Origin of the sequence: Sinorhizobium glycinis (assembly GCF_001651865.1) — a bacterium.
Taxonomy (GTDB): Bacteria; Pseudomonadota; Alphaproteobacteria; order Rhizobiales; family Rhizobiaceae; genus Sinorhizobium; species Sinorhizobium glycinis.
In genome coordinates this window covers 56,004-111,220 of record NZ_LPUX01000047.1, presented here as the reverse complement: position 1 = coordinate 111,220, position 55,217 = coordinate 56,004, and the positions used below count along the sequence as shown (strand labels likewise).

61 protein-coding genes (2 of these 61 cut by a window edge) are annotated in these 55,217 nt (G+C 63.6%); 36 read left to right on the top strand and 25 right to left on the bottom strand.

The window, feature by feature from the left end; genetic code table 11:
- The 13 genes from AU381_RS02280 to ureG all read left to right on the top strand — a co-directional run.
- Positions 1-901, top strand: partial view of an alpha/beta fold hydrolase gene (locus tag AU381_RS02280; RefSeq protein WP_064240198.1) — the 3' portion only. The gene continues 89 nt to the left of window position 1, outside the view; the window shows 901 of its 990 coding nt (coding positions 90-990); the start codon falls outside the window, past its left edge; the stop codon is at positions 899-901.
- A gap of 231 nt (positions 902-1,132) precedes the next feature.
- Entirely contained in the window at positions 1,133-1,966 is an 834-nt protein-coding gene (locus AU381_RS02275; RefSeq protein ID WP_156528525.1) for an urease accessory protein UreD, read from the top strand.
- Positions 1,967-1,993: 27 nt separating this feature from the next.
- Positions 1,994-2,296 (top strand): urease subunit gamma, encoded by a 303-nt coding sequence (locus AU381_RS02270; protein ID WP_012066611.1) that lies wholly within the window; start codon positions 1,994-1,996, stop codon positions 2,294-2,296.
- A 9-nt stretch (positions 2,297-2,305) separates the two neighbouring features.
- On the top strand, positions 2,306-2,560 hold the full coding sequence (locus AU381_RS28110; protein WP_082909602.1) for a DUF1272 domain-containing protein: 255 nt from the start codon (positions 2,306-2,308) through the stop codon (positions 2,558-2,560).
- A 12-nt stretch (positions 2,561-2,572) separates the two neighbouring features.
- A complete protein-coding gene (locus tag AU381_RS02260) occupies positions 2,573-2,878 on the top strand; it encodes an urease subunit beta (RefSeq protein WP_064240195.1) in 306 nt (101 codons plus the stop codon).
- Positions 2,875-3,297 carry a lysozyme inhibitor LprI family protein gene (locus AU381_RS02255; RefSeq protein ID WP_064240194.1) on the top strand — a complete coding sequence of 141 codons (423 nt, stop codon included), beginning with the start codon at positions 2,875-2,877 and terminating at the stop codon, positions 3,295-3,297. Before AU381_RS02260 ends, AU381_RS02255 begins: the two co-directional genes overlap by 4 nt.
- A 3-nt stretch (positions 3,298-3,300) precedes the next feature.
- Entirely contained in the window at positions 3,301-3,951 is a 651-nt protein-coding gene (locus AU381_RS02250) for a hypothetical protein (RefSeq protein WP_064240193.1), read from the top strand.
- A 4-nt stretch (positions 3,952-3,955) separates the two neighbouring features.
- The gene (gene ureC / locus AU381_RS02245) at positions 3,956-5,668 is read left to right on the top strand and encodes an urease subunit alpha (protein WP_064240192.1); all 1,713 of its coding nucleotides are present in this window, start codon (positions 3,956-3,958) and stop codon (positions 5,666-5,668) included.
- A 180-nt stretch (positions 5,669-5,848) separates the two neighbouring features.
- A complete protein-coding gene (locus AU381_RS02240; protein WP_064240191.1) occupies positions 5,849-6,388 on the top strand; it encodes a peroxiredoxin in 540 nt (179 codons plus the stop codon).
- A gap of 128 nt (positions 6,389-6,516) precedes the next feature.
- Positions 6,517-6,813: a putative quinol monooxygenase gene (locus AU381_RS02235; protein WP_064240190.1), complete on the top strand. Its 297-nt coding sequence runs from the start codon at positions 6,517-6,519 to the stop codon at positions 6,811-6,813.
- A gap of 1 nt (position 6,814) precedes the next feature.
- A complete protein-coding gene (gene ureE, locus AU381_RS02230; protein ID WP_064240189.1) occupies positions 6,815-7,294 on the top strand; it encodes an urease accessory protein UreE in 480 nt (159 codons plus the stop codon).
- The gene (locus AU381_RS02225) at positions 7,287-7,955 is read left to right on the top strand and encodes an urease accessory protein UreF (protein WP_064240223.1); all 669 of its coding nucleotides are present in this window, start codon (positions 7,287-7,289) and stop codon (positions 7,953-7,955) included. The genes ureE and AU381_RS02225 overlap by 8 nt, the downstream gene beginning before the upstream one ends.
- Positions 7,956-7,998: 43 nt before the next feature.
- Positions 7,999-8,610: an urease accessory protein UreG gene (gene ureG / locus AU381_RS02220; protein ID WP_064240188.1), complete on the top strand. Its 612-nt coding sequence runs from the start codon at positions 7,999-8,001 to the stop codon at positions 8,608-8,610.
- A gap of 77 nt (positions 8,611-8,687) precedes the next feature.
- On the opposite strand, the gene AU381_RS02215 is transcribed toward ureG, so the two are convergent.
- The 7 genes from AU381_RS02215 to AU381_RS02185 all read right to left on the bottom strand — a co-directional run bounded on the left by AU381_RS02215 (position 8,688) and on the right by AU381_RS02185 (position 17,909).
- Positions 8,688-12,005 (bottom strand): efflux RND transporter permease subunit, encoded by a 3,318-nt coding sequence (locus AU381_RS02215; RefSeq protein WP_064240187.1) that lies wholly within the window; start codon positions 12,003-12,005, stop codon positions 8,688-8,690.
- A gap of 14 nt (positions 12,006-12,019) precedes the next feature.
- Positions 12,020-13,207, bottom strand: a complete 1,188-nt coding sequence (locus AU381_RS02210; protein ID WP_064240222.1) for an efflux RND transporter periplasmic adaptor subunit — start codon at positions 13,205-13,207, stop codon at positions 12,020-12,022.
- A 438-nt stretch (positions 13,208-13,645) separates the two neighbouring features.
- Entirely contained in the window at positions 13,646-14,638 is a 993-nt protein-coding gene (locus AU381_RS02205; RefSeq protein WP_064240186.1) for an ABC transporter substrate-binding protein, read from the bottom strand.
- 30 nt (positions 14,639-14,668) lie between these two features.
- Entirely contained in the window at positions 14,669-15,538 is an 870-nt protein-coding gene (locus tag AU381_RS02200) for an ABC transporter permease (protein ID WP_064240185.1), read from the bottom strand.
- Positions 15,535-16,419: an ABC transporter permease gene (locus AU381_RS02195; RefSeq protein ID WP_064240184.1), complete on the bottom strand. Its 885-nt coding sequence runs from the start codon at positions 16,417-16,419 to the stop codon at positions 15,535-15,537. The genes AU381_RS02200 and AU381_RS02195 overlap by 4 nt, the downstream gene beginning before the upstream one ends.
- Positions 16,412-16,849, bottom strand: a complete 438-nt coding sequence (locus AU381_RS02190) for an endonuclease domain-containing protein (RefSeq protein ID WP_280137771.1) — start codon at positions 16,847-16,849, stop codon at positions 16,412-16,414. The genes AU381_RS02195 and AU381_RS02190 overlap by 8 nt, the downstream gene beginning before the upstream one ends.
- 268 nt (positions 16,850-17,117) lie before the next feature.
- The gene (locus AU381_RS02185) at positions 17,118-17,909 is read right to left on the bottom strand and encodes an ABC transporter ATP-binding protein (RefSeq protein WP_064240183.1); all 792 of its coding nucleotides are present in this window, start codon (positions 17,907-17,909) and stop codon (positions 17,118-17,120) included.
- Positions 17,910-18,030: 121 nt separating this feature from the next.
- Between AU381_RS02185 and AU381_RS02180 the strand changes: the two genes are divergently transcribed.
- Complete coding sequence (locus tag AU381_RS02180; RefSeq protein WP_064240182.1) at positions 18,031-18,465, top strand: cupin domain-containing protein; 435 nt, start codon at positions 18,031-18,033, stop codon at positions 18,463-18,465.
- Between the two features lie 22 nt (positions 18,466-18,487).
- Here AU381_RS02180 and hydA read toward each other — a convergent pair whose 3' ends face one another.
- Entirely contained in the window at positions 18,488-19,942 is a 1,455-nt protein-coding gene (gene hydA / locus AU381_RS02175) for a dihydropyrimidinase (protein ID WP_064240181.1), read from the bottom strand.
- Between the two features lie 79 nt (positions 19,943-20,021).
- Positions 20,022-21,272, bottom strand: a complete 1,251-nt coding sequence (locus AU381_RS02170; protein ID WP_064240180.1) for a Zn-dependent hydrolase — start codon at positions 21,270-21,272, stop codon at positions 20,022-20,024.
- 280 nt (positions 21,273-21,552) lie between these two features.
- On the opposite strand from AU381_RS02170, the gene rutR reads away from it, so the two are divergent.
- Complete coding sequence (gene rutR, locus AU381_RS02165) at positions 21,553-22,194, top strand: HTH-type transcriptional regulator RutR (protein WP_012708997.1); 642 nt, start codon at positions 21,553-21,555, stop codon at positions 22,192-22,194.
- 201 nt (positions 22,195-22,395) lie between these two features.
- Here rutR and AU381_RS02160 read toward each other — a convergent pair whose 3' ends face one another.
- Positions 22,396-24,069 (bottom strand): adenylate/guanylate cyclase domain-containing protein, encoded by a 1,674-nt coding sequence (locus tag AU381_RS02160; protein WP_064240179.1) that lies wholly within the window; start codon positions 24,067-24,069, stop codon positions 22,396-22,398.
- A gap of 185 nt (positions 24,070-24,254) precedes the next feature.
- Positions 24,255-25,154: a LysR family transcriptional regulator gene (locus AU381_RS02155; protein ID WP_064240178.1), complete on the bottom strand. Its 900-nt coding sequence runs from the start codon at positions 25,152-25,154 to the stop codon at positions 24,255-24,257.
- A 101-nt stretch (positions 25,155-25,255) separates the two neighbouring features.
- On the opposite strand from AU381_RS02155, the gene AU381_RS02150 reads away from it, so the two are divergent.
- Positions 25,256-26,278, top strand: coding sequence for a zinc-dependent alcohol dehydrogenase family protein (locus AU381_RS02150; RefSeq protein ID WP_064240177.1), 1,023 nt, complete (start codon positions 25,256-25,258; stop codon positions 26,276-26,278).
- A gap of 64 nt (positions 26,279-26,342) precedes the next feature.
- Here AU381_RS02150 and preA read toward each other — a convergent pair whose 3' ends face one another.
- Both preA and AU381_RS02140 read right to left on the bottom strand, forming a co-directional pair.
- Positions 26,343-27,656 (bottom strand): NAD-dependent dihydropyrimidine dehydrogenase subunit PreA, encoded by a 1,314-nt coding sequence (gene preA / locus AU381_RS02145; RefSeq protein WP_064240176.1) that lies wholly within the window; start codon positions 27,654-27,656, stop codon positions 26,343-26,345.
- 31 nt (positions 27,657-27,687) lie between these two features.
- Positions 27,688-29,049 carry an NAD(P)-dependent oxidoreductase gene (locus AU381_RS02140; protein WP_064240175.1) on the bottom strand — a complete coding sequence of 454 codons (1,362 nt, stop codon included), beginning with the start codon at positions 29,047-29,049 and terminating at the stop codon, positions 27,688-27,690.
- A gap of 196 nt (positions 29,050-29,245) precedes the next feature.
- On the opposite strand from AU381_RS02140, the gene AU381_RS02135 reads away from it, so the two are divergent.
- From AU381_RS02135 to AU381_RS02095, 9 genes are all read left to right on the top strand, one after another.
- Positions 29,246-30,199, top strand: coding sequence for a sugar-binding transcriptional regulator (locus AU381_RS02135; RefSeq protein ID WP_064240174.1), 954 nt, complete (start codon positions 29,246-29,248; stop codon positions 30,197-30,199).
- Positions 30,200-30,405: 206 nt separating this feature from the next.
- Complete coding sequence (locus tag AU381_RS02130) at positions 30,406-31,716, top strand: ABC transporter substrate-binding protein (protein WP_064240173.1); 1,311 nt, start codon at positions 30,406-30,408, stop codon at positions 31,714-31,716.
- 178 nt (positions 31,717-31,894) lie between these two features.
- Positions 31,895-32,767 (top strand): carbohydrate ABC transporter permease, encoded by an 873-nt coding sequence (locus AU381_RS02125; RefSeq protein ID WP_064240220.1) that lies wholly within the window; start codon positions 31,895-31,897, stop codon positions 32,765-32,767.
- Positions 32,768-32,772: 5 nt separating this feature from the next.
- Positions 32,773-33,603: a carbohydrate ABC transporter permease gene (locus AU381_RS02120; protein ID WP_064240172.1), complete on the top strand. Its 831-nt coding sequence runs from the start codon at positions 32,773-32,775 to the stop codon at positions 33,601-33,603.
- 10 nt (positions 33,604-33,613) lie between these two features.
- Complete coding sequence (locus AU381_RS02115; protein ID WP_064240171.1) at positions 33,614-34,615, top strand: ABC transporter ATP-binding protein; 1,002 nt, start codon at positions 33,614-33,616, stop codon at positions 34,613-34,615.
- Positions 34,612-35,385 carry an L-iditol 2-dehydrogenase gene (locus AU381_RS02110; protein WP_064240170.1) on the top strand — a complete coding sequence of 258 codons (774 nt, stop codon included), beginning with the start codon at positions 34,612-34,614 and terminating at the stop codon, positions 35,383-35,385. Before AU381_RS02115 ends, AU381_RS02110 begins: the two co-directional genes overlap by 4 nt.
- 40 nt (positions 35,386-35,425) lie before the next feature.
- Entirely contained in the window at positions 35,426-36,910 is a 1,485-nt protein-coding gene (locus tag AU381_RS02105) for a mannitol dehydrogenase family protein (RefSeq protein ID WP_064240169.1), read from the top strand.
- A 4-nt stretch (positions 36,911-36,914) separates the two neighbouring features.
- Positions 36,915-37,583 (top strand): HAD family hydrolase, encoded by a 669-nt coding sequence (locus tag AU381_RS02100; protein WP_064240168.1) that lies wholly within the window; start codon positions 36,915-36,917, stop codon positions 37,581-37,583.
- 82 nt (positions 37,584-37,665) lie between these two features.
- Positions 37,666-39,249 carry an FGGY-family carbohydrate kinase gene (locus AU381_RS02095; RefSeq protein ID WP_064240219.1) on the top strand — a complete coding sequence of 528 codons (1,584 nt, stop codon included), beginning with the start codon at positions 37,666-37,668 and terminating at the stop codon, positions 39,247-39,249.
- Positions 39,250-39,472: 223 nt separating this feature from the next.
- Here the strand turns inward: AU381_RS02095 and AU381_RS02090 are convergent, their stop codons facing one another.
- Positions 39,473-40,267 (bottom strand): response regulator, encoded by a 795-nt coding sequence (locus AU381_RS02090; protein ID WP_064240167.1) that lies wholly within the window; start codon positions 40,265-40,267, stop codon positions 39,473-39,475.
- Between the two features lie 177 nt (positions 40,268-40,444).
- Between AU381_RS02090 and rsiA1 the strand changes: the two genes are divergently transcribed.
- From rsiA1 to AU381_RS02075, 3 genes are all read left to right on the top strand, one after another.
- The gene (rsiA1, locus tag AU381_RS02085; protein ID WP_244520010.1) at positions 40,445-40,603 is read left to right on the top strand and encodes a NepR family anti-sigma factor; all 159 of its coding nucleotides are present in this window, start codon (positions 40,445-40,447) and stop codon (positions 40,601-40,603) included.
- An 8-nt stretch (positions 40,604-40,611) separates the two neighbouring features.
- Entirely contained in the window at positions 40,612-41,163 is a 552-nt protein-coding gene (locus AU381_RS02080) for an RNA polymerase sigma factor (RefSeq protein ID WP_064240165.1), read from the top strand.
- Positions 41,164-41,369: 206 nt separating this feature from the next.
- On the top strand, positions 41,370-42,875 hold the full coding sequence (locus AU381_RS02075) for a sensor histidine kinase (protein ID WP_064240164.1): 1,506 nt from the start codon (positions 41,370-41,372) through the stop codon (positions 42,873-42,875).
- A 26-nt stretch (positions 42,876-42,901) separates the two neighbouring features.
- On the opposite strand, the gene AU381_RS02070 is transcribed toward AU381_RS02075, so the two are convergent.
- From AU381_RS02070 to hemP, 7 genes are all read right to left on the bottom strand, one after another.
- Entirely contained in the window at positions 42,902-43,333 is a 432-nt protein-coding gene (locus AU381_RS02070; RefSeq protein WP_064240163.1) for a hypothetical protein, read from the bottom strand.
- A gap of 119 nt (positions 43,334-43,452) precedes the next feature.
- Entirely contained in the window at positions 43,453-43,815 is a 363-nt protein-coding gene (locus AU381_RS02065; RefSeq protein WP_064240218.1) for a DUF883 family protein, read from the bottom strand.
- A 148-nt stretch (positions 43,816-43,963) separates the two neighbouring features.
- Positions 43,964-44,746 (bottom strand): heme ABC transporter ATP-binding protein, encoded by a 783-nt coding sequence (locus AU381_RS02060; protein WP_064240162.1) that lies wholly within the window; start codon positions 44,744-44,746, stop codon positions 43,964-43,966.
- 5 nt (positions 44,747-44,751) lie between these two features.
- Positions 44,752-45,870: a FecCD family ABC transporter permease gene (locus AU381_RS02055; protein ID WP_064240161.1), complete on the bottom strand. Its 1,119-nt coding sequence runs from the start codon at positions 45,868-45,870 to the stop codon at positions 44,752-44,754.
- Positions 45,857-46,804 (bottom strand): heme/hemin ABC transporter substrate-binding protein, encoded by a 948-nt coding sequence (locus AU381_RS02050; RefSeq protein WP_064240160.1) that lies wholly within the window; start codon positions 46,802-46,804, stop codon positions 45,857-45,859. Before AU381_RS02050 ends, AU381_RS02055 begins: the two co-directional genes overlap by 14 nt.
- An 11-nt stretch (positions 46,805-46,815) precedes the next feature.
- Entirely contained in the window at positions 46,816-47,877 is a 1,062-nt protein-coding gene (locus AU381_RS02045; RefSeq protein ID WP_064240159.1) for a hemin-degrading factor, read from the bottom strand.
- Positions 47,878-47,888: 11 nt separating this feature from the next.
- Positions 47,889-48,071, bottom strand: a complete 183-nt coding sequence (gene hemP, locus AU381_RS02040) for a hemin uptake protein HemP (RefSeq protein WP_064240217.1) — start codon at positions 48,069-48,071, stop codon at positions 47,889-47,891.
- 192 nt (positions 48,072-48,263) lie between these two features.
- Here hemP and AU381_RS02035 point away from each other — a divergent pair, with 192 nt between their 5' ends.
- The 5 genes from AU381_RS02035 to hmuQ all read left to right on the top strand — a co-directional run bounded on the left by AU381_RS02035 (position 48,264) and on the right by hmuQ (position 50,915).
- Positions 48,264-48,701 (top strand): hypothetical protein, encoded by a 438-nt coding sequence (locus tag AU381_RS02035; protein WP_064240216.1) that lies wholly within the window; start codon positions 48,264-48,266, stop codon positions 48,699-48,701.
- A 38-nt stretch (positions 48,702-48,739) separates the two neighbouring features.
- Positions 48,740-49,660 (top strand): energy transducer TonB family protein, encoded by a 921-nt coding sequence (locus AU381_RS02030; protein WP_064240158.1) that lies wholly within the window; start codon positions 48,740-48,742, stop codon positions 49,658-49,660.
- 193 nt (positions 49,661-49,853) lie between these two features.
- Entirely contained in the window at positions 49,854-50,267 is a 414-nt protein-coding gene (locus tag AU381_RS02025; protein ID WP_064240157.1) for a DUF2325 domain-containing protein, read from the top strand.
- A gap of 56 nt (positions 50,268-50,323) precedes the next feature.
- On the top strand, positions 50,324-50,596 hold the full coding sequence (locus AU381_RS02020) for a hypothetical protein (protein ID WP_064240215.1): 273 nt from the start codon (positions 50,324-50,326) through the stop codon (positions 50,594-50,596).
- Between the two features lie 4 nt (positions 50,597-50,600).
- Positions 50,601-50,915, top strand: a complete 315-nt coding sequence (gene hmuQ / locus AU381_RS02015) for a heme-degrading protein HmuQ (protein WP_064240156.1) — start codon at positions 50,601-50,603, stop codon at positions 50,913-50,915.
- 6 nt (positions 50,916-50,921) lie between these two features.
- Here hmuQ and AU381_RS02010 read toward each other — a convergent pair whose 3' ends face one another.
- Positions 50,922-51,290: a DUF423 domain-containing protein gene (locus tag AU381_RS02010; RefSeq protein ID WP_064240155.1), complete on the bottom strand. Its 369-nt coding sequence runs from the start codon at positions 51,288-51,290 to the stop codon at positions 50,922-50,924.
- Positions 51,291-51,297: 7 nt separating this feature from the next.
- The gene (locus AU381_RS02005) at positions 51,298-51,690 is read right to left on the bottom strand and encodes a globin domain-containing protein (protein ID WP_064240154.1); all 393 of its coding nucleotides are present in this window, start codon (positions 51,688-51,690) and stop codon (positions 51,298-51,300) included.
- Between the two features lie 131 nt (positions 51,691-51,821).
- Between AU381_RS02005 and AU381_RS02000 the strand changes: the two genes are divergently transcribed.
- Both AU381_RS02000 and AU381_RS01995 read left to right on the top strand, forming a co-directional pair.
- A complete protein-coding gene (locus AU381_RS02000; RefSeq protein WP_064240153.1) occupies positions 51,822-52,382 on the top strand; it encodes a TetR/AcrR family transcriptional regulator in 561 nt (186 codons plus the stop codon).
- Between the two features lie 63 nt (positions 52,383-52,445).
- The gene (locus tag AU381_RS01995; protein ID WP_064240152.1) at positions 52,446-52,775 is read left to right on the top strand and encodes an SMR family transporter; all 330 of its coding nucleotides are present in this window, start codon (positions 52,446-52,448) and stop codon (positions 52,773-52,775) included.
- 37 nt (positions 52,776-52,812) lie between these two features.
- Here the strand turns inward: AU381_RS01995 and AU381_RS01990 are convergent, their stop codons facing one another.
- Together AU381_RS01990 and AU381_RS29445 are read right to left on the bottom strand one after the other, a co-directional pair.
- Positions 52,813-54,036 carry an alpha/beta hydrolase gene (locus tag AU381_RS01990; protein ID WP_064240214.1) on the bottom strand — a complete coding sequence of 408 codons (1,224 nt, stop codon included), beginning with the start codon at positions 54,034-54,036 and terminating at the stop codon, positions 52,813-52,815.
- A 72-nt stretch (positions 54,037-54,108) separates the two neighbouring features.
- Positions 54,109-54,417, bottom strand: coding sequence for a hypothetical protein (locus AU381_RS29445; RefSeq protein WP_156528524.1), 309 nt, complete (start codon positions 54,415-54,417; stop codon positions 54,109-54,111).
- Here AU381_RS29445 and AU381_RS01985 point away from each other — a divergent pair.
- On the top strand, positions 54,394-55,217 hold the 5' portion of the coding sequence (locus AU381_RS01985) for a dipeptidase (RefSeq protein WP_064240151.1). The gene runs 232 nt beyond the window's last position; 824 of the gene's 1,056 nt are visible here — the first part of the coding sequence; its start codon is at positions 54,394-54,396; its stop codon lies off the right edge, out of view. The two genes, AU381_RS29445 and AU381_RS01985, sit on opposite strands and share 24 nt — an antisense overlap.

The window sequence follows — 55,217 nt, the reverse complement described above, 5'->3', positions numbered from 1 at the left end:
CTCAGTCTCCCCGCCGGCCGCAGCGGCGGATAAGGTAAAGCCATCAACCACGGAAGGAGCAAGGACCATGGGAAGCAGGATCACAACTCGCGACGGCGTTGAAATCTACTACAAGGACTGGGGTCCGAAGGACGGTCCGGTCGTCGTCCTCAGCCACGGCTGGCCGCTGTCATCCGATAGCTGGGAAGCCCAGGCCTTCCATTTGGCCAACAACGGTTTCCGCGTCGTCACCCATGATCGCCGCGGTCACGGCCGGTCCAGCCAGCCCTGGGATGGCAACGACATGGATCATTATGCCGACGATCTTGCCGATCTGATCGAGCAACTGGATCTCAAGGGCATCTTCCTGGCCGGCTTTTCCACCGGCGGCGGCGAGATCGCCCGCTATATCGGCCGTCACGGTACGAGCCGCGTCGCCAAGGCTGGCCTGATCTCGGCAGTGCCGCCGCTGATGGTCAAGACCGACAAGAACCCCGGTGGCCTGCCGAAGGACGTGTTCGATGGCTTGCAGGCGGCCAGCCTCGCCGACCGCTCGCAACTCTACAAGGACATCGCCTCGGGGCCCTTCTTCGGCTTCAACCGGCCGGGCGCGAAGCCTTCGCAGGGGATGATCGACAGCTTCTGGCTGCAGGGCATGACGGCCGGCCACAAGAACACCTATGATTCGATCGTTGCCTTCTCGCAGACAGACTTCACCGAGGACCTGAAGAAGTTCGATGTGCCGACGCTGATCATCCACGGCGACGACGACCAGATCGTTCCGATCGATGCTGCCGCCCGAGCCGCCGGGAAGCTCATTCCGCATGCGGAGCTGAAGGTCTATCCGGGTGCGCCGCACGGAATCACGGACACGCACAAGGAGCAGTTGAACAAGGACCTGCTGGAGTTCGCACGCTCCTAAAGATAGCACGTGTCGGAGTAGCCGTAGGAGAGGGTGCCGCAAGCCGGCGCCCTCTCTGTTCGGAAGTCCCCGCGGTCCGGCCCCTGCTCGTAGCCGCCCACCCGAGCTTTGTTTATTTCAGCGGCCTCGATTTCGCTTGCGAAACAGAGACTTGACTTTGGTCTTACGATTTCAGACCATGCCGCATCGATGCACGTCGGCGGGGCGTGCCGGCAGGGGACGTCTGAAGACTTGAGTGACGCGGCGATCATCGCTCCGCAAAGGGCGTGGGGAAAGGGGCGGCTTGTTGCCAAGTCCGAAAGGGGCCGCACGCGCATCGCCGAGCTCTACCAGGAAGGCTGCGCCAAGATCCGTTTGCCCAAGACCTTCGACAGTTCGATGGAAGCGGTGCTCATCAACTCCTCGGGCGGCGTTACCGGGGGCGACCAACTCGAATGGGGCTTCGCGGCCGGCGCGGGGACCAGCCTGACGCTGACCACGCAGGCCTGCGAGAAGATCTACAAGGCGAGTGCGGATACGGCCGCGATCGCGACGCGCATATCTGTGGCTGCCGGAGCCCGGGTCGATTGGCTGCCACAGGAAACGATCCTCTTCGACCGCGCCTCGCTGTCGCGCTCGCTCGAGGTCGATCTGGCGCCCGATGCGAGTTTTCTCGCGGTCGAGGCCGTGCTTCTCGGCCGCAAGGCGATGGGCGAGGCGGTGCATGCCGGCCTGTTTCGCGATCGCTGGCGGGTCCGGAGCGGCGGCAGGCTGGTCCATGCCGAGAACCTGACGCTTGCCGATGACATTGCGAGGCTTGCCGCCAGGCCCGCAACGCTTGGCGGCGCTGCCGCTTTCGCCACGCTCCTCTATGCGGCGCCGGACTGCGAAGCGATGCTTTCGAAGCTGCGCGGAATACTCGCACCGGTCGTGGCGTCTGGCGTCAGCCACTACAAGGTCGGCGGCCGCGACAAGCTCGTCGCCCGTGTCGCGGCTGCCGATGGTTTCGAGCTTAGAAAAATCCTCGTCCCGCTCATTTCGCACTTGCGTAAGGACGCATCTGTGCCGAAAGTCTGGACTCTCTGATCCCGCAAGCAATCCGGATAGCGACGCATGAATCTCACTCCGCGCGAAAAAGACAAACTGTTGATTTCCATGGCGGCAATGGTCGCGCGCCGACGTCTTGAGCGAGGTGTCAAGCTCAACCATCCCGAGGCCATCGCCCTCATCACCGATTTCGTCGTCGAGGGTGCGCGCGACGGCCGTTCCGTTGCCGAATTGATGGAGGCCGGCGCGCATGTGCTGACCCGCGACCAGGTGATGGAGGGCATTGCGGAGATGATCCACGACATCCAGATCGAGGCGACTTTCCCGGATGGGACGAAGCTCGTCACCGTTCACGAGCCGATCCGCTAGGAGGAAATCATGCTGAGCCTGCGCCCGAACTGCGAATGTTGCGATCGCGACCTGCCGCCCGACAGCCGGGAGGCGATGATCTGCACTTTCGAATGCACCTTTTGCGCCGATTGCGCCGAGGCAAAGCTCTCCGGGATCTGCCCGAACTGCAGCGGCGAACTGGTCTGCCGGCCGGTGCGTCCGGCGGCAATGCTGAAGAAATATCCGGCTTCGACGGAGCGCGTGCTGAAACCGCAAGGCTGCGCGTCAGAGAAGGCCGCGTAAGGGGGCGTGAGCATGATTCCAGGCGAGATTATCGCAGCCGCTGGCGACATCGAACTCAATGGCGGTCTTCAGACCGTCACCATTGAAGTCTCCAACTCCGGCGACCGGCCGGTGCAGGTTGGCAGTCACTATCATTTTGCGGAAACGAACCCCGGCCTGATCTTCGACCGTGACGCGGCTCGGGGCAAGCGGCTCGACATCCCCGCCGGCACGGCCGTGCGCTTCGAGCCGGGGCAGACGCGGCAGGTCACGCTGATCCCGCTTTCCGGCAAGCGCGAGGTTTTTGGCTTCCGCCAGCAGGTGATGGGCAAGCTATGAGGGCGGCCGCACCCGCAACCGGCCTGCTTTTCATTCTCGTGGGTTCCGCCTTCGCTCAGGAACAGCCTGAGGTGGACTGCCAAAAGGCAGTGACGCAGATGGATTTGAACATTTGCGCCGATCAGGAATACCAGGCGGCGGACGCGGAACTCAATAAAATCTACCGTGAGGCGATCGCCGCGATGCAGGAAACCGACAAGGAGCTCGGTGCCATCGATGTCGCCTATGTCGGAGCCGTCGAAGCGTTGAAGAAGGCGCAACGGGCCTGGATCGGCTACCGCGACGGTCAGTGCGAGCTCGCCGGGTTCGAGGCGCGGGGCGGCTCGATGGAGCCCATGCTGGTCTCCGGCTGCCTCGCGGAATTGACCCGCAAGCGTACCGCCGAATTGAAAGAGTTGCTCGAAACTGCAGGGAACTGACCGTTGCAAAGTCGGCGCGTCATCATGATCGTGGGCAACGGCGAGGTGCCGGAAGGTGCTGCCGCGACGATCGATGCTGCCGACCTCGTGGTCCGCTTCAATGACTGCCGCTCGGTCGGCCGGGGCGGCAGGAAGACCGATGTCATAGCCGTCTGCAACACCGGCCGGCCGGCGCTGTCGATGCTCGGCGGCGGCCGCTGGAAGACGAGCGAGCCGGTGCGACAGGCGCGCGAATTCTGGAGCGTGCGCTCCGGCGCGAAATTCGCGGCGATGCGGGCAGCACTTGCCGAGGCGCATCCGGACCTCGACGATTTCTGTGACGACTACACGACCGGCTTCGAAAGTTTCGCGCGGGCGACAGGCCGGCGACATAGGGTCGTGCCGATAGGGACGCACGAGCAGTTGGAGCAGGACCTCGCCCGTTTCGCGCCGGCGCCCTACGTCGCGCCGTCGAGCGGGCTGGTGGTGATCGCCGACATCCTGTCCGGCACCGCCTCTGCCGGCGACGAAATCGTGCTTGCCGGCTTCGGTCACAGCGGCTGGGAGTGGCATCCCTTTGCTGCGGAGCGCCGTTTTGTCAATGCGCTTGCCGCCGAGGGGCGGCTACGTCGCCTCAGTCCATTGCCTTTGCCAGACTTGCCCCAAGGAGCCTGAAACCATGTCCTACAAAATGTCGCGCGCCGCCTATGCCAACATGTTCGGTCCGACCGTGGGCGACAAGGTTCGGCTTGCCGATACGGAACTCTTCATCGAGGTCGAGAAGGATTTCACCACCTATGGCGAGGAGGTGAAGTTCGGCGGCGGCAAGGTCATCCGCGACGGCATGGGCCAGAGCCAGGTGACGCGCGAGGGCGGTGCGGTCGATACGGTTATCACCAATGCGCTGATCGTCGATCACTGGGGAATCGTCAAGGCGGATATCGGCCTCAAGGACGGCCGGATCGCCGCGATCGGCAAGGCCGGCAATCCGGACACGCAGCCGGGCGTGAACATCATCGTCGGCCCAGGCACCGAGGCGATCGCCGGTGAGGGCAAGATCGTCACGGCCGGGGGCATGGACAGCCACATCCACTTCATCTGCCCGCAACAGATCGAAGAGGCGCTGATGAGCGGGTTGACCTGCATGCTGGGCGGCGGCACGGGGCCGGCGCACGGCACGCTGGCGACCACCTGCACGCCGGGGCCGTGGCACATCGCCCGGATGATCGAGGCGGCCGATGCGTTTCCGATGAACCTCGCCTTCGCCGGCAAGGGCAATGCCTCGCTGCCCGGCGCGCTCGTCGAAATGGTGCTCGGCGGCGCCACCTCGCTGAAGCTGCACGAGGATTGGGGAACGACGCCCGGGGCGATCGATTGCTGCCTGTCGGTCGCGGACGAATACGACGTCCAGGTGATGATCCACACCGATACGCTGAACGAAAGCGGCTTCGTCGAGGACACGATCGCGGCGATCAAGGGCCGGACCATTCACGCCTTTCACACCGAAGGGGCCGGCGGCGGCCACGCGCCGGACATCATCAAGATCTGCGGACAGCCGAACGTCATCCCGTCCTCGACCAACCCGACGCGGCCCTACACGCTGAACACGCTCGCCGAGCATCTCGACATGCTGATGGTCTGCCATCACCTGTCCCCCTCGATCCCCGAGGACATCGCCTTTGCCGAAAGCCGCATCCGCAAGGAGACGATCGCGGCGGAAGACATCCTCCACGACATCGGCGCCTTCTCGATCATCTCCTCCGACAGTCAGGCCATGGGTCGCGTCGGCGAGGTGGCGATCCGCACCTGGCAGACGGCAGACAAGATGAAGCGCCAGCGCGGCCGACTGGAGGAAGAAAGCGGCGACAACGACAATTTCCGCGTCAAGCGCTATGTCGCCAAATACACGATCAACCCGGCGATCGCCCATGGCCTCAGCCATGAGATCGGATCCCTCGAAGTCGGCAAGCGCGCCGATCTGGTCCTCTGGAACCCGGCCTTTTTCGGCGTCAAGCCGGACATGGTGCTGCTCGGCGGCACGATCGCGGCCGCGCCGATGGGCGACCCGAACGCCTCCATCCCGACGCCGCAGCCGGTCCACTACCGGCCGATGTTCGGCGCCTATGGCCGGAGCCGGACCAATTCTTCGGTGACCTTCGTCTCGCAGGCCTCGCTCGACGCCGGACTGGCGGGAAGGCTCGGTGTCGCCAAGGAACTCGTCGCCGTCCAGAACACCCGCGGCGGTATCGGTAAGGCGTCGATGATCCACAACAGCCTGACGCCGCATATCGAGGTCGATCCGGAGACCTATGAAGTTCGCGCGGACGGCGTACTGCTGACCTGCGAACCGGCGACCGTGCTGCCGATGGCGCAGCGGTACTTCCTGTTCTAGAGGGAGACCCGCCAAACCGCAGCCATGCATCAATCGCAAGGCTGCCATGCGGCGCCGATTTAAACTGCGCTTTGATGCTGCACTGCAGCGGAATCTTCGGTAGAAGGGGCCTTCCCTTTCGCCGGCCGGGTTTCCTCCCAAGACTTGACGCGGCCGGCTGCCCACTCGAAGGAGATGAAGATGCTCGGCAGAAAAGTTCCCGTTGTAACCTTCCGCACCCGCGTGCGCGACGAAGCCGTCGGCGGTTCCAATCCGTTCCGCTGGCAGGATGTCTCGTCGGATAACTATTTCGCCGGCAAGCGCGTCGTGCTGTTCTCGCTGCCGGGCGCCTTCACCCCGACCTGCTCGACCTATCAGCTGCCGGATTTCGAGAAGCTGACGCCCGAGTTCCGCGCGCTCGGCATCGATGAGATCTACTGCATCTCGGTCAACGACGCCTTCGTCATGAACGCCTGGGGCAAGTCGCAGGGGCTCGAAAACGTCAAGCTCATTCCGGACGGTTCGGGCGAGTTCACACGCAAGATGGGCATGCTCGTGGCCAAGGACAATCTCGGCTTCGGCATGCGATCCTGGCGCTACGCCGCCGTCGTCAACAACGGCACGGTCGAGCAGTGGTTCGAGGAAGAAGGCTATTCCGACAATTGCGACAGCGATCCCTATGGCGTTTCCTCGCCGCAGAACATCCTCGCCGCGCTGAAGTCGCAGAAGATCGCTGCCTGATCCGGCATCGAGATCATGAAGGCCCCGGCTGCCGCAAGCAGGTTTGAAAGTCTTTTGGATTTTCGCCTTCTTGCTGGCGCCGGGGCTTTTTCTTGTTAAAGTGAATCCCGTCGGAGACATGGAATTCAATGGTTTACGTCATCGCATATCTGAAGGCGCATGCGGGCAAGGGCGACGAGGTTGCAGCGCTCGCCGCGCCGCTGATCGAGGCCACCCGCAAGGAGGAGGGCTGCGTCAGCTATGATCTTTATCGCAAGACCACCGAGCCGGACATGCTGGTCTTCGTCGAGACCTGGAAGAGCCCTGCGGCCGTCGATGACCATTTCGCCGAGCCACATCTGAAGTCCTTCCAAGCGGCAATGGCTACTCTCCTTGCCGAGGTTCGCGTCGAGGTCGTGCATCCGGACAAGGTCGAGGTACTCTGACGTGCCCTATCGTTCGACCGAAGTTCTTTCCCCCGGTACCGCCGACAAGGCGCCGCTTCACCGGGTGACGCTCACCCACGACCAGCGGCATCTGCGCCGAAAGCTCCTTCATCTGGAAAACGAGGATGTCGTGATGCTCGACCTCAAGGAGCCGGTGATGCTCGCCGACGGCGATCTCCTGGTGCTGGAGGGCGGCGGCTATATCGAAGTGAAGGCGGCCGAGGAGGCGCTCTACGAGATCCGTCCGCGCGACAGGCTGCATCTGGTCGAGCTCGCCTGGCATCTCGGCAACCGCCACCTGCCGGCAGCGATCGAGGAGGGGCGGATACTGATTGCCCGCGATCCCGTCATCCGCGCCATGCTCGAAGGCCTCGGAGCGACGGTGAGCGAAGTCGTGGAGTCTTTCCACCCTCTGCGCGGCGCCTATCACGGCACGGGCGGCGGCCATCATGGGCATGGTCATCACCACCACCATGGCTGAAGAGGCCGCAACGCAGGCTCTGCTGCGCCTCGTCACCTGGCTTTCGCCCGCCTTTCCCGTCGGTTCCTTTTCCTATTCCGGCGGTTTGGAACAGGCGGTTCACGACGGCCTCGTGGCGAATGCCAACGATCTGCGGCTTTGGTTTGAAACGCTTGTGAATCACGGTGCGCTCCGGAACGACGCGCTGCTTCTGGCCGAAAGCTATCGCAGCCATGACGATCCGGCACGACTGCAGGCGGTCGGCGAACTGGCCGAGGCGCTCGCCGGCTCTCGCGAGCGGCACATGGAAACCATGCTTCTTGGCGAGGCGTTTCTCGCCGCCGCCAGCCACTGGCCGCACCCGGTGCTGGAGACGCTCGGAACGGCCGCCTATCCGGTCGCGGTCGGCGCCGTCGCCGGCGCGCATCGCACCGGGCTGGAGCCGACGCTCGCGGCCTTTCTCAACGCAACGGCATCGAGTGCCGTCTCGGTTGCCATCCGCTGCGGCGTCATCGGCCAGCGCGATGGCGTCGGCGTGCTGGCCGGCCTTGAGGCGGCGATTGCGGCGGTTGCCTCCCGTGCCGCACGCGGCTCGCTCGACGATCTTGGCTCGGCCGCGATCATGGCCGATATTGCATCGCTCAGACACGAAACCCTGCATTCGCGGCTGTTCCGCTCATAGCGGCGGCACGGCCGCGTCTTGTGCAGTAGAAAGGACACAGGAAATGCCATCGAAAAACGGTCCCCTTCGCGTCGGCATCGGCGGCCCGGTCGGGTCGGGCAAGACGGCGCTGACCGATAAGCTGTGCAAAGCGATGCGCGAGAAATACTCGGTCGCCGTCGTCACCAACGACATCTACACGAAGGAGGACGCCGAGGCGCTGGTGCGCATGCAGGCGCTGCCTTCGGAGCGAATCGTCGGCGTCGAGACCGGCGGCTGCCCGCACACGGCGATCCGCGAGGATGCTTCGATCAATCTTCAGGCGATTGCCGAGCTCAACCGCCGTATCCCGGATCTCGACGTCGTCTTCATCGAATCGGGCGGCGACAATCTCGCGGCCACCTTCTCGCCCGACCTGGCGGACCTGACAATCTACGTGATTTCCGTCTGCCAGGGGGAGGAAATCCCGCGCAAGGGAGGCCCGGGGATCACCAAGTCCGATCTGCTGGTCATCAACAAGAAGGATCTTGCCCCTTACGTAGGCGCCGATCTCGACGTCATGGAGCGCGATGCGGCTCGGATGCGCGCCGAAAAGCCCTTCGTGTTTTCCGATATGAAGCGCGGCGACGGCGTCGACCGGATCGTCGAGTTCCTGAGCGTGCAGGGCGGGCTCTGACGCCTCGACGTGAGGCGTCAGGCAAAAAGCCTGTGCTTCCTAAGGCGAGCTTAGCGGTTCTGACTATGAACCCGCATCTATTCGGCGGCGAGGGCCGGATGGCTGATGACCTTGCGGTCCGACTTGCCGCGCCGCTCCGCCTCCAGCGCCTTGACGCGTTCCTCGAGGCCTTCGATCGTGCCCGCCTGTTCGGCGGCGAGTTTGCTGAGCGCCTCGCGGTCGAGCGGCAGATCTTCCTCCTCCTTCTTGCCGACCATGCGGCCGAAGATCCAGGCGAGAAGACGCGACAGGTCGTCCATGATCAGGAAGAATGAAGGCACGACGACGAGGCTGAGCACCGTCGAGACGATGATGCCGCCGATGACGGCGATCGCCATCGGGGCGCGGAACGAGCCGCCTTCGCCGACGCCGAGCGCGGAAGGCAACATGCCCGCCGACATGGCGATCGAGGTCATGACGATCGGACGGGCGCGCTTGCGGCCCGCTTCGACCATCGCCAGCGTCCGGTCCATGCCGTGGTGCATCATCTCGATGCCGAAGTCGACGAGCAGGATGGCGTTCTTGGTAACGATGCCCATCAGCATCAGGATGCCGATCAGCACGGGCATCGAGAGCGCGTTCTGGGTGAGGATCAGCGCTGCAGCCACGCCGCCGATCGCCAGCGGCAGCGAGAACAGGATGGTGAAAGGCTGGATGACATCCTTGAACAGCAGGATGAGCACCACCAGCACCATCATCAGACCCAAGAGCATGGCGTTGCCGAAGCTCTGCTGCATCTCCGCCTGAACCTCGGCATCGCCGCTCTCGATGAACTGAACCGTACCCGGCAGCTCGGCTTGCGCGGCGATCTCCTTGAAGCGGGCGGAAGCCGTGTCGAGGGCTACACCAGCGGGCAGATCGGCGCCGAGCTTCACAACACGGTAGCGGTCGTAGCGCTTGATGGAGCTCGGTCCTTCCGCATAGTTGATGTCCGCGACGCTCGAGAGCGGTACCGTGGCACCGGAGGCTGTCTGGACCTTCAGGTTGCGGATAGCTGCCAGATCGGTGCGGAAATCGCGATCGAGCTGGACCCGGATCGGGATCAGGCGCCCGTCCAGCGCAATCTTGGTGAGCAGCGCGTCGATATCGCCGATCGTGGCGACCCGAATGACTTCGGATATCTGCGCGGTCGTGATGCCGAGACGGGACATCTGTTCGTCCCGCGGGCGGATCTGCAGTTCCGGCCGGGGCAGGGCACCGTCGGGGCTGACATTGGCGAGCAGCGGGTCCTTGCGCAGGCTTGCTTCAAGAATGGCCACCGCCTGGTCAAGATCTGCTTCGTTGCTGGAAAGCAGGTTGAACGACAGGTCGCGCTCACCGCGATCGTTGAGCTTGGTGACGCGGACGTCCGGGATCGATCGAAGCTTGGCGAGGATTTCCTTTTCGATCTGCGACTGCGGCTTGATGCGGCCCGCCGGCGGCAGCTTCGGCAGATATTCACCGATCAGCGGCGTCCGGCCGATCACGTCGTTGACCACCTTGTTGACGAGCGAATGATCGAGCTTCTCGAGAAGCACGGTGACGGCGGCGCGGCGCAGTTCGAGATCGCCCTTCGGCGAGGCGCCGCCAAGCACGAAGACGTTCTCGACGCCATCGATATCCTTGATGCGGTTATAGATCTCCGTCGTCGTCCGGTCGGTGTCCTCGAGCATCGCATCCGGCGGCAATTCGATCGACAGGCTGACGCGCGAATTGTCCTCCGGCGGCAGGAAGCTGCCCGGCACGAAGACCATGAGCGCGATCACTGAGCCGACCGAGAGCACGATTGCCGCAAGCAGCGTCGAATAGCGCGTGTACCAGCGCTTCGTGGTGAAGCGCACGAGGCGCGTATAGAACTGCATGATGGCGCTGTCGTCGTCGCCATGATATCCGCCGCCGATGTCCGTCGGCTTCATCAGATAGGCGGCCATGACAGGCGTGATCAGGCGGGCGACGAGGAGCGAGAAGAACACCGAGACGGCGACCGTCAGGCCGAACTGGATGAAGTACTGCCCGGGAATGCCCGGCATGAAGGAGACGGGCACGAAGACGGCAATGATGGTGAAGGTGGTGGCGATGACGGCGAGGCCGATCTCGTCCGCCGCCTCGATCGCCGCCTTGTAGGGCGATTTGCCCATGCGGATATGCCGTTCGATGTTCTCGATCTCCACGATCGCGTCGTCGACAAGGATACCGGTCGCGAGCGTCATCGCCAGGAAGCTGACGAGGTTCAGCGAGAAGCCGAGGAGTTCCATGACCCAGAAGGTCGGGATGGCAGAGAGCGGCAGGGCAACGGCCGAGATCAACGTGGCGCGCCAGTTGCGCAGGAACAGCATCACGACGACGACGGCGAGAAGTGCGCCCTCGATCAGCGTGTGAATTGCCGCTTCGTAGTTGCCGTAGGTGTAGTAAACCGAATCGTCAACCATCTCGATGGTGACTTCCGGGTGCTTGGCGCGGATTTCGTCGAGCGTCTTGGCAACCGTTTCGGCGACGCTGACTTCGCTCGCGCCCTTGGCGCGGAACACCGCGAAGGTGACGCCGGGATGGCCGTTGAAGCGCGAGAAGGACTTAGGCTCCTCGTAGGTGTCGGTGACCTTGCCGAGCTCCGACAGACGAACGAAACGTCCGTTCGGCAGCGAGATCATCGTATTGGCGAGCTGGGAAACATCGCGTGCGTCGCCGAGCGTGCGGATCGCCTGTTCGCTGCCGCCGACCTGACCGCGGCCCGAGCCGAGATCCATGTTCATGCGGCGGAGCTGGCCGTTGACGTCGGCAGCGGTGATTCCGAAGGAATTCAGCCGGTCCTCATCGAGCTCGATGCGGACTTCGCGATCGGACCCGCCATAGCGGTCGACGCGGCCAATGCCGCTCTGGCCCTGGATGGCGCGCTTGACCGTGTCGTCGACGAACCAGGACAGCTCCTCGAGCGTCATCCCGGGCGAGGAGATCGAGAAAGTCTGGATCGCCTGGCCCTCGACATCGACCTTCGAGACGATCGGTTCATCGATCGAGGTCGGCAGATCGCCGCGAATGCGGTCGATCGCGTCCTTGACGTCCTGGACCGCCTGTTGGGTGGGCACTTCCATGCGGAAGATGACGGCGGTGGTGGACGTGCCGTCGGTTATTGTCGACTCGATATGGTCGACGCCGGAAATGCCGGCGACCGCGTCCTCGATTTCCTTGGTGACCTGGGTCTCGAGTTCGGCAGGCGCGGCGCCGCTCTGGGTGACGGCGATCGAAACGATCGGCACGTCAATGTTCGGGAAGCGGGTGATCGGCAGCGTGTTGAAGGACTGCCAGCCGAGCACGACCAGCACGAAAAACGCCAGAATCGGCGCGACCGGATTGCGGATGGACCAGGCGGAGAAGTTCATGGTCTCTGTTCCCGTCAATTGGTTATCGGCTGGTCGGACTTGACCGGATTGATCCGGTCGCCGTCGCGAACATAGGCGCCGGCCTTTGCCACCGCCTGTTCACCCGGCTTCAGGCCTGAAAGAATTTCGACGAACTGTCCATCCTGGATCCCGGTATCGACCGGAACCAGGCGCACGATGCCGTTCTCTACCTTGCGGACGATGGTCTTGCCGTCTTCCGATGTAACGGCGGTTTGCGGCAAAACGACCGTCTGCTTTTCTTCAACCGTGACGACAGCGCTCGCATACATGCCGGCGCGCGCTTCGGTCGTGTCGGTGAGGCTGATGTGAACCTTGCCGAGGCGCGTCTGGGCATCGACCGTCGGCGCGATCAGGCGGATCTTGCCTTCGACCATCGCGTTGCTGCCGGCGAGCTTGACCGTTGCGGGTTGTCCGACGGCAAGCCTGATGATGTCGGCTTCAGCGACATCGGCCGTCATCTCGATCGTGCCGTCGCGGATCATAGCGAAGAGCGGGTCGCCATTGCCGCTGGCGATCGCGCCGACCTTGGCGTTCTTGGCCGAGATCACGCCGCTGACCGGGGCCTTGACCTCGGTGCGGGCAAGCCTGAGGTCGATATCGTCGATCTGCGCCTGGACGACCTTGATGTCCGCTTTTGCGACGCCAACCGATTGTTCGGCCGAGCGGAGGCGCGCACGCGTGGCGGCGGCGAGCGCCTTCAGGCGGTCCGCCTCGGCGGTCGAGACGGTGCCGTTCTCCGAAAGCCGCACGGCGCGATCGGCGACGCGCGTCGCCTCTTCGGAATTCGCGGCCGCTTCGGCAAGCTGGGCGTTGAGTTGCGCGAGCGAGGCTTCTGCCTTGGCGAGATTGGCCTCGAGCTGGCTTTTCTGCAGGAGCAGCGCGTCGTCGTTGAGAACTGCGAGCGTGCTGCCCTCTTCCACCCAGTCGCCGACATCCGCATTCAACGAGCGTATGGAGAGGCCGTCGACAAGCGGTGCAACATAGGTTTCCTCGACCGCTTCGATCGAGCCGGTGGCAAGGACGCGGTCGCTGATCTTGCGTTCTACCGCTTCCGTGACGACGATCGAGGGCAGGGCCGGCGTCGGCCGCGGTTTTGCGGCCTCCTCGGCCGAGACGCCCGAAAATGCTCCGAGCGTCATCGCTGCGCATGCGCCGAGAAGAGGAAGGAGTTTCTGAGCCATCGGCCTATCGTCCTGATACAAATAAACCATGCCGCATCGCCATTCATCAAGGGCGAAGATCCGGCTGTAATCATGCTATTCCCGCGTGTAGCGCCCGGCATTGTCGGCCCCTTGCCGAGACCAGTCGCGCTCACACACTCGAAAATCTCCGGTCGACAGCCTTAAGCCTAAAGTGTCGATCCGGGAGAAATTTGCTCGAGGAAGCGAGATCAGAGAAAATCGGCCTCCCCTGCGCCTACTCTCCAGTCAAACATTCCGGCCTATGTAAGCGCGGTGGCAAATGCTTGCAAGGGCGAGAAGCGATGGTGCCTCAATATTTTTATGGCTCGCGTGAAGCTATAGTGGCGTAAGCCAAATGCAAGCTTGACAACCGGGCGGATTGGCAAAAAGCGCGCGGCATACTGCCGCGCGCTCCTCGTCTGGTCCAGATATGGGGGCTTATTTCAGCGCTTCGTCCGTGATCTCGTGCGTCCAGGCGCCTTCCGGCTCCTTGGAGATGACCGGATCGGAGCCGCCGGAGAGCAGCGACTGGACCGTACGCTTGTAGTCGGCCTCGTCGAGCGCGCCATTCGAACCTGCCGTCAGCTTGGCGATCTCGCCCATCATGCGCTTCTGATGCTTTTCCGTCTGGGCGCCGGTCGAGTCATTCTCGAGCACGATATCCGCCGCCTCGTCCGGATTCTCCTCGGCATATTTCCAGCCCTTCATCGAGGCACGGACGAACTTCACCATCTTTTCCTTGAAGGCGGCGTCCTTGAGCTTGTCCTCGAGCACGTAGAGGCCGTCCTCGAGCGTTGCGACGCCCTGGTCTTCATATTTGAAGGTGACCAGATCCTCCGGCTTGATGCCGGCGTCGATGACCTGCCAGTATTCGTTGTAGGTCATGGTGGAAATGCAGGCCGCCTGCTTCTGGATCAGCGGGTCGACGTTGAAGCCCTGCTTCAGGACGGTCACGCCATTCGGACCTCCGTCCGTCGGAATTTTCAACTGCGACATCCAGGAGAGGAACGGGTACTCGTTGCCGAAGAACCAGACGCCGAGCGTCTTGCCCTTGAAGTCCTCGGGAGTCTTCACACCCGATTCCTTGAGACAGGTGAGCATCATGCCGGACTTCTTGAAGGGCTGGGCGATGTTGACGAGGGCCACGCCCTTCTCGCGCGTGGCAAGGGCGGACGGCATCCAGTCGACGATGACGTCGGCTCCACCGCCGGCGATGACCTGCGGCGGAGCGATATCCGGGCCGCCCGGCTTGATATCGACGTCGAGGCCCTCTTCCTCGTAAAAGCCCTTGTCCTTGGCGACGTAATAGCCGGCGAACTGGGCCTGCGTCACCCATTTCAGCTGCAGCGTGACCTTGTCGGCGGCATTGGCGCTAAAGGCGGCAAGCGAAACGACGCCCGCTGCCAGCAGAGATGCAAGTTTCTTGTTCATGTCAGTTCCCTCTTATCATTGCTTTGTCTATCAGGCCCGGCCACTGCGGATGGACGGATGCCAGAAGGTGACGGCCCGCTCAATGAGCGCAACCACCCCGTAGAAGGCGGAGCCAGCCACCGCCGCAACGGCGATTTCGGCCCAGACCATGTCGACGTTCATGCGCCCCACTTCCGTGGAGATCCGGAAACCCATGCCGACAATGGGCGTTCCGAAAAACTCGGCCACGATCGCGCCGATAAGCGCCAGCGTCGAGTTAATCTTGAGTGCGTTGAAAATGAAAGGCCAGGCCGCCGGCAGCCGCAGCTTGACGAGGGTCTGCCACCAGGAGGCTGCGTAGGTGCGCATCAGGTCGCGCTCCATGTGGCTGGCAGTGGCAAGGCCCGACACCGTGTTCACCAGCATCGGGAAGAAGGTCATGATGACGACGACGGCAACCTTCGACTGCCAGTCGAAGCCGAACCACATGACCATGATCGGCGCGACGCCGATGACGGGGAGGGCGGACACGAAGTTGCCGAGCGGCAGCAGACCCTTCTGCAGGAAAGGAGAGCGGTCGATGAGGATCGCCACGACGAAACCGAGCCCGCAGCCGAGCGCATAGCCGGTCAGCACGGATTTCAGGAAGGTCTGGCGGAAATCGGCGGCGAGTGTCGGTACCGAATTGATGAGCCGCGCCCAGATCATCGACGGTGCCGGCAGCAGCACCGAAGGAATGCCGAAGCCGCGGACGATGCCTTCCCACAGGACAAGGATCGTCACGCCGAAGAGGAGAGGCACCGCGAAGCGCGCGGCGTTGCCCAGCGTGCGGTTTGTAAAATGCTGACGGACCAGCCATTCGTTGAAGGCCCAGGCGACGAGCCAGAACAGGATGGCGCCGGCGAGAGCGGCAAGGTTCATGGCTTGGCTCCCATGCGCTTCAGGACGGCGGAGTGCGCGAAGCCGACGATCATGACGAGGACGGCGGCGAGTGCCGCGGCCATGAACAGCGCTGCCCAGATCTGCACGGTCTGGCCGTAATAGGAGCCGGCGAGCAGCCGTGCGCCGAGCCCGGCCACGGCACCGGTCGGCAGTTCGCCGACAATGGCACCGACGAGGGAAATGGCGACGGCGACCTTCAGCGAGGTGAAGAGATAGGGCATGGAGGAGGGCCAGCGCAGCTTCCAGAAGGTCTGTGCTGCCGAGGCGTTGTAGGTGTGCATGAGGTCGAGCTGGATCGTTTCCGGGCTGCGCAAGCCCTTGACCATGCCGACCACCACCGGGAAGAACGACAGATAGGTGGAGATCAGCGCCTTCGGTAAGAGGCCGGCTATGCCGATGGCATTCAAGACGACGATGATCATCGGCGCGATCGCCAGGATCGGTATCGTCTGGCTGGCGATCACCCAGGGCATCAGCGAGCGGTCCATGGCGCGGTTGTGAACGATGCCGACGGCGAGAAGCACGCCGAGTGCCGCACCGATGCCGAAGCCGAGCAGGGTGGCGGAAAGCGTGATCCAGGCGTGATAGACGAGGCTGCGCTTCGAGGTGATCGCCCTGTTGACGGTCGTGTCCCAGATCTCGGCAACCACCTGGTGCGGTGCCGGCAGCACCGGTCGCTCCTGCGCCATCGTGTTCCCGACGAGGTCGGAGAAAGCGATCTCGGTGCCGGCGCGCGCCGCCGTGTCGCGCTCGAAGGGCGCGTTCAGGAAGACGGCGGCGATGTACCAAATGGCGATCAGGAGCGCGACGACGGTTGAGATTGGAAGGAGTTTGTCGCGGAGGAAGCTGGGCTTATGCATCGGCGCCTCCGTCGGCCCGAACCGTCGAGCGCTCCGCCTTAAGGTGACGGCTGGCGTGTTTGCGAATGGACAGAAATACATAATCCGGTCCGTCGAGCACCTGGGAATTGTCGAAGCGCAGGACAGTGAACCCTTGTGCCCCAAGGAATTCATCCCGCCGCTTATCATGACGTCTGCCAGCGTCTGTCTCGTGGCTGTCGCCATCGACTTCAACGATAAGGCGTGCGGAAAGCCATGCGAAGTCCGCAATGTAGGGGCCGACGGGGGTTTCTCTGCGGAAGCGAGCGCCTAAGGGGCGTGGGTCGCGGAGCATGTTCCACATCGCCGCTTCGGCTTTGGTCATTTCCGTTCGGAGCTTCCTGGCGCGTTGCCTGACCTTCGGGTCGATGTTGGAGTGTGCCAAAGACCCCTCCCGGTTCGCTGCGCTCACCACCCTCCCCACAAGGGGGAGGGAAACCCCAGCCGCGCCGTCGTTGCTAAATCTCACCCACTCACATTCCGAAGAGGGGCTGGGTGATGCGATTCCAGGATAAGGGCTTTGTGTGACACGTGCCTGCGCAGGCGCCTCTCGAGGTTGGAACCGATCTTTGGAACTCAACCGAGCGGCATACGCGGCCAAGCCCCTCCCCCTTGTGGGGAGGGGTTGGGGAGGGGTTTTTCCCCGCCGCGATCGCGGAGCGGCTAAATCAGGCCAACAGCTATTCATCATAGCTATGCCCCGCCCTCAGCCCCTCGCGCACCCGGTGGGCGATCTCCAAAAATTCCGGCGTCTCGCGGATGCCGAGCGGACGCTCCCTCGGCAGCGTCGATTCGATGATGTCGGTCACCCGGCCGGGGCGCGGGCTCATCACGACGATCTTGGTCGAGAGATAGACGGCCTCCGGGATCGAGTGGGTGACGAAACAGATCGTCTTGTTGGTCTGCGCCCAGAGCTTCAGGAGCTGCTCGTTCAGGTGATCGCGGACGATCTCGTCGAGGGCGCCGAAGGGTTCGTCCATCAGGAGAAGATCGGCGTCGAAGGCCAGCGCCCGGGCGATCGACGCCCGCTGCTGCATGCCGCCGGAGAGCTGCCAGGGGTATTTCTTGCCGAAGCCCGTGAGGTTGACGAGCTCCAGCGTCCGTTCGATGCGCGCCTTCCGCTCGTCCTTGGCGTAACCCATGATTTCGAGCGGCAGCGCGATGTTCTTCTCGATCGTTCGCCAGGGATAGAGCGCTGCCGCCTGGAAGACGTAGCCATAGGCGCGATTGTGGCGGGCTTCCTCCGGCGTCTTGCCGTTGACGGCGATCGTGCCGGCCGTCGGCTTCTCGAGGTCGGCGATGATGCGCAGGAAGGTCGTCTTGCCGCAGCCGGACGGGCCGATGAAGGAGACGAAGTCGCCCTTCGCCACGTCGAGATTCACGCCTGTCAGCGCATTGACCGGCCCGTCGCTGGTCTGGAACGTCAGGCCGAGATTTCGGGCCGAGACCACGGAGGCGGAATTGGATGTCATGGATGGATTCTCATTCTCACCTGTCTGTGCCAGACTGCTATTCGGGCCGGCAACATGCAATCGTGGATTTGCCGCAGAAGGCTCCTGTTCAAGGTTTTTCAGCGAATTCTGGAGAACGGTCATGTCTCGATCATCCAATCCTGGCTGTCGCGTGGTGCGGCCGGGCAGCGGTTATGCCGGCAAGCAGGGGCTCGATTACTTCGAAGGCATCGCCGCGGAGACAGTGGGCTCCACCGGCATCTGCATGCATCTCGTCACCATGCCGCCCGGCGCGCGCGCCAAGGCGCATCTCCACGAGAACCATGAGACGGCCATCTATGTGCTTTCCGGCGAGGCCTGTACCTGGTTCGGCGACCGGCTCGAAGAGCGCGTGCTCGTCAGGGCCGGCGAGATGCTCTACATCCCGGCCGGCATACCGCACATGCCTGCCAATCTTTCCGACAGCCCCTGCACGGCGGTGATCGCCCGGACAGATCCGAAGGAGCAGGAGAGCGTCGTTCTCTTGCCGGAGCTGGACGGTCTGGTGCCGGCCGATCCTCTTGCACGTAGCGAATGACGAATGCGGCATCTGAAATCCGTCACACGCCCGTTGCCGGAATGCCGCTGCGCTGTACGGCGCGCGGTGCCGTCACTTCCTTCCAGGTCGACAGCGCCGTGCTGACCGCCGGGAAGGGGTCGCGCCGGACGAACTCGCCATGGCCCTCCTGCGTCTTCACCGCCCCTTCCTCGATAGCGACGACGCCGCGCGTCAGCGTGAAACGCGGCAGGCCGGTGACCGTCTTGCCCTCGAAAACGTTGTAGTCGATCGCCGATTGCTGGGTGCTCGCCGAGATCGTCTTGGAGCGTTTCGGATCCCAGACGACGAGGTCGGCATCGGCCCCGACGAGGATCGCGCCCTTCTTCGGATAGATGTTGAGGATCTTGGCGATGTTGGTCGAGGTCACAGCGACGAATTCGTTCATGGTGATGCGGCCGCTATTGACGCCACAGGTCCAGAGCATCGGCATGCGGTCCTCGAGCCCGCCGGTGCCGTTCGGGATCTTGGTGAAATCGCCGACGCCAAAACGCTTCTGCGCCGTCGTGAAGGCGCAATGGTCGGTCGCCACCACCTGCAGCGAACCGGAAGCGAGGCCCGCCCACAGGCTGTCCTGGTGCAGCTTGTTGCGGAACGGCGGCGACATCACCCGGCGCGCCGCATGATCCCAGTCCTTGTTGAAATATTCCGTCTCGTCGAGCGTCAGGTGCTGGACCAGCGGCTCGCCGAAGACGCGCATGCCCTTGGCGCGGGCGCGGCGGATCGCCTCGTGCGCCTGTTCGCAGGAAGTGTGAACGATATAGACCGGACAGCCGGCCATGTCGGCGATCATGATCGCGCGGTTGGTGGCCTCGCCCTCGACCTCGGCCGGTCGCGAATAGGCGTGCGCCTCCGGGCCGCTATTGCCTTCGGCCAACAGCTTCGCCTGCAACTGCGCCACTACGTCGCCGTTTTCGGCGTGGACCAGCGGCAGGGCGCCGAGGGCGGCGCAGCGCTGGAAGGACGAGAACATCTCGTCGTCGTCCACCATCAGCGCGCCCTTGTAGGCCATGAAGTGCTTGAAGGTGTTGATGCCCTTGTCCTTGACGATCGTCTCCATCTCGTTGAAGACCTGCTCGCTCCACCAGGTGATCGCCATGTGGAAGGAATAGTCGCAATTGGCGCGGGTCGACTTGTTGTCCCACATGGTGAGCGCCTCGAGCAGCGACTGGCCGGGCGAGGGGAGTGCGAAGTCCACCACCATGGTCGTGCCGCCGGCGAGCGCCGCGCGCGTGCCGCTCTCGAAATCGTCCGAGGAATAGGTGCCCATGAAGGGCATTTCGAGATGGGTGTGCGGATCGATGCCGCCCGGCATGACATAGCAGCCGGTCGCGTCGAGCGTCTCGGTGCCGGAAAGGTTGGGGCCGATCTCGACGATCTTGCCGCCTTCGACCTTGATATCGACCTTGTAGGTCAGGTCGGCGGTGACGATGGTTCCACCCTTGATGACGGTGCTCATTGGTATCTTCCTCTGGATGGTGCTTCGGTGGCCGGGGCCACCAAGTAAAAAGGGCGGAACTTTCGTCCCGCCCGCAAACTCACTCGACCACTTCAGCAGTTTCGAGAACGGCGTGGAAAAGAACGTCGGCGCCGGCGGCGGCCCATTCCTTGGAAATGTCCTCCGCCTCGTTGTGGCTGAGCCCATCGACGCAGGGGCACATGATCATCGTCGTCGGCGCGACCTTGGCCGCCCAGCAGGCGTCGTGGCCGGCGCCTGAAATGAGGTTCATGTGGCTGTAGCCGAGCTTCTCGGCCGCGCCGCGCACGGTCGCCACCAGCTTCGGATCGAAGGTGACGGGATCGAAGTGTCCGACCGCCTCGATCCAACAGCCGACGCCCAGCGCCTCGGCGATCTTCGGTGCTTCGGCCTCGATCCGGGCGCGCATGCCGTCGAGCTTCGCCTGGTCCGGCGAGCGGATGTCGACCGTGAAGACGACCTTGCCCGGCAAAACGTTGCGGGAATTGGGCGAGAAGAACATCTGTCCGACGCCGCCGACGGCGCCCGGCTGGCTGTCCATCGCGACGGTCTGGACCATTTCGAGGATGCGGGCCATGGCGAGGCCGGCATTGACGCGCATGTTCATCGGCGTCGAGCCGGTATGCGCTTCCTTGCCGGTCAGCGTGAATTCGAGCCACCACAGGCCCTGACAGTGGGTGACGACGCCGATCTGCTTGTTCTCGGCCTCGAGGATCGGTCCCTGCTCGATGTGATATTCGAAATAGGCATGCATCTTGCGGGCGCCGACTTCTTCGTTGCCCACCCAGCCGATGCGCTTCAACTCGTCACCGAAGGCCTTTCCCTCCGGGTCCTTGCGGGCATAGGCGTAATCCAGCGTATGGACGCCGGCAAAGACGCCGGAGGCGAGCATGGCCGGCGCGAAGCGCGCGCCCTCCTCGTTGGTCCAGTTCGTCACGACGATCGGATGCCTGGTCTTGATGCCGAGGTCGTTCAGCGTGCGCACGACCTCGAGGCCACTCAGGACGCCGAGCACGCCGTCATATTTGCCGCCGGTCGGCTGTGTGTCGAGATGGGAGCCGATATGGACAGGGAGAGCATCCGGGTCGGTGCCCCGGCGGGTCATGAACATGGTGCCCATCTTGTCGACGCCCATGGAGAGGCCGGCCTTGTCGCACCAGGACTGGAACAGCCGTCGGCCCTCGCCATCGGCGTCCGTCAGGGTCTGGCGGTTGTTGCCGCCGGCAACGCCGGGGCCGATCTTCGCCATATCCATCAACGAATCCCACAGGCGGTCGGCATTGACGCGCCTATTCTCGCCAGGTGCAGCCATGGCGTTCTCCTCTTTTTCCGGCTAGACCCTCCCCGGGGGCAGCCCATGCGTTCCCGTCGGTCAAATCGGAGCTTTGTCTTCGTGCCCTTCGATCAGCCGTTGCCTTTGGCGACAATCTGACTGATAATTTGACCGGTTGGTAAACATTACAACTTCCGTAGCGGCACTCAAGCGGGAAAAAGAAAAAAACCGTTTGTTGCCCAAATAAATGGCGCGTCCGATTTTTGGGCAAAGCGTGCCTCCGCAACCATCCAGCGCGTGGGCATCGGCAGGGGGAGAGATGGTACTTCCAAGAGCGGCGAAAACCCAGAGGCGCACCCGTATCCAGGAGGAAAAGGAGGAGCGGATCCTCGAAGCAGCGCTCGAAGTCTTTTCGGCGAGCGGCTTCCGCGGCTCGACCATCGATCAGATCGCCGAAGTGGCAGGCATGTCGAAACCGAACCTGCTCTATTATTTCCGGACGAAGGAAGCCATGCATCGCGCCTTGATCGACCGCGTGCTTGATACCTGGCTAGATCCCTTGCGCGAATTCAACGCCGAAGGCAATCCGGTCGCCGAGATCCGCAGCTACATCCGGCGCAAGCTTGAAATGGCACGCGATTTTCCGCGCGAAAGCCGTCTGTTCGCCAATGAAGTGCTGCAGGGCGCTCCGCACATCGAGGACGAGCTGAAAGGGCCGCTGAAGCAACTCGTCGACGAAAAGGCGGAGGTGATCCGCGCCTGGGCGAAGGCCGGCAAGATCGCCAATTGCGACCCCTATCACCTGATCTTCGCCATCTGGTCGACGACGCAGCACTACGCCGATTTCGATGTGCAGGTCCGTGCGGTGCTCGGCCAGGAGCATGCGGGCGAGGGGCGCTTCGAGGATGCGGCGCGTTTTCTCGAGCGCCTCTTCGTCGATGGCCTGCAGGTGCGGGAGTAGGCGCGCTTCGGTTGAAAGATAATCGCGGAGGCGGCCCCTCATCCGCCTGCCGGCACCTTCTCCCCGTTGTGACGGGGAGAAGGGACACCGCCGCGGTCTTGTGCTCACTCGCTGTGTAACCGGAGAGGGGAAGTGGGCGGCGCGGCATACCCCTTCGCCCCGCTTGCGGGGAGAAGGTGCCGGCAGGCGGATGAGGGGCAATTAACTCTGCGCCGGCAGCACTTCGGAGATCTCGGCGGCATCGTCGACGATCCATGTTTCAAGCGTTGCCTGCCGGCCGCGCAGGCCGATATCCATCCGCCTGTAGCCCTCGAGGTTCAGTCCGGCGCGTTCGATGAGTTCGACCGACACGGCAAGTTCGGCGTCGTGCTCCTTGGCCAAGCCCTCCAGCCGGCTGGCCGTATTGATCGTGTCGCCGACCGCCGTCAGCGAGGTCGCCTGACCGTAGCCCATCTCGCCGACAATGGCGGGCCCGGCATGCAGGCCGATCGCAAGCCTGAGCGGCTGTTCGAGTTCGCCCTCGAATGTCTGGTTGAGCGAGCGAATGCCCGCCGAGAGCCGGGCGGCTGCGGCAAGCGCCTGGCGGCAGGCTTCCGGAAGAGGACTCTTCAGCCCGAAGATCGCCAGCGCACCGTCGCCGATGAACTTGTCGATAACGCCGCCGGAGCCCTCGACCGCCTCGCCGATCATTTCGAAGTAGCGGTTGAGCAGGAACACCGTGTCGTAGGGCAGCTTGTGCTCGGCAATACGGGTGAAATCGCGCAGGTCACAGAAGAGCACGGCCACGCGCCGCTCGCGCCCGCCGCCGTTCTGCCGGGCAAGCTGGGTCTTTACGCCGAGACTGTCGGTGTCGAGGATGGGTACGATCGTAACGTTGTGGGTGGGCCGGAACTGGCAGGCCAGACGAACATTATCGGGAGCGGCGATGCGCGTCAGCGTTGCCAGTTCCGCTGACTCGGGCGCCGGCTGGCCTTCGAGACCCTCAATGATGCGCACCCGGCAGGTCGAGCACCGGCCGCGGCCGCCACAGACGGAGACATGCGGAATGCCGGCGGCGCGGCTTGCCTCGAGCACGCTGAAGCCGAGGCTCACCGCCGCCACCCGCCCATCCGGATAGCGCACGCGAATGCGGCCGCGCGCCGGCAGGGCGCGCAACGCCAGGGTTCCGCCGATCAGGCTTGCAAAGCCCGCATAAAAGGCGAGACGGATGTTCTCGAGCCGGGCCGGGTTAAGACGCGGCTCCTGACTGACATAGGCTCTGTCGCCGTAGGCACCATGTTCCGCATAGTCGCGACCGATAGAACGGGCGCCGTTGACGAAGCCGAGCAGCGCGAAGATGGGCACGAGCAGGGCAACGGTGTAGAGCAGGAATTCGTAGCGCGGAAACCAGTCCCGGCCGCGCATCCAGAACCAGGCGCCGAGGCAAGCGTGGCTCCAGACGAACAGCAGCGCGATCGTCTGGCGGGTCGTGCCTGCCGAGCTCGACCAGAGGGCGCGCAGAATTTGGGGATAGTCGGCAGCGACTCCGGTCAGGAGCGGCTCCACGCGCGCGGCGACCACATGGGGTATCAGCAGAAAGGGCAGACTCAGCCCGAAGATGATCTTCAGCGCTTCACCGGCCGGCATTCTCAGCGTCTGGCGACGATAGAGGCTGTCGAGGGCCATCAGGAAATGCAGGAGCAGGGCGCCGTAAAGCAGGATCGTTCCAGGTAAGCTGTGCCAGACAAGCGTGAAGACTCGCCGGCCGGCTTCCATCGCTCCGATCGAGATCAGGCCAAGAGAATGATTGACAAAATGCAGGAGGACGAAGGTGCCCAGCACGGCCCCGGAGATCAGGTGCGTTTTCTTGCGTGTATTGGCGGAAATAATCGTCAAACAGTCTGCCCGGGTCTGCCGGCGGCCGCCGGCCGCTCGTGGTTTTTCCCCCTTATCAACCAGATCGCCGGGACGGACAACTTACGTTTTCTACACAAACTGTTTCAATTTTGTGATCCGCTGCCGAATCCCCTCAAATCTGAGGAATATCCAGACGTTCGAACGCGTTAGCGCAGTCGGCGGAACTATTCCATGATGCGCGGCAGTCCCGCGGCAAGGGTATCGATCGCCAGGCGCAGTTTTGGCAGCGGCAGCCGCGTCCGGGGCCACACGGCATGGACCTTGAAAACCAGACCCGGCCGATCGGTCAGCACGCGGACGAGTTCGCCGCGTTGCACCCGCTCGCGCACCAGCCAGCAGGGCAGCCAGGCAAGGCCGAGGCCCTCGGCAGCCGCGTCCGCGATGGCGGCAAGATCGTCAAGCCGCAGCCGGGTATTCGGTAAGATTGCCTCGCTGGTCCTGCCTTCGACAGGAAAGGACCATGGTCGCTGTTGGCCGCCGCGGTAGTAGACCACCCCAGTGTGCGCCGCGAGCTCGCCCACCGTTTGCGGCGCGCCGTGCGCCGCAAGATAGGTTGGAGAGGCGCAGACCGTCATGCGCTGCTCGGCGACAGCGCGCGTCATAAGCCCGGAATCGTTACCCAATGAACCATTGCGGACGGCGAGATCGAAGCCTTCGTCGAGGAGATCGACGACACGGTCGTTGAAGGACAAATCGAGATCGAGATGCGGATGGGTGCGCAGCAGGTCGCGAAAGAGCGGCGCCACGCATTGCCTGCCAAATAGAACCGGCATGGAGATCCGCAGCCGCCCACGGATTTCCTGTCTCCCGGATTCGAGAAGGGCCTCGGCGCTGCGGATTTCACCGAGCGCTCTCTGGCAGCTCTCGTAGAAGAGCTGGCCCTCTTCGGTCAGGCTCTGCGCCCGTGTGGTGCGATGGAAGAGGCGGACGCCGAGCCTCTGCTCAAGCCGGGCGATCGTCTTGCCGACGGCTGAGCGCGAAAGGTTCATCCGCTCCGCCGCAGCGGAGAAGCCCCCGGCTTCCGCGGCTTCGACAAACACCGAAACGCCCTTCAGATGTTCCATGAATGTAGCCTCTTGGGAACCAATGATGGGAATTCTTATCGCAACTGGCGATCCAGTTTCAACATTATGGTCGTTCCAGTAACAACTGGAAAGGAACGAACATGTCAAAATGGATGCAGGAATGGAGCACCGAGGCTGTTGGACCGCACAACCTGAAGATCGCGGAGCGCAAAGTGCCGGAAATCGGCGAGCGTGATGTGCTTGTTCGCACGACCGCGGTGTCGCTCAACTATCGCGACAAGCTGATACTGGAGTCCGGCATGGGGCTGGAACTCACCTTTCCCTTCGTGCCAGCCTCGGACATGAGCGGCGTCGTCGAAGCGGTCGGCAAGGGTGTGACCCGCTTCAAGCCCGGCGACCGGGTGATCTCGACTTTTGCGCCCGGTTGGCTCGATGGCCTACGGCCCGGAAACGGCAGGACGCCTGCATATGACACGCTTGGTGGAGTGCATCCGGGCGTCCTGTCGGAATATGTCGCCTTTCCGGAAGACTGGTTCGTCCCCGCGCCCAAGAGCCTTGACGCCGCTGAGGCAAGCATACTTCCCTGCGCCGGCCTGACTGCCTGGTTCGCGCTGATCGAAAAGGGTCATCTGAAGCCCGGTGACCGTGTCGTCGTTCAGGGCACGGGCGGCGTTGCACTGTTCGGCCTGCAGATCGCCAAGGCTGTTGGAGCCGAGGTTATCGTGACTTCGGGCAGCCCGGAAAAGCTTGAACGGGCGCTTGCGCTCGGCGCCGACCACGGCATCAACCGGTTGAGCGAAGACTGGGTGGAAAGAGTCTACGCACTCACCGATGACCATGGCGCCGACCATATCCTGGAGATCGCCGGCGGCGCCGGCCTCGGCCAGTCTTTGAAGGCAGTAGCCCCCGACGGGCGCATCTCGGTGATCGGCGTGCTTGAAGGCTTCGAGGTTTCCGGCCCGGTTGCGCCACTGCTGCTGAAATCGCCGGTGCTGCAGGGCATCAGCGTCGGACATCGCCGTGCCCTCGAGGACCTGGTCGATGCCGTCGATCGCTTGCGCCTGAAGCCGGTGATCGACAAGCGCTACAAGTTCACCGAGGCCCGCGAAGCGTTAGCGCATCTCGATCGCGGCCCCTTCGGCAAGGTAGTTATCGAGTTCTGAGGTCACGGCAAACGCAATAGGCCGCCGGTGTTCCCGGCGGCCCCGATGCGCTATTCGTCTTCCCTTACTCGGCCGCCTGGCGGGCCATCGGGTTGTTGGGATGCGTCGTCCAGTTGGCGTAGTTCGGGTCGACCGGCTTGCCGGTGCGCTTGTCGAGCGTTCCGGCAGCGAGCGGCTCCATGGTGATGCAGTTCTCGACGGGACAGACGTTGACGCAGAGATTGCAGCCGACGCATTCCTCCTCGATCACTTCGAAGTGGCGCACACCGTTGACGAACTGGGTGATCGCCTGGTGCGAGGTGTCCTCGCAGGCGATGTGACAGCGGCCGCATTTGATGCAGGCGTCCTGATCGATCTTCGCCTTGCTGACGTAGTTGAGGTTCAGGTACTGCCAATCGGTGACGTTCGGCACCGCGCGGCCGCAGATGTCGTCGAGCGTCCTGTGACCCTTGGCGTCCATCCAGTCCGAAAGGCCGGAGATCATTTCCTGGACGATCTTGAAGCCGTAGGTCATCGCCGCCGTGCAGACCTGGACGTTGCCGGCGCCGAGCGCCAGGAACTCGGCCGCATCGCGCCAGGTGGTGATGCCGCCGATGCCGGAGATCGGCAGCCCGTAGGTTTCCGGATCACGGGCGATCTCGGCGACCATGTTGAGCGCGATCGGCTTGACCGCCGGGCCGCAATAGCCGCCATGGCTGCCCCGGCCGTCGATCGAGGGCTCCGGCGAGAAGGTGTCGAGATTGACGGATGTGATCGAGTTGATCGTGTTGATCAGCGACACTGCGTCGGTTCCGCCGGCCTTGGCGGCACGCGCCGGCTTGCGGACGTCGGTGATGTTCGGCGTCAGCTTGGTGATCACCGGCATGCGCGTGTACTGTTTGCACCAGCGCACCACCATCTCGATATATTCGGGCACCTGACCGACCGCGGAACCCATGCCGCGCTCGGACATGCCGTGCGGACAGCCGAAATTGAGCTCGATGCCGTCGGCCCCGGTTTCCTCGACCAGCGGCAGGATCGCTTTCCACGCGTCCTCCACGCAGGGCACCATGATCGAGGCGATCAGTGCCCGGTCCGGCCAGTTCATCTTCACCTGCTTCATCTCCCGCAGGTTCACATAGAGATCGCGGTCGGTGATGAGCTCGATGTTGTTCAAGCCCAGCAGGCGGCGGTCGGCGCCCCAGATCGCGCCATAGCGCGGGCCGTTGACGTTGACGACCGGCGGCCCTTCCTCGCCGAGCGTCTTCCAGACGACGCCGCCCCAGCCCGCCTTGAAGGCGCGCTCGACGTTGTAGGCCTTGTCCGTCGGCGGCGCCGAGGCGAGCCAGAACGGGTTCGGGGATTTGATGCCGACAAAATTGTTGCGAAGATCAGCCATTGTTCTCGTCCTCTCGATCCTGTCCTGCTTTTCAAGCAACGGCGCTCGCCAGCGGCTGAACCACGGCGAGAGCCCGATTGATCGATTCGGCGGAATCGCGTCCCATCGCGACGGCGGAAACCGTCAGGTCCTCTCCGCCGAGTACGCAGTCGCCGCCGGCCCAGACCTTGGCGAGCGAGGTGCGGCCGTCTTGATCGACGACGATGCGGCCGCTCTCCATCTGCAAGGCACCGAGGCCGGACGCCTGGAACGTCTGGCCGATCGCCTTGAAGATCTGCTCGGCGGCAATGATACCCGTTTCCCCCGTCGTCGTCAGCTTGCCGTCCTCAAGGGTGGTGTAATCGAGCTCGATGCCGGCGACCTTGCCGTCCTTCACGGCAATGCGCTTCGGCTGCAGCCAGTGGCGGATGGTGACGCCCTTGGATGCCGCCAGGTCCTGCTCGAATTCGGAGGCGTTCATGTGCTCCTTGCCGCGGCGATAGCAGATCGTCACCTCCTCGGCGCCGAGCAGCTTCGCCTGGACGGCGGCGTCGATTGCGGTCATGCCGCCGCCGAGCACCACGACCCGCCGGCCGACCGGAATGTCGGCCTTGGTCTTCGACTGGCGCAGGGCCTCGATGAAGTCAACGGCGTCCTCGACGCCTTCGGCATTCTCGCCTTCGATCCGCAGCGCATTCACGCCCGCAAGGCCGAGGCCGAGGAAGACGGCATCATATTGCTCCGTGAGGTCGGCAAGCGAGAAATCGCGGCCGAGGGCTTCGCCGTGGCGCACCTCGATGCCGCCGACCGACAGGACGTAATCGACTTCCTTCTGTGCGAAATCGTCCACCGTCTTGTAGGCGGCGATGCCGTATTCGTTGAGGCCGCCGGATTTTTCTCTCGCATCGTAGATCACCACGTCGTGGCCCTGTATGGCCAGCCGGTGGGCGCAGGCAAGGCCCGCCGGCCCCGCGCCGACGACCGCGATCCGGCGCCCGGTAGCAGTGGCGCGCGCATAGAACTGCTTGTTCTCCCGCATCGCGATATCGGTCGAGTAGCGCTGCAGGCGGCCGATCTCGACGGGCCGCTCCTCCGCGGTGTTTCGCACGCAGGCCTGCTCGCAGAGCGTTTCGGTGGGACAGACGCGGGCGCACATGCCGCCGAGGATGTTCTGGTCGAAGATGGTCTTTGCCGAGCCGATCGGGTTGCCCGTCGCGATCTGGCGGATGAACAGCGGGATGTCGATGGAGGTGGGACAGGCCGTCATGCACGGCGCGTCATGACAGAAGTAACAGCGGTCCGCCGCGACCAGCGCTTCGTGCTTGTCGAGCGGCGGATGCAGGTCGGAGAAATTGGCTTCGTACTCCGCGAGCGGCAGCCGCCCGTGGAGAATCCCAGATTGCGTCGTTCCCATTTTTGGCTCCCAATGTATTCTCAGGATAGGGAACGGTAACACGCTTTATTTTTTTATCAAACGGTAAAATTTTGGTTGCGCTTTCCGCGAATGCCGAGCGCTGCGGGCGTTTTTCGCTGCAGCGCAGATTTGCGCCTTGTTTGACAGAGCATGGCAAATAGTGGCAGCAAATCGACTGGACGGAGAATGAGTGGCGATGGCGCGCAGGGCGGAAAGCAACAACAGGCTGGACGATGCGGCCCGGGCGGGCTGGCTCTATTATGTGGCCGGCCGGACGCAGGACGAGATTGCGTCGATCATGGGAATTTCGCGCCAGTCGGCGCAGCGCCTCGTATCGCTTGCCATGGCCGAACGGCTGATCAAGGTGCGGCTCGATCACCCGATCGCCGCCTGCCTGGAGACTGCGATGCGGCTCAAGGAGAAATACAGTCTGAAGCACGTCGACGTCGTTCCGAGCGATCCTGGCTCCTCCTCGACGACCGTGGGCATCGCCGAGGCCGGGGCGGCAGAGATCGAGCGGTGGCTGAAGTCGACCGACCCGGTGGTGCTTGCCATCGGCACCGGCCGCACGCTGAAGGCGACGATCGATCAGTTGCCTTCGATGGAGTGTCCGCAGCACCGCATCGTGTCTCTCACCGGCAATATCCGGCTCGACGGTTCGGCGGCCTACTACAACGTCATCTTCAGTATGGCGGACACCATCAATGCGCGGCATTTTCCGATGCCTCTGCCGGTTCTCGTCTCGTCGGCGGAGGAGCGGGAAGTGCTGCACAATCAGAGCCTCGTCAGGATGGCGCTGGAACTCGGCGCCGAGGCCGATGCCGCCTTTGTCGGCGTGGGTGAACTCGGGCCGGACGCGCCGCTTTGCGAGGACGGCTTTCTCGCTCGGGAGGAGATGGCGCGATTGACGGCGGCGGGTGCCGCCGGCGAGATCTGCGGCTGGATGTTCGACCACGACGGGGCATTGCTCACTGGCAGCATCAACGAGCGCGTCGCCTCCGTGCCGCTGCCGCCGCGCGACCGCGCCTCGGTGATCGGAATCGCCAAGGGCAGGCGAAAATACGAGGCCCTCAGCGCGGCTCTGAAGGGCCGGATCATCAACGGTCTCATCACCGACGAAACGACGGCCGATTATCTTCTCGGCGCTTGAGACCGGCTCTACCGGCTTCCAGGGTCCTGCAATCGGCAGGAGCGCCCGCCTTTGTCAAAACCTTCAGCTAGAAATTAGCTAGTCCTCACTGGCAGTTAGCACTTTCGCTGCATTGCAGCAACGAATGCGCATTGACATTTTACGCCAGCGGGTGAGTAATTGCTCACGAGCAAAGCAAATGCTCATTTTCTTCTGGGAGGAAGTCGATGAATTTGAGAACTTTCCTGCTGGGCACGTGCTCGGCAGTCGCTCTGGCAGGCCTGGCCCAAGCAGAGACCCTGACCATTGCGACCGTGAACAACGGCGACATGATCCGGATGCAGAAGCTGACGGACGATTTCACGTCGAAGAATCCGGACATTCAGCTCGAGTGGGTGACGCTCGAGGAGAACGTGCTGCGCCAGCGCGTGACGACCGACATCGCCACGAAGGGCGGCCAGTACGACATCATGACGATCGGCACCTACGAAGTGCCGATCTGGGCGAAGCAGGGCTGGCTGCTGCCGCTGGACAAGCTCGGTCCCGACTATGACGTCGACGACCTCTTGCCGGCGATCCGCAGCGGTCTCACCGTCGACGACAAGCTTTATGCCGCGCCGTTCTACGGCGAGAGCTCGATGGTCATGTATCGTAAGGACCTGTTCGAGAAGGCCGGGCTCACCATGCCCGACGCGCCGAACTGGGAGTTCATCGCGGACGCCGCTCGCAAGATCACCGACAAGAATAATGAAATCTACGGCATCTGCCTGCGCGGCAAGGCTGGCTGGGGCGAGAACATGGCTTTCCTCACGGCCACCGCCAACGCCTTCGGGGCGCGCTGGTTCGACGAGAACTGGAAGCCGCAGTTCGACCAGCCGGAATGGAAGAACGCGCTCGATTTCTACGTCAAGCTGATGAACGATGCAGGGCCGCCCGGCGCCTCGTCCAACGGCTTCAACGAAAACCTGTCACTCTTCCAGACCGGCAAGTGCGGCATGTGGATCGACGCGACGGTCGCGGCCTCCTTCGTCACCAACCCGAAGGAATCGACGGTTGCCGACAAGGTCGGCTTTGCACTGGCCCCCGATACGGGCCTCGGCAAGCGCGGCAACTGGCTTTGGGCCTGGAGCCTTGGCATTCCCGCAGGCTCGCAGAAGGCGGACGCGGCACAGAAGTTCATCGCCTGGGCGACGAGCAAGGACTACCTGAAGCTTGTCGCTGAAAAGGAAGGCTGGGCGAACGTTCCTCCCGGTACCCGCAAGTCTCTCTATGAGAACCCTGAATACCAGAAGGCGGCGCCTTTCGCGAAGGCCACGCTGGAGTCTATCAACTCGGCGGACCCGAAGAACCCGGCGGTGAAGCCGGTGCCCTATGTCGGGGTGCAGTTTGTGGCGATCCCCGAATTCCAGGGCCTGGGCACTGCAGTCGGCCAGGTCTTCTCGGCCGCGCTTGCCGGCCAGATGAGTGTCGACCAGGCGCTTGCCAGTGCGCAGCAACTGACGACGCGCGAGATGACCAAGGCCGGTTATATCAAGTGAGGCTCCCAAGGGGCCGGAGTGCCGCCCGGCAACGGCCGGCAGCTCCGGCCACCTCCAGAGCGGGACGAGGAAGGGGCGAACCCCGCCTTCGACCCGCGTCCCGCTCTGACTTTTTTGGCTTTACCGGCGTGTTCGGCGTGCCTTTCCTGAACAGCGCTGACACCACATGGGGGACGCCATGGCGACCTTGCATACCCGCTCCGCCGCGCGGCTGATGATCGCACCCTCGGTGCTTCTGCTGCTGGCCTGGATGATCGTGCCGCTGGCGCTGACGATCTATTTCTCGCTGCTCCGCTACAATCTGCTGATGCCGGGAATGGAGGAGTTCGCGGGCCTTACCAACTACACCTATTTCCTGACCGATCCGGCCTTCTTCCAGGCCGTCTTCAATACGCTGGCGATCGTGCTCGGCGTGCTCTTCATCACGGTCGTCGGCGGTATCGGGCTCGCGCTGCTGCTCGACCAGCCGATGTTCGGGCAGGGGATCGTGCGCATCCTGGTGATTGCGCCCTTCCTGATCATGCCGACGGTCGCGGCGCTCGTCTGGAAGAACATGTTCATGAACCCGGTCAACGGGCTCTTCGCCTGGCTCGCCAAGCTCGTCGGCCTGCAGCCTTTCGACTTCCTCGCCAATGCGCCGCTCTTCTCGATCATCCTGATCGTCGCCTGGCAATGGCTGCCCTTTGCGACGCTCATTCTGCTGACGGCGCTGCAGTCGCTCGACGAGGAGCAGAAGGAGGCGGCGCAGATGGACGGCGCCGGCGCCTGGAGCCGGTTCATCTATCTCGTCCTGCCGCATCTCTCCCGCGCCATCACCGTGGTCATCCTCATCCAGACGATCTTCCTGCTTTCGGTCTTCGCGGAAATCCTCGTCACCACCAATGGCGGCCCCGGCACGCAGAGCACGAACCTGACCTTCCTGGTCTATGCGCAGGCGCTGCTGCAGTTCGACGTGGGCGGTGCATCCGCCGGCGGCATCATCGCGGTCATCCTCGCCAACATCGTCGCATTCTTCCTGATGCGCATGATCGGCAAGACGCTGGAGGCTTGATACCCATGGCACGCAATGTCTCGACCCAGCGCAAACTGGTCACCACGGCAATCGCCTGGACGATCGGTATCCTGATCTTCTTCCCGATCCTCTGGACCTTCCTGACGAGCTTCAAGACCGAGGCGCAGGCGATCGCCTCGCCGCCGGCCTTCCTGTTCTTCGATTGGACCACCGAGAACTATTTCGAGGTGCAAAGCCGCTCGGACTACTTCAAGCACTTCATGAACTCGGTGGTCGTCTCCTTCGGCTCGACGCTGCTCGGCCTCCTGATCGCCATTCCGTCCGCGTGGGCCATGGCTTTCGCGCCGACCAAGCGCACCAAGGACGTCTTGATGTGGATGCTCTCCACCAAGATGATGCCGCCGGTCGGCGTGCTGGTGCCGATGTATCTCATCTTCCGCAATACGGGACTGCTCGATACGCGCAGCGGACTGGTGATGGTGCTGACCCTCATCAACCTGCCGATCATCATCTGGATGCTCTACACCTATTTCAAGGAGATCCCGGGTGAGATCCTGGAGGCGGCCCGCATGGACGGGGCCTCGCTCGCCAAGGAGATCATCTATGTGCTGACGCCGATGGCGATCCCCGGTATCGCCTCGACGCTCCTCCTGAACATCATTCTCGCCTGGAACGAAGCGTTCTGGACCTTGAATCTCAGCGCGGCGAAAGCGGCACCGCTCACCGCCTTCATCGCCTCCTATTCGAGCCCGGAAGGCCTCTTCTACGCGAAGCTGTCGGCCGCCTCGACGATGGCGATCGCCCCCATCCTCATTCTCGGCTGGTTCTCGCAGAAGCAGCTTGTGCGCGGCCTCACCTTCGGCGCGGTCAAATAAGGGTAAGATCATGGGAAGCATTACACTCAAGAACGTCTCGAAGGTCTTCGGTGCCCACGCGGTGATCCCGTCGATCGATCTCGATATCAATGATGGCGAGTTCGTCGTCTTCGTCGGCCCTTCCGGCTGCGGCAAGTCGACGCTTCTGAGGCTGATTGCCGGGCTCGAGGACGTCAGCGACGGCGCGATCGTCATCGACGGCAAGAACGCCACAGAGCTTCCGCCGGCAAAGCGCGGCCTTTCGATGGTGTTCCAGTCCTACGCGCTCTATCCCCATATGAGCGTGCGCGCCAATATCGCCTTCCCGCTGAAGATGGCGGGCGAGGACAAGGCGGTGATCGACAAGAAGGTGGCCGATGCGGCCCGCGTGCTGAACCTCACCGATTACCTCGACCGCAAGCCGCGCCAGCTTTCCGGCGGCCAGCGCCAGCGCGTCGCGATCGGCCGGGCAATCGTCCGCCAGCCGGAGGCCTTCCTGTTCGACGAGCCGCTCTCGAACCTCGACGCGGCGCTGCGCGTCAACATGCGCCTCGAGATCAGCCAGCTTCACCAGCAACTGAAGACGACGATGATCTATGTCACCCACGACCAGGTGGAGGCCATGACCATGGCCGACAAGATCGTCGTCCTGAACCGCGGCCGCATCGAGCAGGTCGGCTCGCCGCTCGACCTCTATCACCGGCCCGACAATCTCTTCGTCGCCGGATTCATCGGCTCGCCGAAGATGAACTTCATTTCCGGTAGCCAGGCGGCCGGCCATCAGGCCCATACGATCGGCATCCGGCCGGAGCACCTGGTGCTTTCGAAGGACCACGGCACGTGGCAGGGCACGGTGGGCGTGGCGGAGCACCTTGGCTCCGACACCTTCCTGCATGTGAACGCCGATGCCATCGGCACCCTGACGGCGCGTGTGAGCGGCGACTTCGCCGTCACGCATGGCGACCGTGTCTTCCTGACGCCGGACCCGCAGCGCCTGCACAAGTTTGACGAAAAGGGACTGGCAATTCGATGAAACGTCTTGAGGGAAAGAGCGCGCTGATCACCGGATCGGCGCGGGGAATCGGCCGCGCTTTCGCCGAGGCCTATGTGCGCGAGGGCGCCACCGTGGCGATCGCCGACATCGATATCGAGCGGGCACGCCAGGCGGCTTCGGAGATCGGCCCGGCGGCCTATGCTGTCGAAATGGACGTCACCCGGCAGGAGTCGATCGATGCGGCGATCGCCGCGACCGTCCGGCAGGCCGGAGGGCTCGACATCCTTGTCAACAATGCGGCCCTCTTCGACCTCGCGCCGATCGTCGAGATCAGGCGCGAAAGTTATGAGCGGCTCTTCTCGATCAATGTCGCCGGCACGCTCTTCACGCTGCAGGCGGCGGCGAAGCAGATGATCGCGCAAGGGCGGGGCGGCAAGATCATCAACATGGCAAGCCAGGCGGGCCGGCGCGGCGAGGCCCTGGTCGCCGTCTATTGCGCGACGAAGGCGGCGGTCATCAGCCTCACCCAGTCCGCCGGCCTCGATCTTATCAAGCACCGCATCAATGTGAACGCCATCGCCCCCGGCGTCGTCGACGGCGAGCACTGGGACGGCGTCGATGCGCTGTTCGCCAGATACGAGAACCGTCCCCTTGGCGAGAAGAAGCGGCTGGTCGGGGAGGTCGTCCCCTACGGGCGCATGGGCACGGCCGAGGATTTGACCGGCATGGCGATTTTTCTCGCTTCTTCCGAAAGCGACTACGTCGTGGCGCAGACCTACAACGTCGACGGCGGCCAATGGATGAGCTGAGGCTTCGTCCAAAGGACGGGTTCTCGAAAGGAACGATAGGATGACGACCAAACTCTCGCTTGCCGCGCTCGACGCCATCACGGCCAAGGCTGGTGTTCCGAAGTATGATCGGCACGCCCTGCGCGCCGGTATCGTCCATTTCGGTGTCGGCAACTTTCATCGCGCCCATCAGGCCGTCTATCTCGACGATCTCTTCAACCAGGGGCGCGATCATGACTGGGCGATCATCGGGGCAGGTGTCCTTTCATCGGACGAGGTGATGCGCGCCAAGCTCGAGGCGCAGGATTTCCTGACCACGGTGGTCGAGCAGGACAACAACCGCACCGGCGCGCATGTCACCGGCGCTATGATCGCCTATCTCAGGCCCGGCGACATTGCCGCAATCGTAGCCCAGCTCGCCAGCCCGCTCATTCGCATCGTATCGCTGACCATCACCGAAGGCGGCTATTTCATCGATCCGGCTTCTGGAGTCTTCAACCCCGCCCACCCGGCGATCGTCGAGGATGCCCGGAACCCAACAACGCCGAAGACGGTCTTCGGCCTCATCCTGGCAGGCCTTGCCGAGCGCAGGGCGCGGGGCATACCGCCCTTCACCGTCATGTCCTGCGACAATATCCCGGGCAATGGCGAAGTCACCCATGCGGCCGTTTCCGGCCTTGCACGCCTGTCCGATCCGGGCTTTGCCGACTGGATCGACGCCAATGTCGCCTTCCCGAACGGCATGGTCGATCGCATCACGCCGGCGACGGGGCCGCGCGAGATCGGCATCGTCGCTTCGGACTACGGCATCGAGGACGCCTGGCCGGTCTTTTGCGAAGAGTTCAAGCAGTGGGTGCTGGAGGACCATTTCCCGCAAGGTCGCCCGGCGCTCGAGAAGGTCGGCGTCCAGTTCGTGCCCGACGTCGCCCCCTATGAGCACATGAAGATCCGCATCCTCAATGGCGGGCACGCGGCGATCGCCTATCCGGCGGCTCTGCTCGACATTCATTTCGTGCACGAGGCGATGGAGGAGCCGCTGATCCGCGCGTTTCTGGCCAAGCTCGAGCACGAGGAGATCATCCCGGTCATACCGCCGGTGCCCGACACGGACCTGAAGGACTACTACAAGCTCATCGAAAAGCGTTTCTCGAATCCGAAGATCGGCGACACGATCGCCCGACTGGCGCAGGACGGCTCGAACCGGCAGCCGAAATTCATCCTGCCTTCGACAGCCGATCGTCTGGGCCGCGGCGAGGACGTGGTCGGGCTGTCTCTCGTTTCCGCCCTCTGGTGCCGCTACTTCGCCGGCACCTCCGACAGCGGCAGGAACATCGTCTTCAACGATGCGAGTGCCGATCGGTTGCAGGAGGCGGCGATCGCGGCCAAGGCCGACCCCATGGCCTTCCTCGCGCTTTCCGACATTTTCGGCGAGGTGGCGCAATCCGAGCTTTTCCGCCGCCGGTTTGCCCACGCCTTGAAAACACTTTGGGAAAAGGGTACGCGCGCCACGCTGCAACTCTATCTGGACGATAAACTCGGGGTATGACGCGATGGCGGAGCACGCCTCCAGACTGGTCATTTTCGACTGCGACGGCGTGCTTGTGGACAGCGAACCGATCTCGCTCGGCGTGCTGGTCGAGGCGCTTGATGCGGCCGGCGTTTCGATGACGACGGAAGAGGCGAGCGAGCGCTTCCTCGGCCGCAGTCTCCAGAGCATGTCGGCGATCCTGCATGACGAATACGGGCTTGCGACCGATAATGCGTTTCTCGAAGCGATGAGGAAGCGGCTCTATGCCCGGTTCCGACAGGAGCTGACGCCCGTGCCGGGGATCCGCCGAGCGGTCGAGCAGCTTGATGCGGCCTGCTGCGTCGCCTCTTCGAGCCAGCCGGAGCGCATTCGTCTGTCACTGGCGGTGACCGGCCTCATCGATCTCTTCGAGCCGCACATCTTCAGCGCCACCATGGTGGCGCGCGGCAAGCCGGCTCCCGACCTTTTCCTGCATGCGAGCGCTGAAATGGGCTACGCCCCGGCCAACTGTACCGTCATCGAGGACAGTCCGGCCGGCATCGAGGCGGCCAAGGCGGCGGGCATGCGGGTCTTTGCCTTCGCGGGCGCCAGTCACGCCCGCAACGAGCGGCATCGGCAGGTGCTCGCCAGCCTTGGTCCCGACGTGCTGTTTGACGACATGGACGAATTGATACAGTTTGTCCGGCAGTAGGGAGGGCAGGGTGGAGCGGCCCGGCCGCGCTGCTCTGCAAGCCGAAAATCCAACCATCTTCTCGGGACGGGGTCATCCATTGATGCGCGAGTATGTCGTGGCGGTCGATATCGGAACCGGCAGCGCCCGCGCCGGCATCTTCGACCGGAAAGGTGCGCTTCTGGCCCGGGCCGACCGGGCCATTGCCATGAACCGGCCGGAGGAGAACCACGCCGAGCACGATTCCGAGGATATCTGGGCTGCCGTCTGCGAAGCGGTGCGGGCGGCGCGCGAGAAGGCGGGGATAGGCGCCGAGAGCGTCGCGGCGATCGGTTTCGATGCCACCTGCTCGCTGGTGGTGCGCGACGGGGACGGCGCGCCGCTCTCGGTCAATCGCCATGGCGAGCCGCGCTGGGACACGATCGTCTGGCTCGACCACCGGGCGCTCGCAGAGGCGGATTTCTGTACGGCGACCGAGCATCCGGTCCTTGATCATTCGGGCCGGGTGATGTCGCCGGAGATGGAGATGCCGAAGCTGATGTGGCTGAAGCGGAACCTGCCGCATCAGTGGGAGAAGGCAGGCTATTTCCTCGATCTCGCGGATTATATGTCCTGGCGGGCGACGGGGAGTGCGGCGCGGTCGCGCTGTACCCTGACGGCGAAATGGAACTACCTCGCTCATAGGGAGCGTGGTTGGCAGCAGGATTATCTCGAACGGATCGGTCTCGGGGACCTTCTGACGCGCGGCGGATTGCCCGAGGAGACGCTGCCGGTGGAGCGCGCCGTCGGCGGCCTCACGGCGACCGCGGCGGCTGAACTGGGCCTTGACACCGGATGCCGGGTCGCGCCGGGACTGATCGACGCCTATGCCGGCGCGCTGGGCGTGCTCGGCGGTTTCGCCGGCGACCCGGCGAAGCTCGAACGCCAGTTGGCGCTCATCGCCGGAACGTCGAGCTGCATCGTCGCCTTCTCGAAGGAGATGAAGCCGGGTTTCGGCATGTGGGGACCCTATTTCGAGGCAGTGCTACCCGGTTTCTGGCTGATCGAAGGCGGGCAGTCGGCGACGGGCGCGTTGCTCGATCATGTCGTGCGCCTCCACGGGGCCGGGCTGCAGCCGACGGCCGAAACCCACAGGAAGATCATCGAGCGCGTGCAGGAATTGCGCGCCGAGTACGGCGACAGCTTTGCCGATCGCTTGCATGTCCTTCCCGATTTCCACGGCAATCGCTCGCCCCTTGCCGATCCGCATGCGCTTGGCGTCATCAGCGGTTTGGCGCTTGATTCGTCCTTCGACGCACTCTGCCGCCTCTATTGGCGGACCTGCGTCGCCATCGCACTTGGCATCCGCCACATTCTTGAGACGATGAGGGAGGCGGGCTACGACCTCGACACGCTCCATGTTACCGGCGGCCACGTGCGCAATCCTTTGCTGATGGAGCTTTACTGCGACGCCACCGGGTGCCGGGTGGTGGTGCCGCAGGCGCCGGATGCCGTTCTGCTCGGGACGGCCATGGCAGCCGCCGTGGCAGGTAACATCTATCCGGACCTCGCGCATGCGGGTGGCGCCATGGCCTCCACGGGGCAGGAGCGGCGACCGGATCCGGCGCTGCGCGATCTCTACAACCGCGATTATCGACGCTTCCTGGCGCTCTATCGCCACCGCGCTGAACTGGAATCGATCGAATAGCTGAAACTTTGAGGTTTTCGCGGAACCTTTTTTTCTCTCGCGCATTATTGGCAATGACCGAGCGGAGACGCACATCGCCCCCAATGTGACGTCGGAGGCATACCGCCGGTTGCCAACTCACATCCCCCCTCAGTGAGTTGCATAACCTCAGCCAGTGCCATTCCCTCGGCACTGGCTGTTTTCCTTTGTGGGGCTGGATTGCTCAGGTGTAGGGCTGGATTGCTCAGGCGGCGGCCTTCGTCGATTCGTTGAAGAACAGTGCCTGGCTGATCAGCGCCTTGACCATTTCGGGGTTGAAGGGCTTCGTCACCAGGAAGGTCGGTTCCGGCCTTTCGCCGGTCAGGAGCCGCTCGGGGAAAGCGGTGATGAATATGACCGGTACGGCGCTGGTCTTGAGGATTTCGTTGACCGCGTCGATACCGGAACTGCCGTCGGCGAGCTGGATGTCGGCGAGCACCATTCCCGGCTCGGCCATCTTGAAAAGAGCGATCGCCTCGTCCTTGGTCCGTGCGATGCCGGTCACCCGATGGCCGAGACTTTCGACCATCTGCTCGATATCGATGGCGATCAGCGGCTCGTCCTCGATGATCATGATGTCGGTTGCAACCTGGCGGGAGATCTCCTGCGAAGCGCGGTCGAGCAGGGAGGTCAACTTGGCCGCATCGACGTCAAGAACCTCCGCGGCCTCCTGAGGGGTGAAGCCCTCGACGGATACGAGCAGGAAAGCCTGGCGGGCGACCGGAGAAACGGCCGCAAGATTGACGGAGGCGCGCTGCTCCCAGGCGAAGGGCGAAACGGGCTCGGGGACGAGCACCGACGAAGAGCCGAACAGCGATGTGAAGAGACGAAACAGGGCGACCCTGTCGCTGCTGGCATCGGGGAAGATGGAGGTATCGGCGATCAGCGCTTCGAGAACCGCCGCGACATAGGCGTCGCCCGATGTCTGAGTTCCGGTCAATGCACGCGCGTAACGGCGCAGGTAGGGAAGAAATGGAGCGATGCGGGTGGACAGTGTCATGCAGGACTCCCTCAATCCATGTCTCTGATCTTTGTTCCGCTGCGGAAACGTCCCGAGGAAAAAAAGGTTCCGGAGTGGAACATTTCAATTTTCCGTCGCGTTATTGGTGCAGGCGAAGTTTCAGAGGGCGGCAGTCATACAATGAGATATACTTCAGGGGCAGGGCGGACGGCCAGCATGCGGCCGAAGTCTGACGATCCGAATGCGCAGATCGCGGCAAAGCTGAAGGCGCTTTATGTGTCGGTACAGGAAGAGGGGATTCCGGCTCGCTTCCTCGATCTTCTCGAAAAGCTCGAAGCCGTGGAAAAACGTTCCATGCTGGATGGCAAGGAGTAGGCGCCGGGATGTCGGAAAATCAAGAGTTCAAGCGTGAGATGCTTGCGGCCCTGCCGAGCCTGCGCGCCTTTGCCATGTCGCTGATCGGGCGCCACGACCGGGCCGACGATCTCGTGCAGGACACGATCATGAAGGCGTGGGCCAAGCAGGACCATTTCGAGATGGGCACCAACATGAAAGCCTGGCTCTTCACGATCCTGCGCAACGAACTCTATAGCCAGATGCGCAAACGCGGCCGCGAGATTCAGGACAGCGACGGTCATTTCACGGAAACGCTGGCGCACCACCCGGAGCAATACGGTTCGCTCGATCTGCAGGACTTCCGGCGGGCGCTCGACCAGTTGCCTCCCGACCAGCGCGAGGCGATCATTCTCGTCGGGGCGTCGGGCTTCTCCTATGAAGAGGCTGCGACGATCTGCGGCTGCGCGCTGGGTACGATCAAGAGCCGCGTCAACCGTGCACGCCAGCGCCTGCAGGACATTCTCCAGATCCAGGGCGAGAACGACTATGGGCCGGATGAAACCTCGGCGCCCATTACTTCGCGTGCTTTCGTTTCCTGATAAATCCTCAGCTCGGCGACGCATCCTTCCATATTTCCGCTTTGCTATGCGCGTTTACTCGACGCAAAGATTGCTGCAGCGTCTTGAATCGCTGCATAGTTCCGCCGGGCATTCCCGCAGTGGGGAACGGGGAGCACGAAGTATGCCCCCGGGCGTTCCGCACCATTCGGTTCTGCCGGCGGAAGCAGGTTTGGAGTTCGGGCAGAATGCATGAAAAGGCTGAAGCAATGCTTCCGGCAATGGCTGAGACGCTCGGTTCGCGAGAGCGCCTCGAAGTCCTGCATGCGGCCGTTCCGGACATGTCGGTCGCCGACAGCGACTTCGAACCGCTGGCGAAACTGGCGGCCGGTCTTTTCGATGCGCCGATCGCTCTCGTCACGCTCGTCGATCATGAATGGGAATGGTTCAAAGCGGCAGTCGGCACGACGGAATCCCGCGTGCCTGTCGACGAATCCTTCTGCGCCCATGCGATCGGGGACCGCGATCGGGGCGCGTTCCTGGTGCTCGACGCGTCTCTACACCCGGTTCTGCGTCACAATCAAAAGGTCGCGCAGGCTCCTTTCCTGCGTTTCTATGCCGGCGCACCGATAATCCTGAGAGGACAGGCGGTGGGCACCGTCTGTGTTCTCGACAGGGTACCACGCGCCGAGGTCGCGGCGAAACAGCTCGACGCGCTGCAGGGGATCGCCGACGCCGCTGCCTCGCTGCTCAAGCTGAAGGACGAGGCGCGCCGGCGCGCACTCAAGGAGGCCGCGCTCTCCCGCGAGGAACAGCGGCTCGCCATGGCGCTTGATGCGGCCAATGTCGGCAGTTGGCTCTGGGATATCCGCGCCGGGACCGTTGCGGGCAACGGCGCGATGATGCGCATGTTCGAACTGCCGGCCGAGCGGATATTGAGCGCCAAGGCTGTCTTTGGTGCGATCCATCCGGACGATCGCGGCTCGACGTTTTCGAAGCTCAGGCAGGCGATGGCGGCCAACGAGGAATATGACGGCATGTTCCGGATTCGCGCGAACGGGCGCTGGCTGCTCGGTCGCGGCCGGGTCCACGACCGGGACAGCAAGGGTTCGGCGCTGACCTTTCTCGGCATGACGATCGATGTCACCGAACAGCAGGCTTCCGTGCAGCGGACCAGGCTGCTGCTGAAGGAATTGAACCATCGGGTCAAGAATACCCTCGCAATGCTGCAATCGCTCGCGCGCCAGACCCTTCGCCAGACCAGCGATCCGGCCGAGTTCATGACCGCCTTTGCCGGCAGGCTGCAGGCGATCTCCGAGGCGCATGGGCTGCTTTCGGACTACGAATGGGGGACGATCCGTCTCGCGGAACTGATTTCCAAGCAGCTTCGGCCCTATGTCAGCGACTATGCCGAGCAGGTGGAAATCCACAAGGACGAGGTCCTGCTCGGACCGGATCAGGCGGTCGGTCTCGGCCTGGTGCTGCACGAGCTGGCGACCAATGCGGTGAAATATGGCTCACTGTCGGTACCGAAGGGCAAGATCGTTCTGACGGCGCGCGGCGTCGTCGAGGAAGGCGGGGCCGTGCTGCATCTGACCTGGACGGAAGTGGGCGGGCCGCCGGTTCGCGACCCGCGCCGGCGCGGTTTCGGCTCGCTGCTGATCGAGCGGAGTCTCGACAAGATCATCGGCAGTTCCGTCAAGGTCGAATATCTGCCGGCCGGCGTCACCGCGCTGATCCGACTGCCGCTCTGAGCTCTCCCGAGTGAAGCAGCAAGCAATCAACGCCGCTTGCTGCGGCGCCTCCCTCTGCCGAGACCGAGGAGGAGGCCTACGGCTATCGCCGTACCGACGCCGATGAGCGGCTGCTTCCGCAGGATGCTTGTGCCCGCGGCGAGCGCCAAATTCGTCTGAAGCAATGAGCGGCGGCGCCGTTCGTCGACGAGACGGCGGTCGCGGGCGTTTCGTGCCGCCATAACGGCGACAAGGACCAGGGCGGCTGCCAGCAGCGCCAGGGCAATCGCCACAGAGGCAATGATGGGCGAATAATGCTCGGCGAGCACAAGTGCAATCGCCACGAGCGCGAAAACATAGGCGGTGACGAGAAGCACTCCGACGATCACCCATAACAGGGCGTTGCGCTTGATTCGCGAGGCCGCGGCGCCGAAATCGACTGCAAGCAAGGCGGTAAGGACGGCCCCTAGGGATTGCATGCCAATCTCTCCCCTTCATAACGCGCCAAAAGCAGGTGAATTCCCCCCGCTTGCAATCTGTCGCGCTCGCTTCGGCGCCGGCATTCGCTGGCAGGTCGATCCGTGGGCGGAGCCTGGAGCTAACGCCGCAGAAGGGCTGCCGCGATGAGGCCGATCGCCGCGGCTGCGCCGAGAGTGGCGACCGGATGTTCGCGCACTGCGCGGCGAACCTCTCGTTCGGTATCCGCGTAACGGCTGCGCAGATCGGAGAGCATCTGCTCACCACTCTCCAGCAGGTCTTGCAGGTCCGATTCGGCCTGTTTGCGGGTGCTGCGGACCTTGGACTTGGTCTCTCGCGAGGCTGCCACGCCGCGGTCGGCGATCAATGCCACGAGCTGCGCAATATCTTCCCGGATGTCATCAAGCTGATCCTCTATCGATGCGTCGACCGCACCGCCGTTGCGCTTCCTGGTGCTTGAACCTGAAAAGAGACCCGTCGCCATCTTGTCGCTCCCTACCTTCGCTGCATGCCGGCCGAAGGCCGGCGCATTCTCGGCGCGCCACCGGACCTGGCGCGCTCGAATCAACGCATGAGGGAGAAATTTGTTTCGACAAATCTTGACGTTGCCGCGGGGCGCGGGCGTCCGAATGTCAAAGCGACGCCGTTTGCGGCAGCACGAAGGGGACATCGCGTGCCGGCACGATCCCGACCTGCATCCGGCATCCGAAGACCGCTTCCATGGTCCCGTCGGTGAGGACGTCCTTCGGCGCGCCGAGGGCGCGGATGCGGCCGGCTTTCATCATCACCATCTGGTCGGCAAACATCGCCGTCAGGTTGAGGTCGTGCATCACCGCTATGACGCCGCCGCCTCCTTCGCAGAATTGCCGCGCCAGCCGCATGATGGTCAGCTGGTGGCGAATATCCAGGCTCGACACCGGCTCGTCGAGGAGGAGATAGCGGGGCTCGCCGTCGCTCACGGGTGCGGCGATCTGGCAAAGCACGCGGGCAAGCTGGACACGTTGTTGCTCGCCGCCCGACAGCTCCTGGTAAAAGCGGCCGGAAAAGCCGGCGAGGTCGACGGCTTCGAGCGCATCGTCGACAATGCGGTCGGTGATATCGGCGCCACCGGTCGAAAGGCCAAGATCAACGATCTCCCGGACCGTGAACGGGAAAGAAATGACCGTCGATTGCGGCAGGACGCCCCTTTTCAAAGCCAGTTCCCAAGGCTTCAGCCGGCCGATATCGTGACCGTTGATGGTCACCTTGCCCAGGGAAATATGAAGTTCGCCGGAGATCGCCTTCAAGGTCGTCGTCTTGCCGGAGCCGTTCGGACCGACGATCGCCGTCATCCGTCCGGGTGCGGCTTCGAACGAGACGCCGTGGAGCACGGGCCGGCCGGCGAGGCGGACGGAGATGTCGGAGGCGCGGATCATGCGAGTCAGAGTCCCATGTTAGAGCGTCCGCGGAGCAGGACCCATAGGAAGAACGGTGCCCCGACGAAGGCGGTGATGATGCCGATCGGCAGCTCCGCGGGGGAAACGATCGTGCGGGCCAGCATGTCGGCAAAGGTCAGCATGGTGCCGCCGAGCAAGGCCGAAGCCGGCAGAAGGTAGCGGTGATCCGGACCGATGACGAGCCGCAGGAGATGCGGTACGACGATGCCGACAAAGCCGATGCCGCCGCTGACCGCCACGGAGGCGCCGGTTGCCGCGGCAACGCTGAAAATGGCGATGTTCTTGAGGCGCTGCACGGGCACGCCCATGTGGAAGGCGGCGGCCTCGCCGAGCGTGATCGCGTTCAGGCCCCGCGCCAGGAAGGGGACGACCGAAAGCGACAGGAGAATGATCGGCCCGGCGGCCAGGATCTTCGTCCAATTGGCGCCGGCCAGGGATCCGAGGCCCCAGAAGGTGAGATCGCGCAACTGCTTGTCGTCGGCGACGAAGACGAGCACCCCGGTGACCGCGCCGGTGAGAGCGCCAAGCGCTATGCCGGCAAGCAGCATCGTCGCCACCGAGGTCTGGCCCCCGCGCGTCGCGATGCGATAAAGGAGCATGGTCGTGGCGAGGCCGCCGCAGAAGGCGCCGAGCGGCAGCGCGTAGAAGCCGAAGAGCGCAAGGACCGGCCCAAACATGGTGCTGCCGAGAACGATCAGCAGGACGGCACCGAGGCTCGCGCCCGAAGACACACCGACCAAACCGGGATCGGCCAGCGGGTTGCGGAAGAGTCCCTGCATCACGACGCCGGAAACGGCGAGTGCCGCCCCGACCAGCATGCCGAGCACGGCGCGCGGCAGGCGGATATCCAGGATGATGATGCGATCGCGCATGCTCAGTGCCTGGTCGGCCGTATCGCCAACGAGCCAGCGGAGGACATTGGCAAGCGAAGCGTCGGCGGCGCCCGTCATGACCGAGGTCGCGAAGGTCGCGACGGCGAACACCGCGAGCGCGGCGATGAGCACGCGCGCCAGGCCGGATCGGTCGCCTTTTCGCCGCGCATTGGTGATGCCTGCAGCCAGGGCTGGTCCGCGCGCGCTATCCATCACCTCACTGCGAGGCATTGGTCTTCTTTCCGTAGATTGCCGTGTTCAGTTGCCGGATCGCGCTGGCGGTGCGCGGACCGAAACCGAGCAAGTGCAACCCGTCCATGCGGATGAGCGCCTTGTCTTTCGCCGCCGGCGTCAGGCTCAGAGCCGGGAGGGCGAAGAGTTCGTCGGAGCTTATCGCATGGCTTCCGCCCCGATCCATCATCAGGATGACGTCCGGCTTCGCCTCGACGATCGCCTCATCGGTCAGAGGCTTGTAGCCGGGAAAATTCCCGGTGGCATTGATTGCGCCGGCAAGGTCGATGATGCCGCTGGCGGCCGTGCCGGTGCCCGAGGCCATGATCTTGCCGCCCTGCGTGCTGAGGATGAACAGGACGCGCTTGCGATCGCTTGTCGGGCGTGCAGCGCTGTCGGCGAGTGCGGTGTCCAGCTCCTGCTCGACCGACTTGGCAAGGGCTTCGGCTTTGTCGGGCACGCCGAGGAAAGCGCCTACGGCACGTATCTTGGCTAGGATACCCGCCTTGTCATAGGTCTCGGCGATCGTTGTGAAGGGAACCTTCGCCTGCTTCAGCACGGCGAGCGCCTCGGGCGGGCCGCTGCCTTCGATGGCCACGATCGCCGCGGGGTTGGCGGCGATTATGCCCTCAGGCGCCAGTTGCCGCATATAGCCGACATTGGGGAGCTTCGCCGCCGCCTCGGGATAGGTGCTGGTCGAATCGCGGCCGACGAGCCGGTTTTCCTCGCCGAGCGCATAGATGATCTCGGTCACCGCGCCGCCGATCGAAACGACCCGGGAGGTGTCAGGCTGCTCGACGGTCTCGGCCATTGCAGGGCTGAGAAGGGAAGAGGAATGAGGCGCGATCGCCGGCAGCAGGAAGGGCGTCGAGAGCGCGAAGGCGGCGAGCGCCCATTCCCAGCGGCGCAGACGGCGGAAGTCGAAGCCGTTCATCCCGTACCTCCTCAGGCCGCGGCGACGCTATCGAGGCGCGGCAGGCTCTCGACCAGGCTGCGCCACTCCGGTCTTTCGGCAAGGCCTTCCTTGCGCTTGCCGAAGAACTGAATGACCATTTCGCCTTTGGCGTTGAGGGCCTCCAGCGAGGTTACATGCCCGTCCGCAGTGGGTTTGCGTACCGCCCAAAGCTCGGCGATGTGGTCCGTGCGCAAATGCAGGTGGAACGTCGGGTCCATGACGTTGAGCCACGGCCCCATTGTCGCGATCTTCGCGACCGGGCCTGAGTGGATCTGGATGACGCCGGCATTGCCGACGAAGCACATGATGGGCAGCTCGATTACGGCGCTTTCCCGCATCATCGTCTCCATGCCACCCGCGTCGAGCTGCCACGCCAGGTCTTCACCCACTGCATGCAAGGCTTGGCGCCGGCCAATTTTCAGGTTGCGCAGCATGCCGTGGAACTGGTGGGTGTCGGTCAGTTTCATCCAGTGATCGCGCAGCGCTTCGGTATCGACGGCGGCATCGGTCCCCTCGTCGCCCGCCGCTGCGCCGACCTCGGCAACGAATTCCTGCGATTGGTCGTCGAGGCGGAGGTCCGCGACGATCCTGTTGTAGGCTTCAAGATCGGAATCCGGACGCAGGTGGATCTTGTGAACCGCATTTCCCCATTTGTCGAAGAACTGCAGGCTGCGGCGGACATCGCCATTTGCGTCGGTCTTCGAAACGGCGAAACCGTGGGCCCAGGCGGATGGAAAGACGCGCAGATCAATTTCGGATCCGAGCACGAGGGCTGCAGCCTTGCCGGCCTTGACGTTCTCGTAGACGCCGATCTTCTCATGGACGGCGCTGTCATTGCGGGTGAGCGCCAGGACCTCGCCCAGTTCCTCGGCGCGCGCCAGCAGGCGATTGGCGTCGGCGTCGATACGGCTCGCCGTCAGACCGCATTCGGCAGCAACGAGGGCCGCCTCGGAAATGCCGAGCTGGGCGGCCATGTCACGCTCGCGCAGCTTCGGGTTTGCCGCTCGGTAGGCGCGGATTTCGATGGGAGTTGGGCGCGTGCTGTCGATCATCAGTCGTCTCGCTATTTATTCAGAATCAGCTTGCCCTGGCGGGTGATCCTCATCCGGTAGATCGCGCCGTCATGGGAAATCAGGATCTCGCTGGCGCCGCGGAAAAGCTCGTGGCTTTCCACGATCGGCTGCGAGCGGTGCGTCGCGCTCGGCGCCGGCGAGGATTGGGGAGTCTCGGTGTCGTTCGGTGTCACGTTTCGGCCAGTTCGCGAGAGCGGAAGCAAGGCGATATCTCCTCATTCCTCTCGCGCATTCCATTTAGTATCTTGACTGCATTACTCATATTTCTTTAAGGACGCAATACCGGATAATTGCAGTCAAGTTAATTGACCGCATCCACCGCTTGGGACAAAGGCGGCCGGATGCGGAGCATGGGTGGTGTTATGATGGCCTGTCTTTCCCGTTTCGCTTTCTCGACCGCAGCCATGGTCCTGTCGGTAGCAGGGGCGGCTGTGGCACAGGAGGCAACAGTTGCCAGCGGATTGACGATCGAGCTCAACGAGATTTCGCCCTCGGAGAAGGGATGCAAGCTCACCTTCGTCGCCGGCAACGGCCTGCAGCAATCGCTTTCCAAGGTTTCGTTCGAATTCGTCCTGTTCGATCAGAAGGGGCTGGTCGAACGCATGGCCGTCCTCGATTTTCGCGACCTGCCCACCGGCAAGACGAAGGTCCGCCAGTTCGATCTGCCGGGAACGAAATGCGAGGCGGTGAAGAGCCTGTTGATCAACGATGCGCCGGCCTGCATCGGCGAGGGCATCGACAAGGGTGCCTGCATGACGGGGCTGAAGACCGGCTCCAAATCGGCGGTTGAAGTCAAGGGCTGAGGCCCGTTCGCTGAAGTGCCGATGGAAGGCAGGCTCGGATGAAGCACATCGTGAAATGGAGCGGGGCGATAGGCCTCTCGCTGCTGACGCATGCCGGCGGAGCAAAGCTCCTGGAGCCGAGCAAGGACGAGTTTCTGATGGCTGGCGGTGCGGCGACCGAAGTTGCGCTGCTCGGTAATGCCTTCGAGGAGACGCTGCAGGCAGGCGATCTTTCGGACGTCGTCGAGCCTACTGAAGACACGCCCGAGGAGGTACAACCGAGCGAGGTTCAGCCGACGGAAGCGGTGGCGGATGAGATCCCGCCGGCCACGCCTGAGAGCGTCTCCGAGCAGCCATCCGACATTGCGCCGGCGGAGGCGGATGTCATCCTGCCGGCAGATGAAATGCCGGTGACCGAGGTCGCCCAAGCGCCGGTAACGGCCACTGTCGCGCCTGTGGAAACCGTGGTTCCTGAAGAGAAGCCGAGGCCGGAAAAGACCGAGAAGAAGGTCGAGAAACCGGAGCTGAAGAAGGAGCCAGCAAAGAAAAAGAAAGTTGTCCGCAAGAAGGCTGGCGAGCGCGGGGAGCAGGCGAATTCGCAGGCCAAGGGCCAGGCGGACGGCGTGGAAAATGCAAGTGCGACCGCGGCCACTGGCGCGAGACGGAGTTCAATTGCCCGGGAAGCGGGCAATGCCGCGGTCGACAACTACAAGGGGAAGGTGCAGGGCAAGCTGACTAGGGCCATGCGCTATCCGGCCGAGGCCAAGCGCCAGGGGCTGCGCGGCGTCGCGCAAGTGAGCTTTACCGTTACGTCCGATGGCGGGCTCGCCGGCGTCAGTTTGGCAAGGAGCGCGGGGTCGCCAATTCTCGACCAGGCAGCGCTCGATATCGTCCGTCGTGCCGCACCGTTCCCGGCGATCCCCGCCGAGGCCCGGCGCAACACCTGGCAGTTCACCGTTCCGATTGAATTCAAACGATAACTCTCCGCAGGCACCCTGCCGCAGAGGTCTATCGGTCTGCCCGTTAATATGACTTAGAAACTCATGTTTATACTTTACTCGGCTTATCAAGTTTAATAAGTTGCCGCCGTCGCACAACCGTTCGGTGTGTGCCACACAATACTGAGGCGATCAGCGGAGAGTCCGCGCACCGCCGACAAGACGGAGAAAACGGATGGGCGGCAAGCGGCACCAGAATGCAGGCAAGGGCGGCAAGGGGAAGGCAAGGGACGAGATTTCTGGAGTGCAGCCCAGTGGCGGCAAGGCGACGCTTGAGGGGCGCAGCTTCCTTTATGTCGGCGGCCGCGATTGCCAGGTCGCCCACTTGCGCGAGATCGCCAGCTCCTATGGTGCGGAACTCATCCACCATGACGGCGGTTTACGAGAGGCGGTATCGCGCATCGACCGGGTTCTTCCCTCGGTCGACTGCGTCTTCTGCCCGATCGACTGCATCAGCCACGATGCGTGTCTGCGCGTGAAGACCGGCTGCAAGAAGTGGGGCAAGGCCTTCGTGCCGCTGCGCAATGGCTCGAAATCGAGCCTGGAGCGGGCCCTTCAGGACCTGTCCTCGAGCGGCGGCGAGAACTGAGTCTTTGAGGAAGCGAGGCGCTATGGTCTCCCTGGTCGTCGCGCGGAGTATCGATGATGAACGAAGAACGTCCCGATCAAATGATGATGATCGGTCTTCATAAGCTGGCATCGCAGCTCGGCGATGGGCTGGTGCCGGAACTCTACGAAGTGCTGACGCGCCGCGCACGCCTGCTCGAGGACAACCCCAACGTGGCGGAATTTCCGGCATGGCAGGCCCGCCTTCCGGTCCGAGAACCGTTCGGGCCTGAACCATCGTCGAATGCCGTTATCCTGCCGTTCCCGCGCAGCGAAGCGGGGGTCCCGGAAAAGAAGGCACGTGAAAGGTAGCTCGATGTTTGTTGCCATGAACCGTTTCCACGTTGCCCTGGGTCAGGAAGAGGCGTTCGAGGCCGTCTGGAAGGGGCGTGAATCGAGCCTGGCGGACATGTCCGGCTTCATCGACTTCCATCTGCTGCGCGGCGAGAGCGTGGCGGAAGAGGGCTACACGCCGTTCATCTCGAAATCGACCTGGGAAAACAGGGACGCCTTCGTCGCCTGGACGAAATCGGAAAACTTCCGCGCCGCCCACCGCAACGCCGCCGACAATCGGTCCATGTATCTGGGGCCGCCGAAATTCGAAGGCTACACCGTCGTCGAGGGCGCCTGAGCGTCTCTAATCAACTTTGCGGGGCAGAAACGCTCCGAGCGCCACGGCGAGCCATCCGCCCATCATCGTCAGGCCGCCGAGCGGTGCCGACATCGGGAAGAGGCCGTGGCCGGCAAAGTGGCGCATGGTGAGGTCTGCGGCGAAGACGGCAGTGCCCGCGGCGAGCAATAACGCGGCGACGGCCGCCGTGCGGAAATGCGCCCAACCGGCATGGAGCGCGACGAGTGCCGGCGCATGGGCGAGGCACATGGCGGACGCCCCGCCGAGCAGCCGCGGATCTGCGCCGTGCGAGGCGGCCGCAGCGGCGGCGACGCCGAACACGCCCATCAGCCCGGCGATGAAAAGCACGCTGCCACGCATTCCGCGGTTCGGCATTTGATGATCATCCCTTGTTCTGCATGTGAAAAGCGAGCCGGGTGATCGGTTCGAGGATGACTTCCCGGAGTTGCGGATGGCTAACGGTTTCCTCGAGAGCGCGGGTGAAGCAGAGCAGCCATTCGTCGCGTTCGGCCGGGCCGATTTCGGCGATGAAGTGCCGCCGGCGCAGCATCGGATGACCGCGCTTTTCCACATAGATCGGCGGCCCGCCGAGCCAGCCGGTCAGATATTCGTAGAACTTCTCCTCGCTCCCGGAGAGGTCGGCCGGATGCACGGCGCGGCAGCGGGCCGCCTCGGGCAGGCTGTCCATGAGCTCGTAGAAGCGCTGGGTCAGGGCGCGGACCGTGGCATCGCCGCCGATCGCCTCGTAGAGCGTCGTGGTTTTCGTTTCCGTCATGATCGTTTCCTTTGTCCGACTTCGTATAGCGGCTCCGCGCCGGGCACAATGTCCGCACGTGTCTTGCGGCGTTTCATCGCGTTGACTGTCAAGGCTTGACAAAACCGTCCAGACGGTATCTTTAGGGAGGCATGACGAACGCCTACCAGAGAAAGAAGCAGCCGGAGCGGGTTCGCCAGCAATTGCTGGATGTCGCCGCGCGTCTGTCGTTCGAGCAGGGGATCGCCGCGGTGACGCTCGAGAGGGTGTCGCAGGCGGCAGGGGTCAGCAAGGGTGGCTTGCTGCATCATTTCCCCAACAAGCTTGCCTTGCTTGACGGCCTGTTCGACGAACTGGTCGCCCGCTTCGACCGGGCGATCGAGGCGGCGATGGCCGGCGACGAGGTGGAGCAGGGGCGGTTTACCCGCGCCTATCTCACCGTCTGCTTTGCGCTCGATGCGGAAGAGGAAGGGCAAGGCTGGCAGGTACTGGCAATCGCGCTGCTTGCGGAGCCGCACCTCAAGGCACGCTGGCGGGAATGGGTAGAGCGACGATCGGCCGAGTTCGCGACGACCGACGGCTCGCCGGATTGCCTTCTGGCCCGGTTCGCCGCCGATGGCATCTGGCTCGCCGACCTGCTGCAGAGCCATGACATCGACGCATCCACCCGGGCAGTGCTGCTCCAGAAGCTCAAGACGCTTTCATTGCAGTGAAGTCGCGGGCGACAGCCTATCCATCTACTCGAACTTATCCGGAGACGTGTCGTGAACCCCGCCATGCTCTACACCGTTCTGGTGATCGCCATCGTCTTCGAAGTGCTCGGCACTTCGGCCATGCAGGCGGCGCAGCATTTCACGCGGCTGGCGCCGACCGTGCTGATGGTGGTCTGCTATGCCGTCGCCTTCTTCTTCCTGTCCTATACGCTGCGCTACATTCCCGTCGGGATCGCCTACGCGCTGTGGAGCGGGCTCGGCATCGTGCTGATTTCCGCTGTCGGCTACATCACGTTCGGCCAGAAGCTCGACCTGGCGGCGATCCTCGGCCTGGCACTGATCATCGCCGGCGTGCTGGTCCTCAACCTCTTCTCCAAGTCGACGTTCCATTGAGGGCAGCCAAGGCTGCTCAGGAGCGGCGCTCGGGGCCTTACGGCGTAACGGCCGAACCGACGGTGTTCTCCATCGATTGGCCGAACCGGCGGAGCTGCGCGTTGTAATTTTTCCGGGTGCGCGGATCGAAGATCATGATCGGCGTCGAGACGGCGACACTTGCGGCGCTGCCGACGGTCTGGGCAGTCCCGAGGGCGACTGCGCCCACCCGTTCGCCCAGGCCGACATCCGAATCCGTCACGGTCTGTCCGGCGATCAGTCGGTTGCCGAGCAGCCGCACCACCTCGGGGCTCTCGGCGAACTTGCCGTGGTTGAGCCTGTCGCCGCCCTTGAGTGCGGTCAGGTCGAGCACGGTGATGCCAGCCCTCTCGAGCTGGCTGCGATAGGGTTCCACCGATGGATCGATCTGCCCGAGCCGGTCGATATTGCCGGAAATCCGCCGGGAGACCGTCAGCGCCCGGTCGTCGCGAGAGACGAAGAGCGTGAATTTCGGCCGCGACTTGCCCATGGCCTGCATCTGCTTGGTGAAGACATCGACGTCGAGATCGGGCGAGGCGAGAATGACGTCGGTGATCTTGGGAGCGACGCGGCCATCGCGGATCGCCATCTGCCGGAGCGCTTCGACGGTGAGCCACGAGCCCATGGAGTGGGCCATCAGCGTGATCTCGCCGACCGACGGGTTCTTCGAGGCCCGATGCAGCAGTTCTTCGAGCGCGTCGCGCGAATAGTTGGTGCTTTCCTTGTCGTAGTTGTAGTCGAAGATGCTGGCGCGCGACGGCCAGGTGAAGATGACCGGCGCGACATCGGCACTGGAATCGTGGACGATCTGGGCGTAGCGATAGACGGCGTCCTCGAAGCGGTTGTTGAAGCCGTGGACGAAAATCAGCACGCGCCGGCTCTTCGGCAGATGCCCGTTGAGCCAGGCCTGCGTCTCCCGCCCGGGCTCCAGCGGCTCGACGCTGACGGTGGAGAAATCCCGGGTCGGATCGGCCGGCAGTTTCTTCGGCCATTGGACCTGCCCGACTTTGCGATTCTTTTCCGGAGGGATCGAGACGACGATTTCGGTCAGCGAGAGCTCCGGGGCGCGTTCGCCGGTGAAGAGAACGCCCGGATCATCGGACTGGGCGCGGGTAGTCGCAACCAGGAGGTCCACTTCCGAGGCTCCCGCGGCGGAGCCGGAGGGAACAAGGACGCCGACCGGGCGCCCGCCGCAGCCGGCAAGGCAGAGCAACACTCCCAGGCAAAGCACGGCGCGGCTCATCCGCGCAGCCAGGCTTGCATCAGCGATCGACGGCACTCCGAGCCCCCTCATGAGCACAACCCGCACCGGCCGTCATGGCCGGCGACATCGGACAGCGTCCCCTTCTTCACCGAAGCAATGGCAGATTTTTGTTAGTCGGGACAGTCTGTCTGAGGTTTTTCTGATCGTCCCCGCGTTGGCGTGCCCCGTGCGAGGGCGGCGCGCACGCAAGTTTTCGCTACAATGGTCGACCAGGAAATCACCCGCATATTCATTGAAATGGCGGATGTCTTTCAATAGCATCGCCACGTCCTCGGCCGGGTGCGGCAATGGCGGATGATCCATCCGATTTCCCTGAAATAACGAAGGAATTTTGGAATGCAGGCGGTTTTCGACGGTCATAACGACGTGCTCTTGCGCCTTTGGCAGCATGCGCGCGATGGAAGCGACCCGGTAGCCGAATTCATCGAAGGGACCGACAAAGGTCACATCGACGTGCCCCGCGCCAAGGCCGGCGGTCTCGCTGGCGGCCTATGCGCCATCTACATTCCATCGCGTGATCTGGTCTTGAGAACACCGGACAGGAACGGCCACTACGTGACGCCGCTCTCGGAGCCGCTCGACCGCCTGCCGTCGCTCGCGACGGCGATCGAGCTTGCCGACATCGCCATGAGGCTTGACGGGGCAGGGGCCTGGCGGCTCTGCCGCTCTACCGGCGAGATACGCAGGGCGATGGCCGACGGCATCTTTGCGGCCGTCCTGCATATGGAAGGCTGCGAGGCGATCGGGCCCGACCTCGCCGCGCTCGAGACCTTCCATGCGGCCGGCCTGCGGTCGCTCGGGCCGGTCTGGAGCCGCCACAATGTCTTCGGCCATGGCGTGCCCTTCGCCTATCCCTCGCCGCCGGACACGGGCCCGGGCCTCACAGAAGCCGGGTTTGAACTCATACGGGCCTGCAACAGGCTCGGCATCCTGATCGATCTTGCCCACATCACCGAAAAGGGCTTCTGGGATGTGGCGGAGACCACCGATCAGCCGCTCGTCGCCAGCCATTCCAATGCCCATGCGCTGACGCCGGTCGCCCGCAACCTGACCGACAGGCAACTCGACGCCATCCGCGAGAGCCGCGGCCTGGTCGGGCTGAATTATGCGACGACCATGCTGCGCGCCGACGGGCAGGAAAATGCGGCAACGCCGCTTTC

Bases quoted from the DNA above. Each gene is read 5' to 3' on its own strand.
- AU381_RS02270 (WP_012066611.1), top strand. From the start codon at position 1,994: ATGAATCTCACTCCGCGCGAAAAAGACAAACTGTTGATTTCCATGGCG.
- AU381_RS28110 (WP_082909602.1), top strand. From the start codon at position 2,306: ATGCTGAGCCTGCGCCCGAACTGCGAATGTTGCGATCGCGACCTGCCG.
- AU381_RS02260 (WP_064240195.1), top strand. From the start codon at position 2,573: ATGATTCCAGGCGAGATTATCGCAGCCGCTGGCGACATCGAACTCAAT.
- AU381_RS02255 (WP_064240194.1), top strand. From the start codon at position 2,875: ATGAGGGCGGCCGCACCCGCAACCGGCCTGCTTTTCATTCTCGTGGGT.
- ureC (WP_064240192.1), top strand. From the start codon at position 3,956: ATGTCCTACAAAATGTCGCGCGCCGCCTATGCCAACATGTTCGGTCCG.
- AU381_RS02240 (WP_064240191.1), top strand. From the start codon at position 5,849: ATGCTCGGCAGAAAAGTTCCCGTTGTAACCTTCCGCACCCGCGTGCGC.
- AU381_RS02235 (WP_064240190.1), top strand. From the start codon at position 6,517: ATGGTTTACGTCATCGCATATCTGAAGGCGCATGCGGGCAAGGGCGAC.
- AU381_RS02225 (WP_064240223.1), top strand. From the start codon at position 7,287: ATGGCTGAAGAGGCCGCAACGCAGGCTCTGCTGCGCCTCGTCACCTGG.
- ureG (WP_064240188.1), top strand. From the start codon at position 7,999: ATGCCATCGAAAAACGGTCCCCTTCGCGTCGGCATCGGCGGCCCGGTC.
- AU381_RS02215 (WP_064240187.1), bottom strand. From the start codon at position 12,005: ATGAACTTCTCCGCCTGGTCCATCCGCAATCCGGTCGCGCCGATTCTG.
- AU381_RS02210 (WP_064240222.1), bottom strand. From the start codon at position 13,207: ATGGCTCAGAAACTCCTTCCTCTTCTCGGCGCATGCGCAGCGATGACG.
- AU381_RS02205 (WP_064240186.1), bottom strand. From the start codon at position 14,638: ATGAACAAGAAACTTGCATCTCTGCTGGCAGCGGGCGTCGTTTCGCTT.
- AU381_RS02200 (WP_064240185.1), bottom strand. From the start codon at position 15,538: ATGAACCTTGCCGCTCTCGCCGGCGCCATCCTGTTCTGGCTCGTCGCC.
- AU381_RS02195 (WP_064240184.1), bottom strand. From the start codon at position 16,419: ATGCATAAGCCCAGCTTCCTCCGCGACAAACTCCTTCCAATCTCAACC.
- AU381_RS02185 (WP_064240183.1), bottom strand. From the start codon at position 17,909: ATGACATCCAATTCCGCCTCCGTGGTCTCGGCCCGAAATCTCGGCCTG.
- AU381_RS02180 (WP_064240182.1), top strand. From the start codon at position 18,031: ATGTCTCGATCATCCAATCCTGGCTGTCGCGTGGTGCGGCCGGGCAGC.
- hydA (WP_064240181.1), bottom strand. From the start codon at position 19,942: ATGAGCACCGTCATCAAGGGTGGAACCATCGTCACCGCCGACCTGACC.
- AU381_RS02170 (WP_064240180.1), bottom strand. From the start codon at position 21,272: ATGGCTGCACCTGGCGAGAATAGGCGCGTCAATGCCGACCGCCTGTGG.
- rutR (WP_012708997.1), top strand. From the start codon at position 21,553: ATGGTACTTCCAAGAGCGGCGAAAACCCAGAGGCGCACCCGTATCCAG.
- AU381_RS02155 (WP_064240178.1), bottom strand. From the start codon at position 25,154: ATGGAACATCTGAAGGGCGTTTCGGTGTTTGTCGAAGCCGCGGAAGCC.
- AU381_RS02150 (WP_064240177.1), top strand. From the start codon at position 25,256: ATGTCAAAATGGATGCAGGAATGGAGCACCGAGGCTGTTGGACCGCAC.
- preA (WP_064240176.1), bottom strand. From the start codon at position 27,656: ATGGCTGATCTTCGCAACAATTTTGTCGGCATCAAATCCCCGAACCCG.
- AU381_RS02140 (WP_064240175.1), bottom strand. From the start codon at position 29,049: ATGGGAACGACGCAATCTGGGATTCTCCACGGGCGGCTGCCGCTCGCG.
- AU381_RS02135 (WP_064240174.1), top strand. From the start codon at position 29,246: ATGGCGCGCAGGGCGGAAAGCAACAACAGGCTGGACGATGCGGCCCGG.
- AU381_RS02130 (WP_064240173.1), top strand. From the start codon at position 30,406: ATGAATTTGAGAACTTTCCTGCTGGGCACGTGCTCGGCAGTCGCTCTG.
- AU381_RS02125 (WP_064240220.1), top strand. From the start codon at position 31,895: ATGGCGACCTTGCATACCCGCTCCGCCGCGCGGCTGATGATCGCACCC.
- AU381_RS02120 (WP_064240172.1), top strand. From the start codon at position 32,773: ATGGCACGCAATGTCTCGACCCAGCGCAAACTGGTCACCACGGCAATC.
- AU381_RS02115 (WP_064240171.1), top strand. From the start codon at position 33,614: ATGGGAAGCATTACACTCAAGAACGTCTCGAAGGTCTTCGGTGCCCAC.
- AU381_RS02110 (WP_064240170.1), top strand. From the start codon at position 34,612: ATGAAACGTCTTGAGGGAAAGAGCGCGCTGATCACCGGATCGGCGCGG.
- AU381_RS02105 (WP_064240169.1), top strand. From the start codon at position 35,426: ATGACGACCAAACTCTCGCTTGCCGCGCTCGACGCCATCACGGCCAAG.
- AU381_RS02100 (WP_064240168.1), top strand. From the start codon at position 36,915: ATGGCGGAGCACGCCTCCAGACTGGTCATTTTCGACTGCGACGGCGTG.
- AU381_RS02095 (WP_064240219.1), top strand. From the start codon at position 37,666: ATGCGCGAGTATGTCGTGGCGGTCGATATCGGAACCGGCAGCGCCCGC.
- AU381_RS02090 (WP_064240167.1), bottom strand. From the start codon at position 40,267: ATGACACTGTCCACCCGCATCGCTCCATTTCTTCCCTACCTGCGCCGT.
- rsiA1 (WP_244520010.1), top strand. From the start codon at position 40,445: ATGCGGCCGAAGTCTGACGATCCGAATGCGCAGATCGCGGCAAAGCTG.
- AU381_RS02080 (WP_064240165.1), top strand. From the start codon at position 40,612: ATGTCGGAAAATCAAGAGTTCAAGCGTGAGATGCTTGCGGCCCTGCCG.
- AU381_RS02075 (WP_064240164.1), top strand. From the start codon at position 41,370: ATGCATGAAAAGGCTGAAGCAATGCTTCCGGCAATGGCTGAGACGCTC.
- AU381_RS02070 (WP_064240163.1), bottom strand. From the start codon at position 43,333: ATGCAATCCCTAGGGGCCGTCCTTACCGCCTTGCTTGCAGTCGATTTC.
- AU381_RS02065 (WP_064240218.1), bottom strand. From the start codon at position 43,815: ATGGCGACGGGTCTCTTTTCAGGTTCAAGCACCAGGAAGCGCAACGGC.
- AU381_RS02060 (WP_064240162.1), bottom strand. From the start codon at position 44,746: ATGATCCGCGCCTCCGACATCTCCGTCCGCCTCGCCGGCCGGCCCGTG.
- AU381_RS02055 (WP_064240161.1), bottom strand. From the start codon at position 45,870: ATGCCTCGCAGTGAGGTGATGGATAGCGCGCGCGGACCAGCCCTGGCT.
- AU381_RS02050 (WP_064240160.1), bottom strand. From the start codon at position 46,804: ATGAACGGCTTCGACTTCCGCCGTCTGCGCCGCTGGGAATGGGCGCTC.
- AU381_RS02045 (WP_064240159.1), bottom strand. From the start codon at position 47,877: ATGATCGACAGCACGCGCCCAACTCCCATCGAAATCCGCGCCTACCGA.
- AU381_RS02035 (WP_064240216.1), top strand. From the start codon at position 48,264: ATGGCCTGTCTTTCCCGTTTCGCTTTCTCGACCGCAGCCATGGTCCTG.
- AU381_RS02030 (WP_064240158.1), top strand. From the start codon at position 48,740: ATGAAGCACATCGTGAAATGGAGCGGGGCGATAGGCCTCTCGCTGCTG.
- AU381_RS02025 (WP_064240157.1), top strand. From the start codon at position 49,854: ATGGGCGGCAAGCGGCACCAGAATGCAGGCAAGGGCGGCAAGGGGAAG.
- AU381_RS02020 (WP_064240215.1), top strand. From the start codon at position 50,324: ATGAACGAAGAACGTCCCGATCAAATGATGATGATCGGTCTTCATAAG.
- hmuQ (WP_064240156.1), top strand. From the start codon at position 50,601: ATGTTTGTTGCCATGAACCGTTTCCACGTTGCCCTGGGTCAGGAAGAG.
- AU381_RS02010 (WP_064240155.1), bottom strand. From the start codon at position 51,290: ATGCCGAACCGCGGAATGCGTGGCAGCGTGCTTTTCATCGCCGGGCTG.
- AU381_RS02005 (WP_064240154.1), bottom strand. From the start codon at position 51,690: ATGACGGAAACGAAAACCACGACGCTCTACGAGGCGATCGGCGGCGAT.
- AU381_RS02000 (WP_064240153.1), top strand. From the start codon at position 51,822: ATGACGAACGCCTACCAGAGAAAGAAGCAGCCGGAGCGGGTTCGCCAG.
- AU381_RS01995 (WP_064240152.1), top strand. From the start codon at position 52,446: ATGCTCTACACCGTTCTGGTGATCGCCATCGTCTTCGAAGTGCTCGGC.
- AU381_RS01990 (WP_064240214.1), bottom strand. From the start codon at position 54,036: ATGAGCCGCGCCGTGCTTTGCCTGGGAGTGTTGCTCTGCCTTGCCGGC.
- AU381_RS29445 (WP_156528524.1), bottom strand. From the start codon at position 54,417: ATGACCGTCGAAAACCGCCTGCATTCCAAAATTCCTTCGTTATTTCAG.